Origin of the sequence: Streptomyces sp. NPDC052236, from assembly GCF_044548015.1 — a bacterium.
Classification (GTDB): Bacteria; Actinomycetota; Actinomycetes; order Streptomycetales; family Streptomycetaceae; genus Streptomyces.
On the sequence record NZ_JBIUBL010000039.1, the window covers coordinates 1 to 55572 of the forward strand.

The 55572-nt window shown below is 70.4% G+C and carries 54 protein-coding genes, 1 tRNA gene and 2 pseudogenes; 30 read left to right on the forward strand and 27 right to left on the reverse strand.

What is annotated here, in order from left to right; all coding sequences use genetic code 11:
* Positions 1-312: 312 nt before the first annotated feature.
* Entirely contained in the window at positions 313-624 is a 312-nt protein-coding gene (locus ACIHCQ_RS40000; RefSeq protein ID WP_399673770.1) for an NIPSNAP family protein, read from the forward strand.
* 9 nt (positions 625-633) lie between these two features.
* Here the strand turns inward: ACIHCQ_RS40000 and ACIHCQ_RS40005 are convergent.
* From ACIHCQ_RS40005 to ACIHCQ_RS40015, 3 genes and pseudogenes are all read right to left on the reverse strand, one after another.
* Positions 634-879: pseudogene (locus ACIHCQ_RS40005) on the reverse strand (DUF6879 family protein); the annotation flags it as partial.
* 176 nt (positions 880-1055) lie between these two features.
* The gene (locus tag ACIHCQ_RS40010) at positions 1056-1274 is read right to left on the reverse strand and encodes a DUF397 domain-containing protein (protein WP_399673772.1); all 219 of its coding nucleotides are present in this window, start codon (positions 1272-1274) and stop codon (positions 1056-1058) included.
* Complete coding sequence (locus tag ACIHCQ_RS40015) at positions 1271-2140, reverse strand: helix-turn-helix domain-containing protein (protein ID WP_399673774.1); 870 nt, start codon at positions 2138-2140, stop codon at positions 1271-1273. Before ACIHCQ_RS40015 ends, ACIHCQ_RS40010 begins: the two co-directional genes overlap by 4 nt.
* A 210-nt stretch (positions 2141-2350) precedes the next feature.
* On the opposite strand from ACIHCQ_RS40015, the gene ACIHCQ_RS40020 reads away from it, so the two are divergent.
* The 3 genes from ACIHCQ_RS40020 to ACIHCQ_RS40030 all read left to right on the forward strand — a co-directional run bounded on the left by ACIHCQ_RS40020 (position 2351) and on the right by ACIHCQ_RS40030 (position 6702).
* Entirely contained in the window at positions 2351-2860 is a 510-nt protein-coding gene (locus ACIHCQ_RS40020; RefSeq protein ID WP_399673886.1) for an ATP-binding protein, read from the forward strand.
* 369 nt (positions 2861-3229) lie between these two features.
* Positions 3230-3451, forward strand: a complete 222-nt coding sequence (locus ACIHCQ_RS40025; protein ID WP_399673776.1) for a hypothetical protein — start codon at positions 3230-3232, stop codon at positions 3449-3451.
* A gap of 77 nt (positions 3452-3528) precedes the next feature.
* Positions 3529-6702, forward strand: coding sequence for an ATP-binding protein (locus tag ACIHCQ_RS40030; protein WP_399673778.1), 3174 nt, complete (start codon positions 3529-3531; stop codon positions 6700-6702).
* Here ACIHCQ_RS40030 and ACIHCQ_RS40035 read toward each other — a convergent pair.
* The 5 genes from ACIHCQ_RS40035 to ACIHCQ_RS40055 form a co-directional block, all read right to left on the reverse strand.
* Positions 6683-7474 carry an ABC transporter permease gene (locus ACIHCQ_RS40035; protein ID WP_399673780.1) on the reverse strand — a complete coding sequence of 264 codons (792 nt, stop codon included), beginning with the start codon at positions 7472-7474 and terminating at the stop codon, positions 6683-6685. The two genes, ACIHCQ_RS40030 and ACIHCQ_RS40035, sit on opposite strands and share 20 nt — an antisense overlap.
* The gene (locus ACIHCQ_RS40040) at positions 7471-8442 is read right to left on the reverse strand and encodes an ATP-binding cassette domain-containing protein (RefSeq protein ID WP_399673782.1); all 972 of its coding nucleotides are present in this window, start codon (positions 8440-8442) and stop codon (positions 7471-7473) included. Before ACIHCQ_RS40040 ends, ACIHCQ_RS40035 begins: the two co-directional genes overlap by 4 nt.
* A gap of 178 nt (positions 8443-8620) precedes the next feature.
* Positions 8621-8797: a hypothetical protein gene (locus ACIHCQ_RS40045; RefSeq protein ID WP_399673784.1), complete on the reverse strand. Its 177-nt coding sequence runs from the start codon at positions 8795-8797 to the stop codon at positions 8621-8623.
* Positions 8797-9708: an SDR family oxidoreductase gene (locus ACIHCQ_RS40050; RefSeq protein WP_399673786.1), complete on the reverse strand. Its 912-nt coding sequence runs from the start codon at positions 9706-9708 to the stop codon at positions 8797-8799. Before ACIHCQ_RS40050 ends, ACIHCQ_RS40045 begins: the two co-directional genes overlap by 1 nt.
* Positions 9705-11237, reverse strand: coding sequence for a flavin-containing monooxygenase (locus ACIHCQ_RS40055; RefSeq protein ID WP_399673788.1), 1533 nt, complete (start codon positions 11235-11237; stop codon positions 9705-9707). The genes ACIHCQ_RS40050 and ACIHCQ_RS40055 overlap by 4 nt, the downstream gene beginning before the upstream one ends.
* A 164-nt stretch (positions 11238-11401) precedes the next feature.
* On the opposite strand from ACIHCQ_RS40055, the gene ACIHCQ_RS40060 reads away from it, so the two are divergent.
* Positions 11402-12031 (forward strand): MerR family transcriptional regulator, encoded by a 630-nt coding sequence (locus tag ACIHCQ_RS40060; protein WP_399673888.1) that lies wholly within the window; start codon positions 11402-11404, stop codon positions 12029-12031.
* 16 nt (positions 12032-12047) lie between these two features.
* Here the strand turns inward: ACIHCQ_RS40060 and ACIHCQ_RS40065 are convergent, their stop codons facing one another.
* Complete coding sequence (locus tag ACIHCQ_RS40065) at positions 12048-12845, reverse strand: exodeoxyribonuclease III (RefSeq protein WP_399673790.1); 798 nt, start codon at positions 12843-12845, stop codon at positions 12048-12050.
* A 62-nt stretch (positions 12846-12907) separates the two neighbouring features.
* On the opposite strand from ACIHCQ_RS40065, the gene ACIHCQ_RS40070 reads away from it, so the two are divergent.
* On the forward strand, positions 12908-13411 hold the full coding sequence (locus ACIHCQ_RS40070; RefSeq protein ID WP_399673792.1) for a GNAT family N-acetyltransferase: 504 nt from the start codon (positions 12908-12910) through the stop codon (positions 13409-13411).
* A 72-nt stretch (positions 13412-13483) separates the two neighbouring features.
* Here the strand turns inward: ACIHCQ_RS40070 and ACIHCQ_RS40075 are convergent, their stop codons facing one another.
* Positions 13484-13774 carry a hypothetical protein gene (locus ACIHCQ_RS40075; protein ID WP_399673794.1) on the reverse strand — a complete coding sequence of 97 codons (291 nt, stop codon included), beginning with the start codon at positions 13772-13774 and terminating at the stop codon, positions 13484-13486.
* Positions 13775-13994: 220 nt separating this feature from the next.
* Between ACIHCQ_RS40075 and ACIHCQ_RS40080 the strand changes: the two genes are divergently transcribed.
* Together ACIHCQ_RS40080 and ACIHCQ_RS40085 are read left to right on the forward strand one after the other, a co-directional pair.
* Positions 13995-14534, forward strand: coding sequence for a hypothetical protein (locus tag ACIHCQ_RS40080; RefSeq protein WP_399673796.1), 540 nt, complete (start codon positions 13995-13997; stop codon positions 14532-14534).
* Positions 14531-16270: a hypothetical protein gene (locus ACIHCQ_RS40085; protein ID WP_399673798.1), complete on the forward strand. Its 1740-nt coding sequence runs from the start codon at positions 14531-14533 to the stop codon at positions 16268-16270. The genes ACIHCQ_RS40080 and ACIHCQ_RS40085 overlap by 4 nt, the downstream gene beginning before the upstream one ends.
* A gap of 173 nt (positions 16271-16443) precedes the next feature.
* Here the strand turns inward: ACIHCQ_RS40085 and ACIHCQ_RS40090 are convergent.
* Positions 16444-16955, reverse strand: a pseudogene (locus tag ACIHCQ_RS40090) (GntR family transcriptional regulator); the annotation flags it as partial.
* Between the two features lie 88 nt (positions 16956-17043).
* Here ACIHCQ_RS40090 and ACIHCQ_RS40095 point away from each other — a divergent pair.
* The gene (locus ACIHCQ_RS40095) at positions 17044-18159 is read left to right on the forward strand and encodes a CapA family protein (RefSeq protein WP_399673800.1); all 1116 of its coding nucleotides are present in this window, start codon (positions 17044-17046) and stop codon (positions 18157-18159) included.
* A gap of 48 nt (positions 18160-18207) precedes the next feature.
* Here ACIHCQ_RS40095 and ACIHCQ_RS40100 read toward each other — a convergent pair whose 3' ends face one another.
* Positions 18208-19527 carry a M6 family metalloprotease domain-containing protein gene (locus ACIHCQ_RS40100; protein WP_399673802.1) on the reverse strand — a complete coding sequence of 440 codons (1320 nt, stop codon included), beginning with the start codon at positions 19525-19527 and terminating at the stop codon, positions 18208-18210.
* Between the two features lie 359 nt (positions 19528-19886).
* Between ACIHCQ_RS40100 and ACIHCQ_RS40105 the strand changes: the two genes are divergently transcribed.
* A complete protein-coding gene (locus tag ACIHCQ_RS40105; RefSeq protein WP_399673804.1) occupies positions 19887-20537 on the forward strand; it encodes a TetR/AcrR family transcriptional regulator in 651 nt (216 codons plus the stop codon).
* A gap of 191 nt (positions 20538-20728) precedes the next feature.
* Complete coding sequence (locus ACIHCQ_RS40110) at positions 20729-22237, forward strand: MFS transporter (protein ID WP_399673806.1); 1509 nt, start codon at positions 20729-20731, stop codon at positions 22235-22237.
* Positions 22238-22328: 91 nt separating this feature from the next.
* Here the strand turns inward: ACIHCQ_RS40110 and ACIHCQ_RS40115 are convergent, their stop codons facing one another.
* Complete coding sequence (locus ACIHCQ_RS40115; protein WP_399673808.1) at positions 22329-22853, reverse strand: MarR family winged helix-turn-helix transcriptional regulator; 525 nt, start codon at positions 22851-22853, stop codon at positions 22329-22331.
* Between the two features lie 80 nt (positions 22854-22933).
* On the opposite strand from ACIHCQ_RS40115, the gene ACIHCQ_RS40120 reads away from it, so the two are divergent.
* The gene (locus ACIHCQ_RS40120) at positions 22934-23695 is read left to right on the forward strand and encodes a dioxygenase (RefSeq protein ID WP_399673890.1); all 762 of its coding nucleotides are present in this window, start codon (positions 22934-22936) and stop codon (positions 23693-23695) included.
* On the opposite strand, the gene ACIHCQ_RS40125 is transcribed toward ACIHCQ_RS40120, so the two are convergent.
* Entirely contained in the window at positions 23692-24789 is a 1098-nt protein-coding gene (locus ACIHCQ_RS40125) for a questin oxidase family protein (RefSeq protein ID WP_399673810.1), read from the reverse strand. The two genes, ACIHCQ_RS40120 and ACIHCQ_RS40125, sit on opposite strands and share 4 nt — an antisense overlap.
* A gap of 137 nt (positions 24790-24926) precedes the next feature.
* Positions 24927-25070 (reverse strand): hypothetical protein, encoded by a 144-nt coding sequence (locus tag ACIHCQ_RS40130; RefSeq protein ID WP_399673812.1) that lies wholly within the window; start codon positions 25068-25070, stop codon positions 24927-24929.
* 150 nt (positions 25071-25220) lie between these two features.
* Between ACIHCQ_RS40130 and ACIHCQ_RS40135 the strand changes: the two genes are divergently transcribed.
* On the forward strand, positions 25221-26219 hold the full coding sequence (locus ACIHCQ_RS40135) for an RNA polymerase sigma factor RpoD/SigA (protein ID WP_399673814.1): 999 nt from the start codon (positions 25221-25223) through the stop codon (positions 26217-26219).
* Between the two features lie 299 nt (positions 26220-26518).
* Here the strand turns inward: ACIHCQ_RS40135 and ACIHCQ_RS40140 are convergent, their stop codons facing one another.
* A complete protein-coding gene (locus ACIHCQ_RS40140; protein WP_399673816.1) occupies positions 26519-27481 on the reverse strand; it encodes a helix-turn-helix transcriptional regulator in 963 nt (320 codons plus the stop codon).
* 62 nt (positions 27482-27543) lie between these two features.
* Here ACIHCQ_RS40140 and ACIHCQ_RS40145 point away from each other — a divergent pair, with 62 nt between their 5' ends.
* The 4 genes from ACIHCQ_RS40145 to ACIHCQ_RS40160 all read left to right on the forward strand — a co-directional run bounded on the left by ACIHCQ_RS40145 (position 27544) and on the right by ACIHCQ_RS40160 (position 32999).
* The gene (locus tag ACIHCQ_RS40145) at positions 27544-29097 is read left to right on the forward strand and encodes an MFS transporter (protein ID WP_399673818.1); all 1554 of its coding nucleotides are present in this window, start codon (positions 27544-27546) and stop codon (positions 29095-29097) included.
* A 190-nt stretch (positions 29098-29287) separates the two neighbouring features.
* On the forward strand, positions 29288-30049 hold the full coding sequence (locus ACIHCQ_RS40150) for a DeoR/GlpR family DNA-binding transcription regulator (protein WP_399673820.1): 762 nt from the start codon (positions 29288-29290) through the stop codon (positions 30047-30049).
* A complete protein-coding gene (pfkB, locus tag ACIHCQ_RS40155) occupies positions 30046-30999 on the forward strand; it encodes a 1-phosphofructokinase (RefSeq protein ID WP_399673822.1) in 954 nt (317 codons plus the stop codon). The genes ACIHCQ_RS40150 and pfkB overlap by 4 nt, the downstream gene beginning before the upstream one ends.
* A complete protein-coding gene (locus ACIHCQ_RS40160; protein ID WP_399673824.1) occupies positions 30996-32999 on the forward strand; it encodes a fructose-specific PTS transporter subunit EIIC in 2004 nt (667 codons plus the stop codon). The genes pfkB and ACIHCQ_RS40160 overlap by 4 nt, the downstream gene beginning before the upstream one ends.
* Before the next feature lie 121 nt (positions 33000-33120).
* On the opposite strand, the gene ACIHCQ_RS40165 is transcribed toward ACIHCQ_RS40160, so the two are convergent.
* Together ACIHCQ_RS40165 and ACIHCQ_RS40170 are read right to left on the reverse strand one after the other, a co-directional pair.
* A complete protein-coding gene (locus ACIHCQ_RS40165; protein ID WP_399673826.1) occupies positions 33121-33906 on the reverse strand; it encodes a DUF6227 family protein in 786 nt (261 codons plus the stop codon).
* 193 nt (positions 33907-34099) lie between these two features.
* Positions 34100-35140: a P1 family peptidase gene (locus ACIHCQ_RS40170; protein WP_399673828.1), complete on the reverse strand. Its 1041-nt coding sequence runs from the start codon at positions 35138-35140 to the stop codon at positions 34100-34102.
* Between the two features lie 123 nt (positions 35141-35263).
* Between ACIHCQ_RS40170 and ACIHCQ_RS40175 the strand changes: the two genes are divergently transcribed.
* The gene (locus ACIHCQ_RS40175; RefSeq protein WP_399673830.1) at positions 35264-35470 is read left to right on the forward strand and encodes a hypothetical protein; all 207 of its coding nucleotides are present in this window, start codon (positions 35264-35266) and stop codon (positions 35468-35470) included.
* 7 nt (positions 35471-35477) lie between these two features.
* Here the strand turns inward: ACIHCQ_RS40175 and mscL are convergent, their stop codons facing one another.
* The 6 genes from mscL to ACIHCQ_RS40205 form a co-directional block, all read right to left on the reverse strand.
* Entirely contained in the window at positions 35478-35975 is a 498-nt protein-coding gene (gene mscL, locus ACIHCQ_RS40180; protein ID WP_399673832.1) for a large conductance mechanosensitive channel protein MscL, read from the reverse strand.
* Between the two features lie 75 nt (positions 35976-36050).
* A complete protein-coding gene (locus ACIHCQ_RS40185; RefSeq protein WP_399673834.1) occupies positions 36051-36524 on the reverse strand; it encodes an RcpC/CpaB family pilus assembly protein in 474 nt (157 codons plus the stop codon).
* Between the two features lie 272 nt (positions 36525-36796).
* A complete protein-coding gene (locus tag ACIHCQ_RS40190) occupies positions 36797-37666 on the reverse strand; it encodes an S-methyl-5'-thioadenosine phosphorylase (protein ID WP_399673836.1) in 870 nt (289 codons plus the stop codon).
* Between the two features lie 75 nt (positions 37667-37741).
* Entirely contained in the window at positions 37742-38161 is a 420-nt protein-coding gene (locus ACIHCQ_RS40195) for an FmdB family zinc ribbon protein (RefSeq protein WP_399673838.1), read from the reverse strand.
* 69 nt (positions 38162-38230) lie between these two features.
* Positions 38231-39511 (reverse strand): MFS transporter, encoded by a 1281-nt coding sequence (locus ACIHCQ_RS40200; RefSeq protein WP_399673840.1) that lies wholly within the window; start codon positions 39509-39511, stop codon positions 38231-38233.
* A gap of 325 nt (positions 39512-39836) precedes the next feature.
* Positions 39837-41366 (reverse strand): potassium/proton antiporter, encoded by a 1530-nt coding sequence (locus ACIHCQ_RS40205; protein WP_399673892.1) that lies wholly within the window; start codon positions 41364-41366, stop codon positions 39837-39839.
* Positions 41367-41617: 251 nt separating this feature from the next.
* On the opposite strand from ACIHCQ_RS40205, the gene ACIHCQ_RS40210 reads away from it, so the two are divergent.
* Positions 41618-44395, forward strand: coding sequence for a penicillin acylase family protein (locus tag ACIHCQ_RS40210; RefSeq protein WP_399673842.1), 2778 nt, complete (start codon positions 41618-41620; stop codon positions 44393-44395).
* 22 nt (positions 44396-44417) lie between these two features.
* Here the strand turns inward: ACIHCQ_RS40210 and ACIHCQ_RS40215 are convergent, their stop codons facing one another.
* Complete coding sequence (locus ACIHCQ_RS40215) at positions 44418-45023, reverse strand: 5-formyltetrahydrofolate cyclo-ligase (protein WP_399673844.1); 606 nt, start codon at positions 45021-45023, stop codon at positions 44418-44420.
* A gap of 112 nt (positions 45024-45135) precedes the next feature.
* Here ACIHCQ_RS40215 and galU point away from each other — a divergent pair, with 112 nt between their 5' ends.
* From galU to ACIHCQ_RS40265, 10 genes are all read left to right on the forward strand, one after another.
* A complete protein-coding gene (gene galU, locus ACIHCQ_RS40220; protein WP_399673845.1) occupies positions 45136-46062 on the forward strand; it encodes a UTP--glucose-1-phosphate uridylyltransferase GalU in 927 nt (308 codons plus the stop codon).
* Positions 46063-46066: 4 nt separating this feature from the next.
* On the forward strand, positions 46067-47380 hold the full coding sequence (gene glp, locus ACIHCQ_RS40225; protein WP_399673847.1) for a gephyrin-like molybdotransferase Glp: 1314 nt from the start codon (positions 46067-46069) through the stop codon (positions 47378-47380).
* A gap of 70 nt (positions 47381-47450) precedes the next feature.
* Positions 47451-47936, forward strand: coding sequence for a cyclic pyranopterin monophosphate synthase MoaC (gene moaC, locus ACIHCQ_RS40230; RefSeq protein WP_399673849.1), 486 nt, complete (start codon positions 47451-47453; stop codon positions 47934-47936).
* A gap of 392 nt (positions 47937-48328) precedes the next feature.
* Positions 48329-48901, forward strand: coding sequence for a molybdenum cofactor biosynthesis protein B (locus tag ACIHCQ_RS40235; RefSeq protein ID WP_399673894.1), 573 nt, complete (start codon positions 48329-48331; stop codon positions 48899-48901).
* Positions 48902-48918: 17 nt separating this feature from the next.
* Positions 48919-49530, forward strand: coding sequence for a GNAT family N-acetyltransferase (locus ACIHCQ_RS40240; protein WP_399673851.1), 612 nt, complete (start codon positions 48919-48921; stop codon positions 49528-49530).
* A gap of 135 nt (positions 49531-49665) precedes the next feature.
* Positions 49666-50778, forward strand: coding sequence for a gephyrin-like molybdotransferase receptor GlpR (glpR, locus tag ACIHCQ_RS40245; RefSeq protein WP_399673853.1), 1113 nt, complete (start codon positions 49666-49668; stop codon positions 50776-50778).
* A gap of 93 nt (positions 50779-50871) precedes the next feature.
* Positions 50872-50945, forward strand: a tRNA-Ala gene (locus ACIHCQ_RS40250).
* Between the two features lie 643 nt (positions 50946-51588).
* Complete coding sequence (locus ACIHCQ_RS40255) at positions 51589-52539, forward strand: MarR family transcriptional regulator (protein WP_399673855.1); 951 nt, start codon at positions 51589-51591, stop codon at positions 52537-52539.
* A gap of 101 nt (positions 52540-52640) precedes the next feature.
* Complete coding sequence (locus tag ACIHCQ_RS40260; protein ID WP_399673857.1) at positions 52641-52892, forward strand: hypothetical protein; 252 nt, start codon at positions 52641-52643, stop codon at positions 52890-52892.
* Positions 52892-53284 carry a DNA-binding protein gene (locus ACIHCQ_RS40265; protein WP_399673859.1) on the forward strand — a complete coding sequence of 131 codons (393 nt, stop codon included), beginning with the start codon at positions 52892-52894 and terminating at the stop codon, positions 53282-53284. The genes ACIHCQ_RS40260 and ACIHCQ_RS40265 overlap by 1 nt, the downstream gene beginning before the upstream one ends.
* Positions 53285-53636: 352 nt before the next feature.
* Here ACIHCQ_RS40265 and ACIHCQ_RS40270 read toward each other — a convergent pair whose 3' ends face one another.
* Positions 53637-54674: a DMT family transporter gene (locus ACIHCQ_RS40270; RefSeq protein ID WP_399673861.1), complete on the reverse strand. Its 1038-nt coding sequence runs from the start codon at positions 54672-54674 to the stop codon at positions 53637-53639.
* Between the two features lie 153 nt (positions 54675-54827).
* On the opposite strand from ACIHCQ_RS40270, the gene ACIHCQ_RS40275 reads away from it, so the two are divergent.
* Positions 54828-55280, forward strand: a complete 453-nt coding sequence (locus tag ACIHCQ_RS40275) for an Lrp/AsnC family transcriptional regulator (RefSeq protein WP_399673863.1) — start codon at positions 54828-54830, stop codon at positions 55278-55280.
* 101 nt (positions 55281-55381) lie between these two features.
* Here the strand turns inward: ACIHCQ_RS40275 and ACIHCQ_RS40280 are convergent, their stop codons facing one another.
* Positions 55382-55564 (reverse strand): hypothetical protein, encoded by a 183-nt coding sequence (locus ACIHCQ_RS40280; protein WP_399673865.1) that lies wholly within the window; start codon positions 55562-55564, stop codon positions 55382-55384.
* Positions 55565-55572: the final 8 nt, after the last annotated feature.

Below are 55572 nucleotides of genomic sequence, written 5' to 3' on the forward strand. Positions count from 1 at the left end.
GCACACAGAAGAAGACCGGCTCGAACGGCCAGACCCAAACCCAAGCACTCACTCACGCTCACCAGAAGTCACCACCGCTCATTACTTCGGCAGCAATCCACAACCCCCTGCCCGGATCACCATCACGGAGTAGGCCAAGATCTCGCGGCCGCGGGAGGCATCGCGTGGCCGCGTGTCAGCGCAGCGCACAGGCAGCCACCGAAGTCGGATGCGATGCATCGGCTCCAGGCACCCGATGTCACACGTGACCGAAGTGAATGTGGCCGCCGACCTACCCGTCGAACGCGAATAGTCGCGCGGCATCATGGAGGCGTGATCACCATTCATCTGAAGTACGAGATCGACGCCGACAAGCTTGAGGACTTCGAGGAGTACGGCCGCCGCTGGGTCGGGCTCGTCAACCGCCTCGGCGGGACGCACCACGGCTACTTCCTGCCGAGTGAGGGCGACAGCGACATCGCCTACGCTCTCTTCTCCTTTCCGAGCCTCGCCAGGTACGAGCAGTACCGCACAGACAGCATGTCCGACCCGGAGTGCCAGGACGCGTTCGAACTGGCTCGCAGCTCCGGCTGCATCAAGCGGTACGAGCGCCGCTTCCTCCGGCCACTCGATGGCGCGTCCTAGACCACTTGTCTAGGACAGCCGGATCTCGTACTGATCGTGCGGAACCGCGCGCGACCAGACCTCTTCGAATGCCTCGGCGCAGAGTTTCGCGGCAGTCGGATTGTCGCTGATCTCCTCACCCGTCGATGAGCCGTCGCCTGCGAAGTGGTTCCAGTGGACCCATCGGCCATCGAAGAGCCAGAAGTCGTTACCCGGCAGGGCAATGTCCGAGGCACGACGACGCGGCAGCCACCGGATCCGCTCACCGGCCACGATCGTCGGGACGTTCGATGTTGCGGGAGCGGCATGCCCGGGGCTCTGCTTGGTCATGCACCCATCTTTGCGCACGGGCCCGACAACAGGCAGCCCGTCAGCTGATCGGTAATAGTGCTGTGTTGACGACAGCTGACTTCCCTGTTGCCGACGGAGAAAGCCAGCCACCGTCGGGTTGCTCAGAGTCCTCCGTCTGCCACGGCCTGCTGGAAGGCGCCCCAGGGGCCGACGGGGAACCGCAGCGGGCCGCGACCGGTGTCCTTGGAGTCGCGAACGACGATGCCGCCGGGGAGGTCAGTGATCTCTATGCAGTTGTTCTCCGGCCCGCTGCGTGAGGACTTGCGCCAGGACGCAGCAGAGAGATCGCGTGCGAGCAAATCAGCCTTTCGTTCGTTCACTTCCGGTGTCCTTCTTTCAATTGCGTGATCAATGCCAGCGAGTCCTCCACCGACAGTGCGGATGCGCGGATGCGCTCGAATGCCTTGGTGAAGTGGGCTGTGCCGTCATCATCCTCAACATAGGTGGCGCCCCTGATGTTCTCCAGCAGCACAACGTCCGGGATCGGGCCGGGGAAGCCCACCAGGCTGAACGCCCCCACCATGCCTGGGTGGACGGTTGAGTCCAGAGCCATCACCTGGATCGTGACGTTGGGCAGCTCGGAAGCGTCCAGCAGCCTCTGGAGCTGTTCACGCATGGTGGCCGGGCGCATCGCGAACCGTTGGTGCAGCGCGGCCTCATGGATGATCGCCCACAGCTGAGGAGATTTCCCAGGACGTGACAACACGGCCTGACGTGCCTGCCGGACCTCGGCCAGCGCCGTGACCTCCTCCGGGGTGCGGGATGTGGTGGTACCACCGATGGTCTCCCGGGCATAGGCGGCGGTCTGCAGCAGGCCGGGGACCAGTAGCGGTGACCATTCGCAGATCTGCTCGGCGTCGGTCTCCAGCGAGATGTAGTCCGCGTATGGCAGGAAGACAACCCCGTGATAGGTCTGCCACCAGCCGCGCTTGTTGGCGTCTCGGGCCAAGCTCTCGAGGGCCGAGAACACCTCAGAGTCCTTCATTCCGTACGTCTGGAGCAGCCTGCTGACATCGGCCGGGCGGATCGACTGCGCAGCATTCTCGATCTTCGACAGCTTCGGGGCCTTCCATCCGACGGCAGCGGCTGCTTCGTCCAATGTCAGCGACGCCTCGTTGCGCAGCCGCCTCAGTGTCGATCCAAGTCGGCGGCGCCGGATGGTGGGCACTACGGGGGAGTTCGGCATGACAGGAGTGTTACACCGCCCTGGGCCGCAATGAGATGCCGACCATCGAATCACTCTTTCGAGATAGGTAGAAAGCTTGCGACCTACTGTCGCGTGAGTCCATCCTCGACAGAAGGCGAACCCATGCCTCGGTAACACGCCCTCGCTCATGACTACTTGTTCACCGCTGTGCGGTCGCAGCACCGCAGGTTGGAGGCAGTTGTGTCCGTCATGTCCCAGCAGCAGGCCGCCCCGGCCGGGGCCTTCTACTTAAGGCCCCGGCCGCAGGGTTTCTCCCTCTACATGAACTCCTGTGCGGAGCATCTGCGGATGGTGCGTGAGCTGGCCGCCCGGACGCTTGGTGAGGCGGGGGTGGATGCCGGGACGTGCGAGAACGTGCAGCTGGTCATCTCCGAACTGGTCGGGAACGGGGTGCGGGCCTGCGGTGACCGGGTGCCCCTTGTCGTGGAGGTCGACGCCGAGAGGGCCGGGGTGTCGGTCAAAGTGCATGACCCGGAAGGGGAGCGGATGCCGATGCGCACACCGGTCTCGCTGGATGACGCTGAGTCAGAGAATGGACGAGGTCTGGGCCTTGTGGACTTCCTTGCGCCGGACTGGCAGACGGTACGCACCCCGCTGGGCAAGCAGATCGTGTGCCACGTGCCCTACGGCGATCAGGCCAGCACTACTGCGCTGGACACCGCGCCCCGGCAGCCCGAACACCGCGGCGCCGCCACTTGAACTCCTGGGCGGGACGGGCGGCCAGTCGCGTCGGGTGGCCCTCCCGCCCAGGGGCACCAGCTCCGGTTGCCCCACAGTTTCGGGCCGACCAGCCTCTGCCGAAACCAAGGAAGTTGTTCATGCCCCACTCCACCCCCACATCCCCGGTCGACCGGAACGTCATCCTCGGCAGAGGCCCGTGCATTCTGGCCTGCGTGTGCCTCAACGGCCACTGGCGGCAGCCGCAGCCACCCGGGGCCGCATGGGTTCCGCCTGCGAACTGGGAGACCACGGGGGCGCTGGTCCGCCCCTACGTGGTGCGCTACCTGGGCGAGGCGGACCGAACGGCGCGACGGGGAGAGAGCGGGTCAGCCCCTGGGGGGTACGACAGTGAGCAGCGCCGTGGAGGCTGTATGGGCCGCATGGATCAAGCACGTCGCGCAGTGCACCAACCAGTGCAAGACGGTCGGCAGGGACTGCGCACGCGCGGCCGAGCTACGGCTGGAACTGCGCGCCGCGCGCACGGCGGAGTTGCCGCCGAGCAGTACGGCGGACGCACCCCAGCGCTGGGCAGTGAAAGATCCTGGGAGTCATAAGCCCCGGCCGTCCTGATGCGAGGCCGCCCGCGCGGCGGGAGTTCGGCCCGCGGCGGGAGTTCCGGCGGCCGGCGCCTCCGTTAATCTGCACGGGTGACCACCGACCTGACCCTGCTGCCGCGTGTCGCCTATCGCGGACAGGAGGTCACCGCGCCCCGGCTCCGCGCCCTCCTCGCGCTGCTCGCGGGCGACTTGCGCACGGGCTGCAGCACCGAGCGGCTTGTGGAAGGGCTGTGGCTGCCGGACGAGTTGCCGGAGCGGCCGGGAAAGGCGCTGCAGGTCCTCGTGTCCAGGGCCCGGGCGCAGCTGGGCGCCGACGTCCTCGCAATCACGCCGACCGGGTACCGGCTCACCCTCGCCGAGGACCAGGTCGACAGCTCCGCCCTGCTGCTGCACGCCACCGCCGGCGCGGACCGGGCCAGGGCCGGGGACCACGCGGGATCCCTGGCCGCGGCCGAGGCCGGGCTCGCGCTGTGGGAGGGCACGGGCGGCGGGCCCGGCGAAAGCACAGACCCCGTAGCCGCGCTGCGCGCCGAGCGCGCCCCCGTCCGCGGCATGCTCGTCCGCGCGCGGGCGCTCGCGCTCGCCCGCCTCGGGCGGCACGCGGAGGCCGCCGGTCCGCTGGCCGTGGTCGCCGCGGAGCATCCGCGCGACGAGGAGGTGCTGGCCGAGCTGCTGCGCGGCGAGGCGGCGACGGCGGGCCCGTCCGCCGCGTTGACGCGGTACGAGGCGTACCGCCGTGAGCTGCGCGAGGCGCTCGGCACGAATCCGGGCGCCGGGCTCAAGGCCGTACAGCAGGAGCTGCTGCGCGGCGAGGCGCCCGTGGCCAGGCACGGCGTGCCGCACGAGCCGAACCCGCTCCTCGGCCGCGACGAGGACATCGCGGCGGTGCAGCGGCTGCTGCGCGCCTCCCGCGCCGTCACCGTCGTCGGCCCCGGCGGACTCGGCAAGACCCGGCTCGCGCACGCCGTCAGCCGCCGGGCCGAGCAGCGCGTGGTGTATTTCGTGCCGCTCGCCGGCGTCACCGCGGACGCGGACGTGGCCGCGGAGGTGGCCTCCGCGCTCGGCGCGGGCGAGGGGCGGCCCGGCGCCATGAGCGGCCACGGCTCGGCCGCCCAGGTGTCCGGCATCCTCGGCGTGCTCGGCTCCGGGCCCGCACTGCTGGTGCTGGACAACTGCGAGCAGGTCGTCCGGGGCGCCGCCGACCTCGTACAGGCTCTGGTCTCGTCCTCGAAGGACCTGCGGGTGCTCGCCACCAGCCGGGCCCCGCTGGGCCTCACGTCGGAGGCGGTGTACGCGCTGCCGGAGCTCGGTCTCGACACCTCGGTCGAGCTGTTCACGCAGCGGGCCCGGGCCGCCCGGCCCGGCGTGGAACTGCCGCCGGACGCGGTGGCCGGGCTGTGCCGCCACCTCGACGGGCTGCCGCTCGCCGTGGAGCTGGCCGCGGCGCGGGTGCGGGTGCTTTCCGTGCCGGAGATCGCCCGCCGCCTCGGTGACCGGTTCGTGCTGCTGCGCGGCGGGGCGCGGGACGTGCCGGAGCGGCACCGCACGCTGCACGCGGTCGTGGAGTGGAGCTGGAACCTGCTCGCGGAGGACGCCAGGGCGGCGATGCGCACGCTGTCCGTCTTCCCCGGCGGCTTCTTGGGCGAAGCGGCGGAGCAGGTCCTGGGCGAGGACGCGCTGTTCCTGCTGGAGCAGCTGGCCGATCAGTCGCTGATCACCGTCGCCGAAACCCCGGCCGGTGTGCGGTTCCGGATGCTGGAGACCGTACGGGAGTTCAGCGCGGCCCGGCGCGCGGAGGCGGGCGAGGACGAGGAGGCCGTCGGCCGGTTCCTCGCCTGGGCACGGGACTTCGGGGTCGCGTACCACGACTGGTTCTTCGGCTCGGAACCGCGGGCCGCCTGGGAGCGGATCAGGGCCGAGCAGGACAACCTCGTGCTGGCCCTGCGGCACGCCCTGGCCCGTACGGACGGCCCCACCCTCGCCGCCCTCACCGCCGTCCTCGCCGCCCTGTGGTCCACCGACTCCAACTACCCCCGCCTCACCGCCCTCGCCGCAGACACCGGCCCGCCACTGTCGCACTACTACCCCGAGCCCGAATATGTCGAAGTCGCCCGCGCCGCCGCGGTGTTGTGCACGACGAGCCTGTTCATGGGCTACGGCCCGCACGTCGTACGTCAGCTCGTCACCCTCCGGCGGCTGCCCCCGGCCCCGCCGGACACGCTGCTGCGCGCCACCGCGGTAGTGCTGAGCGCGGTCCCCGAGATGCTGCCTCCCGACTACGACGTGCTGCGGGGGCTCTGCGACAGCGAGCAGCCGCTGCTCGCCGGCGTCGCCGAGTGCATCGCCACCTACGTCTGGGAGCAGGAGCACGACATCGACCGCGCGCTCGCCTCGGCTCGCCGGATGATCACCGCACTGACGCCGGTCGACAACCCGTTCCTGCAGGTCATGGGCCACGCCCGGCTGGGCGAGCTGTGCTTGCAGACGGAGCAGGGCGAGGCCGCGTACGGGCACCTCAAGGTGGCGCTCGAGGCGCTCGGGGCGCTGCCGCGGCTCGGCGACGAGCACGACTCCATCGGCGTCCGCTGGGGCCTCGCCCTCGCCTGCCTGCAGCGCGGCGACCCCAACGAGGCCGAGTACTGGCTGCGGCAGGCGGAGGGCGACAACACCCAGCAGAAAGACGCCTTCTCCAGCTGGGACCTCGGCGGTCGCGCCGAGGTCGCGCTCGCCCGCGGACTGACGGAGGTCGGGCTCGGCTTGTGGCGCAGCGCCGTGGAGTGGCTCCCCGATGCCGGCTCGATGCACAGCGGCGACCCCTTCCTCGACCGGTGGGCGCTGAAGATCCAGTCGGCGGCGGTGACGGCGCACGCGCACGTCGGCCGTCTCGAGCTGGTCGCGGAGCCGGTCGACCGGCTGCGGCAGGAGCTGCGGACTTTGCTCTCCGGTCCGTCCGGCTCGCCCATGGAGCTCCCTGTGTTCGGGACGGTGCTGCACGCCCTTGGCATGGCGGGGCTCGCCTCCGGCGACGCCGGTGCCGGTGCCGGTGCCGGTGCCGGTGCCGTACGGATGATCGCGCTGGCCGAACGGCTGTGGGTGCAGCGCGACTTCCAGCCGACGATGTCGGCGGACCGCGCCCGGAAGGCGGCCGTCGACGCCGATAGGGCGGCGTACGCCGACGCGGTGTCGGCGTACGCCGCCCTGGGGCGGGACGAGCTGCGGGAGGCGGCCCGCGCTGTCATGGCGGTTACTTCGGGTCGCGGTTGAACAACGCTGTCGACCAGCGGTAGCCGAGCGCGGTCAGGCCGACGCACCAGGCGATCGCGATCCACCCGTTGTTGCCGATCTCGCTGCCGAGGAGCAGGCCGCGCAGGGTCTCGATGGCCGGCGTGAACGGCTGGTACTCGGCGATCGGCTGGAACCAGCCCGGCATCGTGTCGGCCGGGATGAAGGCGCTGGAGATGAGCGGCAGGAGGATCAGCGGCATTGCCATGTTGCCGGCCGCCTCGGGATTCGGGCTGGCCATGCCCATCCCGACCGCGATCCAGGTGAGCGCCAGGGCGAACAGCGCGAACAGTCCGAACGCCGCCAGCCACTCCAGAGCCGTGGCGTCCGTGGAGCGGAAGCCGATGGCCACGGCGATGGCACCCACGAGCACCACGCTCATCACGCACTGCAGCACGGTGCCGACGACGTGCCCGACCAGCACGGAGCCGCGGTAGACCGCCATCGTGCGGAAGCGGGCGATGAGGCCCTCGGTCATGTCCATGGAGACGGACACCGCGGCCCCGATCACGGTGGAGCCGATGGTCATCATCAACAGGCCCGGGACGATATAAGCGATGTAGTAGGAGCGGTCGGCGCCGCCACCGCCGATGCCCGCGCTCATCACGTCGCCGAAGATGTAGACGAAGAGCAGCAGCATCATGATCGGCGTGAGCAGCAGGTTCAGGGTCCCGGACGGGTAGCGCCACGCGTGCAGCAGGTTGCGGCGCAGCATCGTGTTCGAGTTGCGTACGGCGAGGGAGAGGGCGCTCATCGGACATCCGCCTTGGGCTGGTTGGGGACGTTGGTGTCGCCGGTCAGGGCGAAGAACACATCGTCGAGGTCGGGGGTGTGCACGGTCAGTTCGTCCGCCTCGATGCCGGCGGAGTCCAGCCAGTCGAGGATGGAGCGCAGCTCACGCTGGCTGCCGTCGCTGGGGATCTGCAGTGACAGAGCCTCGTCGTCGCGGGTGGCCTCGCGCAGGGCGAGGGCGGCCAACTGATACGTAGCCGGGTCGGTGAACCGCAGCCGCACGTGCCCGCCCGGGATGAGCCGTTTCAGCTCGTCGGCACTGCCCTCGGCGACGATCTTGCCGTCGTTGAGCACCGCGATGCGGTCGGCGAGTTCGTCGGCCTCCTCCAGGTACTGGGTGGTGAGGAAGACGGTGACGCCGCCGGAGACCAGGTCGCGGATGATCCCCCACATGTTGTGGCGGGAGCGGGGGTCGAGTCCGGTGGTCGGCTCGTCGAGGAAGATGATCCGCGGGCTGCCGACCAGCGTCATGGCCAGGTCGAGGCGGCGCTTCATGCCACCGGAGTAGGTGGAGACGGGCTTCTTCGCGGCCTCCACCAGGTCGAAGCGCTCAAGAAGCTCGGCGGCACTGCGGCGGCTCTCGCTGCGGGAGAGCAGGTGCAGGTCCGCCATCAGAAGCATGTTCTCCTCGCCGGTGATCAGCCCGTCGACAGCGGAGAACTGCCCGGTGACGCCGATCGCGGCCCGCACCGCCTGCGGATCGGCGGCCAAGTCATGGCCACCGACATGCAGATCGCCGGCATCGGCGGTGATGAGAGTGGAAAGGATCTTCACGGCGGTGGTCTTGCCGGCGCCGTTCGGACCGAGCAGAGCGAAGACGGTACCGGCCGGCACCGCCAGGTCGATGCCGTCGAGGACCGTCTTGTCCCCGTAGGCCTTGTGCATCCCCTTGGCCGCGATGGCGAGTGAGTGCGATGTCGTTGTCGTCATGCCGCAGAGACTGCGGCAGAGCGCATTCAGCGCGGTTTCACGATGCCTTCAGTGCCCTGAAACCGGGCGGCGGAGGGCAGTCCTTACCGCCTCCCTGCCGTTGCTGCCTCTCTGCCGTTGCTGCCTCAGCGCGGCTATCGCCGCGCCCCACCGGCACGATCGGTTGAACAGCGGCTTCTCAGCCTGGTTGCCGGTGGTCGAGGTAGGTGAGTACGGCCTGGACCCGGCGGTGACCGCTGTTGACGGAAGGCAGGCCGAGCTTGGCGAAGATGCGCCCGATGTGTTCGTGGACGGCGTTGTGGGTGACGGCCAGTCGGTCGGCGATGGTGGTGGTGTTGTCGTGGCCCTCGGCCATCAGGGCGAGCGCTTGGTGTTCGCGCGGGGTGAGGTGGGACGGTTTCGCTGCGTACGCGCCTCCTCGTCCGCCGCGCCACCCGCCCCCATCAGCCCCTTTTCGACCCCCTCCAGCCGCCCCTCGAAGCGCCTCATCTGCCGCTGCCCCACCGTCCCGATCAGCGACGGCAGATACCCCCGCACCGGCTGCATCCCCCGTAGCCACCACTGCGCGTACACATGCGAGGACCGCCGTTCCACCCCGGCCACCAGCCGGTCCACCGCCGGGCCCAGTGGGTACGTCCTGTTCGCCGGCCAGGGCAGCCTCCGCCGCAGCTCCCGCATCACCCCGTCCCGGTCCGCGCCCCGCACCATGTCCGTGTCCGTCCAGGACAGATACGCGACCCCGACCCGCACCCCCCTGTACCCCACCTCCGCCCGCAGGCTGTGCGCGAACGCCTCGGCGCCCGACTTCGAGGCGCAGTACGCCGTCATCATCGGCGCCGCCGTGATCGCCGCCAGCGACGCGATCTGGAGGAAGTAACCCCGGCTCTCCAGCAGCGCGGGCAGGAACGCCCGGCAGGTCACCGCGCTTCCGATCAGGTTGACCTCGATCACCCGCCGCCACGCGACAGGGTCCGAGTCCAGGAACGGCCCGCCGGACGCCACGCCCGCGTTGGCCACAACGATGTCGATCCTGCCGAAGCGGGTCTTGACCTCCTGGGCTACACGCGCCATCGCCTCGTGGTCGGTGACGTCGGCGTGCCACCAGTCGGCGTCGGTGTGCAGCCGCGCCGCGACCGCCTTCAGTTCGCCGGGCTCCAGGCCCACCAGCGCCACCCGCGCGCCGCGTGCCGAGAGTTTGCGGGCCAGCAGTTCGCCCACGCCCCGTGCCGCGCCCGTGACGACCGCGACCTGGCCCTCCAGGCTCATCGCACGGCCTCCACAGAACCGACGGCGGGTGTGGCGACGACCCTCGCCGGAGCCCGTACGACCTCGTACTCCGAGAGGTTCACCCGGCTCGTCGCGGCCCGGAACTCCCGCGTCGTCCCTGGCCAGAGCGTCGTATTGCGCCCGCTGGAGTCCAGGTACCAGCTGGTGCAGCCGCCGGTGCTCCACACGGTCCGCCGCATCCGCTCCTGCACCCGGCGGTTCCACCCGTGTACGGCGGACGGCCGGGCCGCGAGCGCCACCCGACCGCCCAGGATGTTCAGCTGGCGCATGTAGTCGGCGAGGTAGTTCAGCTGCGACTCGATCATCAGGATCATGGAGGAGTTCCCGAGCCCGGTGTTCGGGCCGATGATGGTCATCCAGTTGGGGAACCCGGCCACGGTCGCGCCGCGCAGCGACTGCATGCCGCTCTCGCCGTTCCAGTGCTCCGCGAGCGTGCTGCCCTCCGCGCCGACCACCCGGTCCGCGATCGGCATGTCCGTCACATGGAATCCCGTACCGAAGATGATCACGTCGGCCTCGGTCTCGCTGCCGTCGGCGGCGACGAGCGTGTTCCCGCGTACCTCCGCCAGGCCCGAGGCCACCAGGTCCACATTGGGCCGGGCGAGCGCCGGGTAGTAGTCACTCGACAGCCCGATCCGCTTGCAGCCGATGCGGTACGAGGGCGTCAGCGCGGCCCGTAGCGCGGGGTCCTTGATCGCGCGGGCAATATGGGACTTGGCCACCGCCTCGACGAGGCCCAGCTCGTTCGGATGCTTGGTGAAGGCGCTGACCTGCAACTCCCTGATTCCCCAGAGCAGTCCGCGGCGCGCCGACCCGGTGAACGGCAACTGGCGGTGCAGCCACCGCTCCCCCGCGCTGATCGCGCGGTCCACGCGCGGCAGCACCCACGGCGGCGTCCGCTGGAACAGCGTCAGCTGCCGTACGTGGGGCTGGATCGCCGGGACGATCTGGATCGCCGACGCGCCCGTACCGACCACGGCGACGCGCTTGCCGCGCAGGTCGTAGTCGTGGTCCCAGCGGGCGGAGTGGAAGACCTTGCCCGGGAAGCCGACCAGCCCCTCGATCTCGGGGATCTTCGGGTCGGAGAGCGGGCCGGTGGCCGAGACCACCACATCGGCGGTGAGCGTCCCCTGGGACGTCTCGATCTCCCAGCGCAGTTCGTCGTTGTGCCAGCGCATCATCAGGACGTCGTGGTTGAAGCGGATGTGGGAGCGGAGGCGGAAGGTGTCCGCGACGTGCTCCAGATACGCGCGGATGTGCCGCTGCCCGGAGAAGGTGCGCGGCCAGTCGGGGTTGGGCGCGAAGGAGAACGAGTAGAGGTGCGAGGGCACGTCGCAGGAGCACCCCGGATAGCTGTTGTCCCGCCAGGTCCCGCCGACCGAGTCCGCGCGTTCCAGAACGACGAAGTCGGTGATCCCTTCGCGGCGCAGCCGGACGGCGGCGCCCAGACCGCCGAAGCCGGATCCGATCACCGCCACTCGTACGTGCTCGTGCTCGGGCTGTCCCATGCCGTTGCCTCCCGCTGTACGCCTGTACGCCATGACCGCGCCAGCAATTACTGGCACGGTTGGGAGAGTAGAGCAGCGGCCTACCCATGGGTAGAGGCCGCACCGGACTGGTTACCGGCGGTACAACATAGGCTGCTCACGTGGCGGACAAGCGGGAGTACCGCATGGAGGAGCTGGCCGAGGAGGCCGGCATCACCGTGCGCACAGTGCGCTTCTACCGTGAGCGCGGGCTGATCCCGCCGCCCCGCCGCGAGGGCCGTATCGCCTGGTACGACGACGATCACCTGGCCCGCCTCCGTACGATCGCCGCCCTGCTGGAGCGCGGCCACACGCTCAACGGCATCGCGGACCTCGCCACCGCCTTCGAGAGCGGACGCGACGTAGGCGAGGTGCTCGGTCTCGGCGAACCCACTGAGGAGACCCCGGTACGTCTCAGCCCGGGGGCGCTCGCCGACTACTTCGAGGGCGAGGTCACGGCCGAGAACCTGGCCACCGCGCTGGAGCTGGGCTACCTGGCGAAGGACGGCGAGGAGATCGTCCACATCAGCCGGAACCTGCTGGACGCCTCGGCGGCGCTGGTACGGGAGGGCATACCGCTCACGGCGGTCATGGCCGCGAGCCGCCGGGTGCGCACGCACGCGGAGGCGCTGGCCGAACTCTTCGTCGAGGTGCTGCGCACCCACACCCCGCAGGGCGAGGCGGACCGGCTGCGCCCGCTGGCGAAGACCATCGTGGCCGCGGAGCTGTCGATGGCGCTGGACCGGCTGCTGCGCGCCCCGGGCGACGACCGCTGACGCGTCCGCTGACGCGTCAGAGTTCGTACACCGCCGTCACGGGCGCGTGATCGCTCCACCGCTCGCCGTGGGTGGCGGCCCGCTCCACCCACGCCTTGACCGCGCGCGCCGCCAGACCCGGCGTCGCCACCTGGTAGTCGATGCGCCATCCAGTGTCCGTGTCGAAGGCCCGCCCCCGGTACGACCACCAGGAGTACGGCCCCTCCTGCTCGGGGTGCAGCGCCCGCACCACGTCCACATACTCACCGTCGGCGAAGACCTGCGTCAGCCACTCCCGCTCCTCCGGCAGGAAACCGGAGTTCTTCTTGTTGGCCTTCCAGTTCTTGAGGTCCGCCTCCTGATGCGCGATGTTCCAGTCGCCGCACACCACGACCTCGCGCCCGTCCGCCGCCGCGCGTGCCTTCAGCTCGCTCAGGTACGGCAGGAACTCGGCCATGAACCGCACCTTCTCGTCCTGGCGCTCCGTCCCCACCTCGCCCGACGGCAGATACAGGCTGGCGACCGTGACACCCGGCAGGTCCGCCTCGATGTACCGCCCGCTCGCGTCGAACTCGCTCGACCCGAACCCGGTGCGCACCTGGTCCGGTTCGCGCCGCGTGTAGAGCGAGACGCCCGCGCGGCCCTTCGCGAGGGCCGGTGCGTGCACCGCGTGCCAGCCGTCCGGCTCCCGCACCTCGTCGGGGAGCTGGTGGGCCTCGGCCCGTACCTCCTGGAGGCAGATCGCATCGGCGGCGGTGCCCGCCAGCCACTCCACGAAGCCCTTCTTGGCGGCGGCGCGGAGACCATTCACATTCACGGATGTCACGGTGAGCATCCCGGCACCCTACCGACCGCCGACCCGTTAGGTGCCAATCGCACGCATGTACGCTTGCGCGCATGCATGTCCAGCAGGTGCGCTTCGACCACCCCGATGCCGTCAAGCTCAACGACCGTGTCCAGCTCGAGTACGCCGAGCGGTACCGGGAGGACGGTGAGACCGAGGGCGATGTCACACCCCTCGACGCCACCATGTTCGTACCGCCGCGCGGTCTGTATCTCCTCGCGTACGACGCCCTGGACCAGCCGGTGGCCACCGGCGGCTGGCGCTCGATGGGGGAAGCGGGCGGCGAGGGCTACAGCGACGGCGACGCCGAGATCAAGCGCATGTACGTGATACCGGAGGCGCGCGGCCTGGGCCTCGCGCGCCGGATCCTCGCCGCGATCGAGGAGGACGCCCGCGCCGCGGGCCGTATCCGCATGGTCCTGGAGACGGGCACCAAGCAGCCCGAGGCGATCGCGCTGTATACGTCGACCGGCTATGAGCCCTGCGCGCGGAAGTTCGGTCACTACCGCGAGTACGACAACAGCCGCTGCTACGCGAAGCTGCTACAGCGCCCCTGACACCGGATCAGCGCCTGGGCTTTCCCACCGCCGCACCCGGTCCCGGTCGGCACCAGCGCCCCCGCTCCGGGGTTAAGCGCTGAGCGCCCAGATGAGGGTGGTGGCGCCGGTGAATCCGATGGCGCCGAGGGTGGTTCCGGCGATGGCGGTCCACAGGCGGCCGGTGCCGTGGCGGGCGTAGTGGATGCCCGCTGCGCCGAAGGTGACGGCGAGGGCTCCGGCGATGATCGCCCACGGGAGCGCGGCGAAAGCGAGCGCGGGCGCCCATGCACCTGCGGCGGAGATGACGCCGAGGACAAGTGCGGTGGGGCCCAGAGCGACGGCGGGTGTGTCGGTTCGGTCGGGCACAGTCGGCTCAGGCATGACCTGGCCCCCCTTTTTGAACGGGTTCAAATCGTACGCCGATCGTACCGCCAGGGCGCGCGGCGGGCCGATTGGGGTCGGCACACAGCGAAGGGGCCTCACCTTCCCGCGGCCATCACCAACAGCACGCCGACTCAGGCCAGTTGACACACACTCACGATCTACTTAGGTTTGCCTTACCTAAGTGGTTCCTGGTCTGTCGAGAAAGGCTCCTGCCCTCATGAAGACCCCCCTGTCCCGCCGCGCCGCCGCCCGTGTCGGTATATCCGCCCTGGCCGCCGCCGCGCTGACGGTCTCCGCCGCGTCCACCGCCTCCGCCGCGACCGGGACCCGTACGGTCACCGACCTCGGGACCACCTACAACCTGTCGCTCACCGCCCCGGACACCGCCGCCGAGGCGGGCGCGAACATCACCGTCACCGGGTCCGGCTACAACACCACCCAGGGCGTCTACGTCGGGCTGTGCGTGGTCAGCGGCGTACCGGGGGCCGTCAAGCCCTCTCCGTGCCTGGGCGGGCAGGACCAGTCCGGCACCACCGGGGCCTCGTACTGGGTGTCCAACTTCGGCGGTGGCATGCTGCCCAACAGCTCGGCCTTCGGCGCCGGCGGCACCTTCACCGCCACCATCCACGTCAAGGCCGACCTCGGCAACGGCAACGTGTGCGGGGACACCGTCACCTGCTCGGTCGTGACGCGCGCCGACCACATGGACTCCGGCGATCGCAAGTACGACGTCCACGTCCCCATCACCTTCCAGTGACGCGCCTCCCCTCCGCCCGGAGCGCGGCCCGCGCCACGGCTGTCGTACTGATGGCCACTGCCACCACAGCCACCGGGCCGGGGGGCGTAGCGACCGCCGCGGAGGCCGCGCCCGGGACCGTGAGTTACGCCCGGGCCGCCGCCGACATCACCGGCGTCGGCAAGCCCCTCGACCTGCTGATGCACCCCGTCTCCGGGAAGCTGTACGTGGGTGGGGACATCCTCCCCGCCGCACCGGAAACCGACGAGCGCGGCCTGTACGCCCTCGACCCGGCCACGGGCGCGGTCCTCAGCCATGTCCCCCAGGCGCCCGGACCGAACGGGTTGCCGCGGGCGGCGGCGGTGGCCCGGTTCGCCGGCCCCCTGCCCGGGGCAGCGGACGGCGTCGTGTTCAACTATCCGCTGCGGGGCCTGGGTTCCGCCAAAGACGGTGACGCGGCGGCCCAGGGCGTGTGGCTGGCCGGGGCCACGGTCACGGGTGTCGGGCAGGGGTTCAGCGCCGGCACCACGCTGGTCGGCCAGGGTGCCGTGCTGTCGGAGACGGAGACCGCGACCGGGACGGTGAAGCGGAGCGTCACACCCGGCGGCATCGGACTGTTCGCCGTCGACACCGCGCGCAAGGCGGTGTGGTTCGGCGACTTCGACGCCGGTCGCCTGCATCGCGTCGACGAGGACACGTTCACCGTCATGGCGAGCTACGACATCCCGGCGGGCCTGGGCTCCACCCGGTTCGTCGTGGTCGATCCGGCCGACGGCTCGGTGTGGGTGGGCCGGGGCAACACCGTCTCGGTGTTCGCCGCCGGTGGCGCCCTGCGTACCACCCTCAAGGGCGTGGACCTCGCGGGCGACGTCGCCTTCGACACCGTCACGCACCGCGCGTACGTGGTGTGGATGGACGGCGACTCAGACAGCGTCGAGGGATCGGACGCCAACGGCGTGGGATCGCTCGGCGTGTACGACACCGAGACCCTCGCGGCAGCCGCCGAGTCGGTGCCCATCCCGCAGAGCTCCTCGCAGTACGGCAACGCAGCGGTCGCGGTGACGCCCGGCGGGGGTGCGGTCTTCGTGACCAATCCCAACCTGGACGTCGCCAAGGTCATGAAGTTCGTACGCAAGGTCTCCCCGAAGGTCACGGGGCAGCCCGCCGACGTCACCGCGGCGGCGGGCGGCGCGGTCGAACTAGCGGCACACGCGGCGGGCACACCGGCCCCCGCCGTGCGCTGGCAGAGCAGTGCCGACTCCGGGGCCACCTGGCAGAACGTCGAGGGCGACGCGGCGGCGAAGGACACGTACGCCTTCACCGCCGAGGCCACGCTGAACGGGCGCCGGTACCGGGCCGAGTTCAGCAACGACACCGGTGTGGCGCTCACCGATCCGGTCACCCTCACGGTCACCGCCAAGGGTCCCGAGGACCCCGGCACCGAGGATCCCGGCACGGAAGACCCTGGAACCGAAGACCCTGGAACCGAAGACCCGGGCACGCAGGACCCCGGCACACAGGATCCCGGTACCGAAGACCCGGGTACCGAACAGCCCGGCGGTGACGGCGGCTCCGGATCGGCCGGCGCCTCCGGGGGCACGGTCGGCGATACCGGCATCACACCGAACGGCAGCCCGAGCGGCAGCCTCGCGTCCACCGGAGCAAGCATGCTGCCCGCGGCCGGGGCCGCCGCCGCGCTTCTGGCAGCGGGCGTCGTCGCGGTGCGCCGGAGCAGGCGCCGGGAGGTCGGCGAGTAGCAGGTGGGGCCGCTGGTTCCCGACGGAGTGTCGGGAACGAGTGGTTTTCTACTTGGTGTGGCCCGTCACTTCGCCGATCCACTTCATGAAGTCCGCCGGATCTTCGTTGGCTACGTGCCCGGTGTCCCAGTACATCGCGGCGTTCACGTCGTCGCCCAGGCGCTCCAGGCCGGATGGCGCACCAGTTGCGCGTTGAGCCGCTCAAGGACGGCAAGGGCCACCTGCCGGCCGGAGATCTCCCCGATCCGGTCGTGCAGTTGGTGGTTGAGCTCGGAGTACGTCACCGGATCGCCACCGGGTCGCCGTCGGCGACCGCCTTCGTCATCACCGCGCCCACCTCGGCCAGTTCGGCCAACTGCCCCTCGGTGGCCGCGATGGCCGCCTTGGCCGCGCACAACCCCTCCAGGGCCATCCGGCACTCGGTGATGGCCACGGCTTCCTCGACGGTCACCACCCCCACCCGTGAGCCGCGGTTGCGGATCCGCTCGACCAGTCCTTCCGACGCCAGATCGATCAGCGCCGCGCGGATGCCGGCCCGTGTCACACCGAACTGCTCGGCGAGTTCGTTCTCCACCAGCCGCTGGGCCGGTGACATGTGCCCGCGCAGAATCGCCTGCCGCAGCTGCGTCAGCGCGTGCTGCTTGGCCTGTTCTCCGGTGCCGGGACTGGCTGCTTCCTTCTGCATCGTGCGCTCCCAGGTGGCCAACACGATTGTCAACGATTCCGTCGACCGTTCACCTCGTTTACCCAGTCGAGGTGGGTACCGTGGAAATATGCGTGAGGACGTGGTGACGCTGTTCCTCTGCGGCGATGTGATGCTCGGCCGTGGCGTTGACCAGATCCTCCCGCACCCCGGCGACCCGGATCTGCGGGAGCGGTTCATCGGGGACGCCTGTGGCTACGTCGAACTGGCGGAGGCGGTGAACGGCCCGGTTCCCCGCCCCGTCGACTACTCCTGGCCCTGGGGAGACGCCCTTGAGGTACTCGACGCCGCCGCGCCCGATGTCCGGGTGATCAACCTGGAGACCAGTGTCACGCGGAGCGACGACTTCGCGCCGGGCAAGGCCGTGCACTACCGGATGAACCCGGCCAACCTCCCCTGCCTCGCCGCGGCCCGGCCCGACGCCTGCGTGCTCGCCAACAACCACGTCCTGGACTTCGGACGGCGAGGGCTGGCGGAAACCCTCGGCTCCCTGGCCGGCGCGGGCCTGCGGGCGGTGGGCGCGGGGCGGGACCTGACGGAGGCACAGCACCCCGCCGCCCTCGACGTTCACCACGGCCGGGGCAGGGTGCTCGTCTTCTCCTGCGGGATGGAGTCCAGCGGCATTCCCCCGGACTGGGCCGCGCGCGAGGACCGCTCCGGTGTCGACTTCGTCCCCGAGGCATCGACCGCCACCGCGGCCGGGATCACCCAGCGCCTACGGAAGGTGAAGCGGCCCGGCGATGTGGCAGTCCTCTCCATCCACTGGGGGCCCAACTGGGGCTACGTCATCCCCCGCGGCGAGGTCCGTTTCGCGCACGCGCTCATCGACGGCGGCGTCGATGTCCTACACGGCCACTCGTCCCACCATCCCCGCCCCCTGGAGGTGTACCGCGGGAAGCTCATCCTCTACGGCTGCGGCGATTTCATCGACGACTACGAAGGCATCACCGGCTACGAGGAGTACCGCGACGAGCTGCGCCTGCTCTACCTCGTATCGGTGTCGCCCGAGACCGGCGAGCTGCGCGCTCTGCGGATGGCGCCCCTGCGGGCGGCCCGGCTGCGGCTCCACCACGCCCCGGACGAGGACCGCGAGTGGCTGCGGGCGACCCTCGACCGGGTGAGCCGGGCGGCCTTCGGCGTACGCGTCACCCTGGCCCCGGACGGAATGCTCGCCGTCGCCGCGTGAGTGCGAGAGCCGTCGTGAGGGCCGTCGTGAGAGCCGTCGTGAGAGCCGTCACCGGTCGACCAGGGCTGACCGGGTGACGCGCACCCGGTACGTACCGCCCGCGTCCTCCCCCACCACCGAGATGCGGATCCCGTTCCGGTTGTCGGCGAAGGACTGCCCCGGCCGGTACGGCGCGTCCGAGAGCTCCGCGTGCACATTGGGCCGCCGCGTACAGCCGTCGCTGTCCGGGTGGCTGTCCGAGACCGTCACCGGTCCCTGGCCCGTGTCCACATCGGACCGCACGCGGTAGACGAGGACACCTGGTTCGCACACGGCCTCGTCGTTGCCCGCCCGCGTACGTACCTCCACGGCGTACCCGGAGTCCTGGCCCAGCGGCACGACCACCAGCTTGGCACCGCCCGAGGTGGCCAGTGGCGTCAGCGCGTACTCCGTGGTGCCGGGCACGGACGCGCAGCGGACCTGAGCGGCGTCCAGCCAGCCCAGCTTCCACTTGTGCCAGCCCAGCAGATCGTTGTTGGGCCCCCAGTCCTCGGACATGATGTCCCAGTGGCCGACCGCGTCCCCACCCTCGCCCGTATAGAGGTCGGGCAGCCCGAAGACATGGCCGTTCTCGTGCGGCAGGACGCGGTAGCCCGTCTCCGCGTACGACCCGGAACCGTCGTCTTGGCGGCTGTAGACAAAGGACGTGTTGGCCAGCGGCACCCCGTCCGCGACCGGCGCCTCCTCGTTCCCGGAGAAGGTCACCGACAGCACGGTGTCCAGCGCGGAGGGCCCGGCATTGGGCGTGACCAGCACGTTGACCAGGTCGTACGCGCTGAAGTCGACCTTGGGGTCGGCGACGGCCACCAGGTCCTGGACGAGTCGGCGGTAGCCCGGATCGTAGGGTGAGCCGCGCTCTATCCCGTACTCCGTGAACGGCAGCGGCATCCGCAGCCAGCCCGTGACGGGCGCGTGCGGGCGGTAGCTCAGACGTCCGTACGAACTGGTCTTGAACCAGTCCGAGGTCTGCGGGAAGAACTCCGCGAGCCGGTCGAGCGCATGGCCGGGACCCCGCGCGTCCGAGAAGTCGATCATCAGATTTAGGGCGCTGACCTCGCCGATGGAGCGGACGTAGCTGGGCTGAGTGGGTATCCCTTCCGACATCTGCACCCCGAGGGCGGACGCGATACGGCACGGGCCGAGCCCCGATGCGTCGCCGCCGGCCACGGGCCCGGCGGAGGCCCGGTTGAGGGCGGGGAGCGTGGCGCTCGCCGTCGTGAGGGCGGCGAGCGCGAGGGTGGCGAGGGCGGCGAGCGCGCTGATACGGCCGCGGCTGCCGGGTCTCCCCAGTGCGCCGGGTCTGCGTATCCGGTGGCGCGTCTGCCCCATGCGATCGCCTTCGGGTCCGCGGCAGCAGGCCGGACCCTCGCTGCGCTCGGTGCGATCAGCCTGTGTCGGGCGGCGGCGGGGCGCGCGCGGGAATGAGCCGATCGAGTGGGATTCCCGGGCACGGATCACGTGCGAGGCAGGCCCCGGATCACGCGCGAGACGGGCGCGAGGTGGGCGCGAGGCAGGCGCGAGGCGGGCCCGAGGCGGGCCCGAGGCGATTGTGAAGCAGGCGTGAGGCAGGTCACATGACCCGGGGGAAATAACCGGGGATCGTTTCCCCGTTTACACCCGTGTCCCCGCTAAACGGGGAAGTGGCCCCCATTTACCATGCGTACGAGTGAACGAGAGGAAGTGGAGCTGTGAGCCCGGTCGCCGACACCGCAGTGCGCCGCCACCCACGGGCCGACGCCCTGCGGAACCGCGAGCGGATCGTGGCCGCCGCCCGCGAGATGTTCGTCGAGCACGGAGCCGAGGTTCCGTTCGACGAGATCGCGCGCCGTGCCGGCGTCGGCAACGCCACGCTCTACCGCCACTTCCCCGAGCGTTCCGCTCTCATCTACGAGGTCATCCTCCTCGTTCTGTCCCGGACGACGGAACGGGCGCACGAGGCAGCCGCCGAGGAGGCGGACGCCTTCGCGGCGCTCAGACGTTTCGTCCACGCCGCCGCCGATGAACGCGTCGGAGCGCTGTGCGGACTGCTGTCCGGCAGCATCGGCAGGGACCACCCCGAACTTGAGCTGACCGCTGAACGTGCGCGCCTCGATGAGGCCGTCCAAGCCCTCTTCACACGCGCGCAGGACGAGGGCCGTCTCCGCCACGACATCGCCATCGGAGATTTGGTGATCGGCCTCTCGCAGCTCACCCGGCCGCTGCCGGGCACTGCGTGCATGAATCTCGACCGTTTCGTCCATCGCCATCTGGAGCTGTTCCTGGACGGACTCGAAGCGCCGGCACGCTCCACACTGCCCGGCTCGGCCGTGACCATGGAGGATCTGCGCGCCACGACATAAGGCCACAGGGCCATAAGCCGTGACGCGCCGCCCGCACCGAGCGCGTCCGCACCGCATCGACCACGTACGTCATCGCTTTGTTCACGTCCAAGTTGCCTTGTTCACGATCAAGTTCTTGTTCACGTCCCGGTTCTGACCATCCCGGTTCTGACCTTTCCGCGCCTTTCCGCACCCCTTAGGTGGCTCTCTTCATGCCAAAACCAGCCGACGTCTCCGTCCCCGATCCGAGCCGCTGGAAAGCTCTGGTCTTCATAGCCCTGGCCCAGCTGATGGTGGTGCTGGACGCGACGATCGTGAACATCGCGCTCCCGCACGCCCAGGCCGACCTCGGAATCTCCGACGGCAACCGTCAGTGGGTCATCACCGCCTACGCCCTCGCCTTCGGCGGACTGCTGCTCTTCGGCGGCCGGATCGCCGACCTGTGGGGCCGTAAGAACACCTTCATCCTCGGCCTGATCGGTTTCGCCGCGGCGTCCGCACTGGGTGGCGCCGCCACCAACGAGGCGATGATGCTCGGCTCCCGCGCTCTGCAGGGTGCCTTCGGCGCCCTGCTCGCGCCCGCCGCGCTCTCCCTCCTCGCCGTGATGTTCACCGACGGCAAGGAGCGCGCCAAGGCCTTCGGCATCTACGGCGCGATCGCGGGTGGCGGTGGCGCGGTCGGCCTGATCCTGGGCGGCTTCCTCACCGAGTACCTGAACTGGCGCTGGACCTTCTTCGTCAACATCCCCTTCGCGATCGTCGCCGCCGTCGGCGCGTACATGGTGATCCACGAGCCGAAGAACGCGCGCAACCGCTCCTCGCTCGACATCCCCGGCGTCCTCCTGTCCACCACGGGCCTGGTGGCCCTGGTGTACGGCTTCACGCGCGCCGAGTCCGAGGGCTGGTCCGACTCCCTGACCATCGGCATCTTCGTCGCCTCCGCGGTACTCCTCGCCGCGTTCGTCGCCACCGAGGCCAAGGTCAAGTCCCCGCTGCTGCCGCTGCGGGTGCTGACCGAGCGCAACCGCGGCGGGATCTACCTCTCGCTGGGCCTCGCGATCATCTCGATGTTCGGGCTCTTCCTCTTCCTGACCATCTACCTCCAGGTCGTGCGGGAGTACTCGCCGGTCGCCACGGGCTTCGCCTTCATGCCGATGATCGTGGGCATGATTGCCGGTTCGACGCAGATCGGCACCCGCCTGATGACCCGCGTCGCGCCGCGGCTGCTGATGGCCCCCGGCTTCCTGGTCGCGGCTCTCGGCATGCTGCTGCTGACGCAGCTGGACCTCAACACCTCGTACTGGGCTGTGATCCTGCCCGCGGAGTTGCTGCTGGGTCTGGGCATGGGTACGGCGTTCATGCCGGCGATGTCCCTGGCCACGTACGGTGTGAGGCCGGAGGACGCCGGTGTCGCCTCCGCGATGGTCAACACCTCGCAGCAGGTCGGCGGCGCGATCGGCACGGCGCTGCTGAACACGATCGCGGCCTCCGCCACGACGTCGTACGTCGCCTCGCACCGCGCCGGAGCCACCGACGCCAATCTGCTGGGGCTCGAGGCGATGGTGCACGGCTTCTCGTCCGCGATCTGGTGGGCGGTAGGCATCCTGGTGGCCGCGGCGGCGATCGCGTTCGCGTTGATCAACGCCGGGCGTCCGGACAACGAGCCGTCCGCCGGTGTCGCGGGCGAGGACGAGGTCAAGATCCCCGTCGTAGCCCACTGACCGCGTCGCTGGTTCTGTAGATCTGCAGAAGGGCCCTGCCCGGGTCGACAACCCCGGGCAGGGCCCTTCTGGCCTTTCGCCGACTCGCCGACTACCTCAGCCAGGGCAGGTCCGCGCCGGAGTCCTCCGGCTGGAGCCCCTCGGCCACGATCCGCATGATCTGGCCCAGCTGTTCGACCTGCTCCTGAGTGAGCCGGTCGAACATCGCCTGCCGTACGGCCTCGACATGCCCCGGCGCGGTCCGCTCCAGGATCTTGAGCCCTTCGTCCGTCAGTACGGCGTTCTGGCCGCGCTTGTCGGAGGGGCAGTCCTCACGGCGTACCCATCCGTTCCTTTCCAGACGCGCTATGGCATGCGAGAGCCGGGAACGGGTGATCTTGGCGCCCATCGCCAGATCTGTCATCCGCTTGCGGCGGTGCGGAGCACGCGAGAGCTGGACGAGGAGCCCGTAATACACGTGCGGCATACCGGCGTCCCGCTGCAACTGCCGGTCGAGATGGTCCTCGAAGAGGGTGGTGGCGTGCAGATACGCCTGCCAGACGCGCTGTTCTTCGTCGGTGAGCCAACGCGGTTCGCCACCGCCCGCGTGCATTGATGCCGTATTCATGTATCCCACTCTAGATTGCTGTAAAGTTAAAGCTTGAAACTTAAAGCTGATCGGGAGCCGCCATGACCACCAGCCCCAGCACAGCGCGCATGCCCGCCCTCTATCTTTCCCACGGCGCGCCGCCACTGGCCGACGACCCGCTCTGGCCCGGCGAGCTCGCCGCCTGGTCGGCGTCCCTGCCACGCCCCACGGCGATCCTGATGGTCTCCGCCCACTGGGAGGAGGCACCGCTCGCGCTCGGTGCCACCGAACCCGTGCCGCTGGTATATGACTTCTGGGGCTTCCCCGAGCACTACTACCAGGTGACGTACGCGGCTCCCGGCGCGCCGGAACTCGCCGCTTCCGTACGGAAGCTGCTGCGCGGAGCGACGAACGACACGCCGGTGCAGGACTTCCCGGACCGCGGGCTCGACCACGGCGCGTACGTCCCGCTGGTGGAGATGTTCCCGGACGCCGACATCCCCGTCCTCCAGATCTCCATGCCGACGCTCAACCCGCGGAAGCTGATGGACATCGGCCGCAGGCTCGCGCCGCTGCGCGACGAGGGCGTACTGATCGTGGGCAGCGGCTTCTTCACCCACAACCTGGCCGCGCTGCGGCAGAGCGGGATCCCCGGCTGGTCGTCGGAGTTCGACGACTGGGGGCGGCGGGCGCTGGCCGCGGGCGATGTGGACGCGCTGCTGGACTTCGAGAACAAGGCCCCGGCCGGCCGTCTGGCGCATCCGCGGACCGAGCACTTCGCGCCGCTGTTCGTCACGCTCGGCGCGGCTGCGGAAGAGCTCGACAGCGGGCGGAGCGTGATCGACGGATTCTGGCTCGGGATGGCGAAGCGATCCCTTCAGTTCGGCTAGAGCAGCGGTTCGTTGAGCTCGATGGAGCGTACGGCGGCGGCGAGCGCGGTCGCGTCGCCGACGTCCAGCGCGGTGTCGGCGAACTTGATGGTGTGGTCGTCGCCGTGCGCGGCGGCCCGCTCGAAGACCTCCTCGGAAGTGAGCGGGGTGAGGGAGTACGGAGCCGGGCCCTTCGGCGTATACGCGGCGGTGACCGCGGCGCTCGCCGCCCAGGCGGCGGCGAGACTCGGCGCCCACAGCTCTCGGGGCAGCGCGGGCAGGGCCCGCAGTACGGCATTGGGCGCGGTCGCCGCGTGCACCAGCATGATCGGCTCGCCGTGGGCGTGGGTGGCGTAGCGGTGGGTGGCGGCCGTGACGAGCTCGGCGAGGCGGGCGCGGGCGGCGTCGGGAGCGGGCACTTCGGGACCGGGCACTTCGGGGCCGGAGCCGGGTGCCGGGTGCGGCCAGGCGGGGAGGGCGGTGAGCTGATCGAGGCGGTCCAGGATGCCGCCCTGCTGACGGGGCACGGCGGGTAGGGCGTCCAGCGCGGCGCCCGCGCTCGGCGCGCCGGCGTTCAGCGTGAGCGCGGGCAGGGTCACGGGCGCGGTCGCGGTCGCGGTCGCGGTCGCGGGGAGGGTCAGGTGCCGGGCGGCCCAGTAGCCCAGGGCGTGTGCCAGCTCGGTGACGCGGGGTGCGGTCTCCTCGGTGGTGAGCAGGGTGCGTACGGCGTGGCCCACCCGGATCACGGGATGCGTGGCGCCGCCCGCGATGCCGGGCAGCAGCCGGGGCCACCAGACGGCGAGCACCTCGCGCCAGGGGCGGTCGCCGGTCTCCCGCTCGAAGTACCGCGCCCAGTCGGCGATCCGGCGCGGGTCGCCGAGCGCCTCGCGCCAATTGGCCTCCGTCACCGGGGCGCCGGGCTGCGGCATGTCCTCCAGCTTGTCGGCGTAGGCATCCAGCCAGCGGTGGACGAGCGACGCCTGACCGTGCCGTACGAGCGCCTCGACGGCCATCGGTCCGTGATTGGTCAGCCAGCCACGGCGCTCGGGCCCGCGGGTGTGGAGGCGTTCCAGCGCTTCGTCGAGCGTGCCCGTCGTATCCCTGAACGTGTCCATGAATTGGACCCTAGGCGCGGGGTACCCGCGACGGTAACGGGCTGGGGACCTAGGCCTCTGGTCGCAGTCGCAGAAGTCTCGACGTCCTCGACGTCTCGCAGAACGTCCGGGCAACCAGAAGGCGGTGCGGGCCGTCTTCAGGGTGCGAAGACGGACGGGAAGACGAACGGGTCGAAGGTGATGGCGGTCTCACTCGTGTGGTGGTTGTAAAGCTCGGCGAGGGAGTGGAGATCGGCCGCCATTCCGGCCCTGACCTGCACTTCTGTGCATTCTTCTGACATGGCCCCTCCCATGGAGGGGCACAGGGTACTGCATGGTCACCAAAATCGATGGGTAGCGTGGGAATTCTGTCCGGATTCCAGTCGTTGTTTCCATCGGAAGCAGGGGCACCCCGGGGTGGGTGTCGCGACCTACTTATCAAGGGAGCACGCATGGCAACCCGTGCCGTCGCCCGACGTCAGTCCTCTACCGGTGGGACGGGCCGGGCCAGCAGCGTTCGCGCCGTGGGCGGGGAGATCGCCGACCGCGACCTGGTCGGCATGTACCTCGACGAGATCGCGCGTACGCCTCTGCTCGACGCCGCGAAGGAGGTCGAGCTCTCCCAGACCATCGAGGCGGGTGTGTACGCGCACCAGATCCTGGCCAAGGAGGTGGAGAGCGACGCCGCCGGAGCCACACGCGAGGAGCTCGAAGCGCTGGTTGCCGCGGGCGAGCGCGCGAAGGATGTCTTCATCCGCTCCAATCTCCGCCTTGTCGTGGCGGTGGCGCGACGCTACCCGCGCAGTGGTCTGCCCCTGCTCGACCTGATCCAGGAGGGCAATGCGGGCCTGGTGCGCGCGGTCGAGAAGTTCGACTACGCGAAGGGCTTCAAGTTCTCGACGTACGCGACGTGGTGGATCCGCCAGGCGATCACCCGCTCCATAGCCGACCAGTCCCGCACCATCCGGCTCCCTGTCCACCTGGTGGAGGAGCTCGGACGGATCCGCCGCGTGCAGCGCGAGTTCAACCGTGAGCACGGCCGGGAGCCGGAGCCCGCGGAGGTCGCGGCCGAGCTGGACTCCAAGCCGGAGCGGATCATCGACGTCCTGGACTGGGCACGTGACCCGGTCAGCCTGAACATGCCGGTGGACGACGCGGGTGAGACGCAGTTCGGCGACCTGCTGGAGGACGCGTCGGCGGTGTCGCCGGAGCAGTCGGTGCTGTCGCTGCTGCGCAGCGAGGAGCTGGAGGAGCTGATCGGCAAGCTCGACCACCGTACGGCCTCGATCATCCGCATGCGGTACGGCATCGAGGACGGCCGGGAGCGGACGCTGACGGAGGTCGGCAAGGAGCACGGTCTGACGCGGGAGCGAATCCGGCAGATCGAGAAGCACGCGCTGCTGGAGCTGAAGCGACTGGCACGCGACACGGGCTTCGACGCGGCGGCGTAACACACCCGCCCGCGCAACCCCACCCCCATAGACGGACCCCGGCACCCTCCCCCCCGGTGCTGGGGTCCTTTGCGTGCGGGGACGATGACCCTGCGCCTGCGGCGGGCTCTCCCCTACCCGCCCTCCCCCTACGCCTAGCGGCGTGGGAGGTACCCCCATCCCGAACTGGGGGCTCCGCCCCAGACCCCGCGCCTCAAACTCCCCCTACGCCCTGAGGGCGTGGGGGGACCCCCAGCGGGGCTGGATTTCCAGCCCGTCCGGCGATTGAGGACACGGCCGAAGGCCGTACCGGGGCACCCTCACCCCGCACGCAGCAGCCTCGCTCCCAAGTCCCTCACGTACTCGCGCAGCACCGCCGGCCCATGCACCGTGAACTCGCAGTCCACCAGCGCCAGCCGCAGTGCCAGCCACTCCACCGAGTCCCCCGACCTCGCCCGCAACCGGCACTTCCCCTCCCCCGTCTCCTCCGTTTCCTCCGGCGCGCCCAGAGACTCCGGCAGCCGCGCCGCCACGAACCCCGCCGGCGCCTCGAAACTGACGTCCAGGTCGTGTTCCGGTTGCCGGGACATGGAGTGGCCCAGCAGCTCCGCCGCACCCCCCTGCGGCAGCTCCCTCGGAGTGAACCGCGCCGCCGTCGCGAACGGCTCCGACACCCGGTCGACCCGGAACGTACGCCAGTCCTCCCGCCCCAGGTCGTACGCCACGAGGTACCACCGGCGCCCCGTCGACACCAGCCGGTACGGCTCGACCTGCCGCTTGCTCTCCGTCCCGTCCCCCGCCCGGTACCCGAAGCGGAGGCGCTCCCGCCCCGTCACCGTCCCCGCGATCACCGTCAGCGTGTGCGGATCGATCGTCGCGCCGTCGCCCCGGGTCAGCGGGATCGTCGCCGCCTGGAGTGTGGTGACCCGGTGCCGCAGACGCGACGGCAGCACCTGCTCCAGTTTGGCCAGCGCCCGTACGGACGCTTCCTCGATGCCCTCGATGGCGTGGCCCGCCCCCGCCCGCAGGCCCACCGCGATGGCGACCGCCTCCTCGTCGTCCAGGAGCAGCGGCGGCATCGCCGTGCCCGCGACCAGGCGGTAGCCGCCCACCGCGCCCATCGTCGCCTCGACCGGATAGCCCAGATCCCGCAGCCGGTCGATGTCGCGCCGGATCGTGCGCGGGCTCACGTCGAGGCGCTCGGCGAGCTCGCTGCCGGGCCATTCGCGCGGAGTCTGGAGTAGAGACAGCAGATTCAACAGCCGTGCCGGAGTGTCCGTCATGCGTTCCAGGGTGCCCACCATCTAGGACATTGTCTGACCTAGATGGCCCCTATCTTTCTCGCATGACTTCACAGCCCCCCGTACCGGTACCGCCGGATACCGTCTCCGACGCTTCAGACCGCCGCCGCTGGATCGCGCTCGCCATCGTCATGACCGCGGCCTTCATGGACCTGGTCGACGTCACCATCGTCAACATCGCGATACCGAGCATCGAGCGGGACCTCGGCGCCTCGTTCGGCGCCATCCAGTGGATCACCGCCGGTTACGCGCTCGCCTTCGCCGCCGGTCTGATCACCGGCGGCAGGCTCGGTGACATCTACGGCCGCAAGCGGCTCTTCCTGATCGGCATCACCGGCTTCACGCTCGCCTCCGCGCTCTGCGGCTTCGCCGCGAACGCGGACATGCTGGTCGCCTCCCGCCTTCTCCAGGGCGCGACAGCGGCGCTGATGGTGCCGCAGGTGCTGGCGATCATCCATGTCACCTTCCCCGCCCACGAGCGCGGCAAGGTCTTCGGAATGTTCGGCGCGATCATCGGCCTCGGCGCGGTGTCGGGGCCGCTGCTCGGCGCACTGCTGACCCAGTGGAACCTCTTCGGCCTCGAATGGCGGCCGATCTTCCTGATCAACCTGCCCGTGGGCATCGCCGGGCTGATCCTGGGCCGGAAGTACATCATCGAGTCCCGTGCCCCGAAGGCGCTCAAGCTCGACATGGTCGGCGTCGCCCTCGTCACGCTCGCTCTGCTGATGCTGATCTACCCGCTGACGCGCGGACGTGACCTGGACTGGCCGCTCTGGGGGCACCTGTGCATGGCCGGCAGCCTGGTCGTCTTCGCCGCGTTCGTGGCGTACGAGAAGAGGAAGACGCGTAAGGACGGTTCACCGCTGGTCGAGCTGTCGCTGTTCCGGGTGAAGAGCTTCGCCGCCGGTATCGCCGTGCAGCTCACCTTCGGCATCGCCCTGGGGATCTTCTTCCTGGTCTGGACGCTGTACATGCAGATCGGCCTCGGCTGGAGCGCGCTGCGGGCGGGTCTGACCGGTGTCCCGTTCTCGATCGCCGTGTCGGTGGCGGCGGGGATGTCCGTACAGAAGCTGGTGCCGCGCTTCGGCCGGAAGGTGCTGCAGGCGGGCGCGTTGACGATGGCCGCGGGGCTGCTCCTCTACATCTGGGAGGCCGGGCGGTACGGGACGGAGATCCAGTCCTGGCAGATGATGCTGCCGCTGACAGTGATGGGCGCGGGCATGGGCCTGATCGTGGCGCCGCTGACGGACGCGGTGCTGTCGGACGTACCGCAGGAGCACTCGGGCTCGGCGTCCGGGCTGATCAACACGACCATGCAGATGGGCAACGCGCTGGGGCTCGGGCTGGTCTCGGTGGTCTTCTTCGGGCCGCTCGACCGGGCGCTCGGCAAGCTGAGCGCGCCGAGCGAGGCGGGGAAGGCCTTCGGGGAGGCGTTCCAGAGCTCGCTGTGGTGGGTGGTGGCGGTGCTGGCCGTGATCTTCGTGGTGATGTTCGCGCTGCCCGCGCGGCCGAAGCAGCACCTGGAAGGCGGCACGGACGAACACAACGAGCACGACGAGGCGCCGGAAGCCGACGGGGAGCCGGTGCTCACCCACTGAGGCACTGAGGCCGTCACGGCGGTAGCAGGCCGAGGCCCGGCCCGGGGACAGTTCCCGGGGCCGGGCCTCTGTCATTCCCCTAGAGTCGAATATCTGCTTCCGTTTGCCCAGATCTGTTTACTTCGCAGAAATCCGGGCGTAGCCTCCAGATAAACCACACACACGGACATTGAAACGGATCCAAACCCACATGTACGCACCTGAGCGCCAGCAGGAGATCCTCCGCCTCGCCCGCGACGGCGGCCGGGTCGACGTCCTGTCGCTCGCCGAGGAGTTCCAGGTCACCGCCGAGACCATCCGGCGCGACCTCAAGGCCCTGGACCGGGCCGGACTCGTCCGCCGCGTGCACGGTGGGGCCATCCCGGCCGGGCGGCTCGACTTCGAGCCCGACCTCGCCGAGCGCGAGTCCACCGCCGCCGACGAGAAGGACCGCATCGCACGCGCCGCCCTCGCCGAACTGCCGGCGGAGGGCAGCGTGATCCTCGACGCCGGTTCGACCGTGGGCCGTCTCGCGGCGGACTTCCCGCTGGAGCTCCCGCTCACCGTCGTCACCCACGCCCTGTCCGTCGCCGCGCGCCTCGCCGACCACCCCGGCATCGACCTCCACCTGGTGGGGGGCAGGGTCCGGCACCGTACGCGGGCCGCCGTCGACGCCTGGGCGCTGCGGGCGTACGGCGAACTCAAGGCCGATGTCGTCTTCCTCGGCGCGAACGGCTTCTCCGTCGAGGGCGGCCTCACCACCCCCGACCTCGCCGAGGCCGCCGTCAAGCGCGCGATCGTCTCGGCCGCGCGGCGCGTGGTGCTGCTGGCCGACTCGGCCAAGCACGGCCAGGAGCACTTCGCCCGCTTCGGCGACCTCGCCGACGTCGATGTGCTCATCACCGACAGCGGGCTCAGCCCGAAGGACGCCGCGGCGATCGAAGCCGCGGGAACGGAAGTCGTACGCGCATGATCCTCACTGTCACCCCGAACCCCTCCCTGGACCGTACGTACGAAGTCCCGGCCCTGGACCGCGGCGAGGTGCTGCGGGCCACGGCCGAACGGATGGACCCCGGCGGCAAGGGCGTCAACGTCTCGCGGGCCGTCGCCGCCGCCGGACACCGTACGGTCGCCGTCATGCCGCTCGGCGGCGCGCCGGGCGCGCTGGTCGCGGAGCTGCTGGCAGGGCAGGGCATCGAGGTCGCGCCGGTGGCGGTGGCCGGGCACACCCGCTCGAACATCGCCCTGGCGGAGCCGGACGGCACGCTGACGAAGATCAACGCGCCCGGACCCGTACTGACCGCCCCGGAATCCGAGGCGCTCCTGTCCACGGTCCGGGACCACTCCTCGTCCGCCGCGTGGATCGCCTGCTGCGGCAGTCTGCCGCGCGGCCTCACCCCCGAGTGGTACGCCGAACTGGTCGCCCGCGCCCACGCGGCCGGGGCACGGGTCGCCCTCGACACCTCGGGCCCCTCGCTGCTCGCGGCCCTCGGTTCGCACCCCGACGTCGTCAAGCCCAACGCCGACGAACTCGCCCAGGCCGTCAACCGCCCGCTGATCACCATCGGCGACGCCGTCAAGGCGGCGGAGGAGCTGCGGGGCCTCGGCGCCGGTGCCGTACTGGCCAGCCTGGGCGCGGACGGCCAGTTGCTGGTCTCCGAGACGGGCACGTACTTCGGCTCGGCCCCGGTCCTGGCCGTACGCAGCAACGTCGGCGCGGGCGACGCGTCACTGGCCGGCTTCCTGGCGGCGGGCGGCGAAGGCCCAGCCGCGCTGGCCGCGGCGGTCGCGCACGGCGCGGCGGCCGTCCAACTGCCCGGCAGCGTGATGCCCGCGCCTGCCGACCTCGACCTGTCGGCGGTCAGCGTGACCGCCGATGTACCTCTGGAACGAATCCTCACTGAGCAAGGGAGCCCGCGATGAGCGACATGATCACCGCGGACCTGGTCGATCTCGACCTGGCCGCGACGACGAAGGAGGCCGCGGCCCGTTCGCTGGCCGAGCGAATGGTGAGCCTGGGCCGGGTCACCGACCTGGACGGCTTCCTGGCCGATGTGGCGGCCCGTGAGGCGCAGATGCCGACGGGCCTGGACGGCGGGATCGGCATTCCGCACTGCCGGAGCGAGCACGTCACGGAGCCGACGCTGGCGTTCGGCCGCAGCGCGCCGGGCATCGACTTCGGCGCGCCCGACGGCCCAGCGGACCTGATCTTCCTGATCGCGGCCCCCGCGGGCGCGGACGACGCTCACCTGACGATCCTGTCGAGCCTGGCGCGCCAGCTGATGGACGAGGAGTTCACGAGCGCGCTGCGGGCGTCGACGGACGCGGAGCAGGCGGCGGCACTGATCCGGGGCGACGCGACGCTGACAGCCATGGCCGAGGCCGAGGCCCAGGTCGAGGTCGAGGCTCCGGCGGGCGCCGCCAACGAGCAAGGGGAGGGCGGAACCCCGGCTCCCTTCCGGATCGTCGCCGTCACCTCCTGCCCCACTGGGATCGCCCACACCTACATGGCCGCCGAGTCCCTCGAAAAGGCGGGCGAGGCGAACGGCGTCGAGGTCGTCGTCGAAACGCAGGGCTCCGCCGGGTTCGACCGGCTCGACCCGCGCGTCATCGCCGCCGCCGACGGCGTGATCTTCGCGCACGACGTACCGGTACGCGACAAGGACCGGTTCGCCGGCAAGCCCACCGTCGACGTCGGCGTCAAGGCCGGAATCAGCAGGCCCGCCGAACTCATCGCCGAGGTGCGCGGCAAGGCAGAACGCGGCGAGGTCAGCGGCCCGGCCGACAAGGCCGCGCCCATGGACGCGGCCGGGGAGCCCGGCGAGGGCTACGGCACGAAGCTGCGCAAGTGGCTGATGAGCGGCGTCAGCTACATGGTCCCGTTCGTCGCGGCGGGCGGTCTCCTCATCGCCCTCGGCTTCGCCATCGGCGGCTACGAGATCGCGAGCGCCAAGCCCGTCACCGAGGTGTTCGTCTGGGGCGACCACACCAGCTGGGCCGCGCTGCTCTTCCAGATCGGCGGGCTGGCGTTCAGCTTCCTCATCCCCGTACTGGCCGGGTACATCGCCTACGGAATGGCCGACCGTCCCGGTCTCGTCCCCGGCTTCGTCGGCGGCGCGGTCGCGCTCCAGATCAACGCCGGGTTCCTCGGCGGCCTGATCGCCGGTCTGCTCGCGGGCGGCACGGTCATGGCGATCCAGCGCGTGAAGATTCCCGCGCCACTGCGCGGCATCATGCCGGTCGTCGTGATACCGCTGATCTCGTCGATTGTCGTCGGCTTCCTGATGTTCCTGGTGGTCGGCAAGCCGATCGCCGAACTCCAGAAGGCGCTCACCGACTGGCTGTCCAGCCTCTCGGGGGCCAACGCGATCATCCTGGGCGTCATCCTCGGCCTGATGATGTGCTTCGACCTCGGCGGCCCGCTCAACAAGGTCGCCTACACCTTCGCGATCGGCGGTCTCGCCAACCCCAACGAAGGTTCCCTCAAGGTCATGGCCGCGGTGATGGCCGCGGGCATGGTCCCGCCGCTGGCGATGGCGCTGGCCACGGTCGTGCGCGCCAAGCTCTTCACCAAGGCCGAGCGCGAGAACGGCAAGGCAGCCTGGGTGCTCGGCGCGTCCTTCATCACCGAGGGCGCGATTCCCTTCGCCGCCGCCGACCCGCTCCGGGTCATCCCGTCCGCGATGGTGGGCGGCGCGGTGACCGGCGCGCTCTCGATGGCCTTCGAGTGCACCCTGCGCGCCCCGCACGGCGGCGTCTTCGTGATCCCGCTGATCGGCAGCCCGTTCCTCTACCTGGTGGCGATCGTCGCGGGCACGCTCGTCAGCACGGGCCTGGTCATCCTGCTCAAGGGCGCCCGCAAGGTGAAGCCGGAGCAGCCGACCCCCGCGGAGCAGGAGCCGAAGGTGCTCGCTGCGGCCTGACGCCGAATCGCTGAATACCTCGGATACCGCTTCCGCCGGACGCCGCCCCCACCTGACGGGGGCGGCGTCCGTCCGCCGCGGCGGTTCGGCGGCGCTTGTCGAGGGCGGGACTGCGGGACGGTCAGCGAACCCGTCCGCGCAGCTCCATCGCCTCTCGCGCCAAGTTCTCCTCGCCGTAGACCTCGCACATATGGCGGCCGTCCGGCGTCGCCGTGTGCTCGACCTCCCACAGGCTGGTCTCGGTCCCGTCGAGCAACAGGAACGCGTGCTCGTACAGGGTGAAGCCCGCGTCCTTGCCCTCCACCCGGCACTGGCGGCCGAAGACCTGGGTGATGTGGTGGGCGAACGCCGCCCGCAGTCTGCCGGCGATCTCCCGGCCCGGCCGGTCGGCGTTCTCCGCGCGGCGCAGCACCCGGCGCGCGTGGTCCGCGGAGTTGTCCAGGACGTACATCCGGGGCAGCGGGGCCGAGGGCGCGGTCAGCAGCGAGGACAGCAGCTCCAGATCGGCGTCCAGGTCCGCGTCGATATCGGCGTCGAGGTCGTTGAACCGCCCTTCGGCGAGGGCCCCCGCGGACCCGGCGCAGCCCGGGGAACGGGTGGGCAGCCGGGAGGCGGCGAGGCGGGCCTCCGACTCCTCGGCGTAGAGCTCGTGCTGCTCCGTGCCGTCCCGGCCGGTGTTGTGCACCAGCTCCCACAGGACGAGCGAGCTGCCGTCGCTCAGCAGGTAGGCATGCCGGTACGTGGCGCGGTGGAGGGCCGCGCTGTGGTGCGAGGAATGCAGCGAACTAGCGTGGGCCAGCGCGGATTCGAGCCGCTCGACTGTCGCGTCGGGCAGATCGAAGGAGTTGAGCGCCCGACCCAGGAGTCGCTCGAGTTGCGTCTCGGTTGTCTCGTACGGATCGTTCAAGGTGGGTCTCCAGGCCGTTGCCGCAAGTCACTTTGTGATTGCTAAACGTAGCCCCTGGGTCTGACAACGTGTCCCGGGTTCGGGAAAAACGAACCGGAGTAGCCGAGAAGTTCCCGTACTTTCCGGCTGGCGGGGTTAGCCTGTGCGCCAGTCGGGGCTGTTGATGCCATTGACGCCTCTGATGTCGCTGATGTCATTGAGGGTTGTACAGGTCCCGGTACGAGGGAAACGCCCCGCCGGGGCCGTCGACGCTCCGGGCCGCGAGGAGCGCCCGTACGATCGCCCGGGTCACCATGTCGGCGCCCGCCGCGAGCACTTCGTTGAGCGCGAGAGGGTTGGCGGCATCCAGCGGAACGGCACCGGTGGCGAGGGTGAAGACGGTGTCCCCGTCGTTGAGGAGATGGACGGGACGCACGGCGCGGGCGATGCCGTCGTGTGCCGTACCCGCCAGCTTCTGTGCCTGGGCCCGGGTCAGGTCGGCGTCGGTCGCGACGACGGCGAGGGTGGTGTTCAGCGGGGGCTGCCCGTTCCGCTCGCGCGCCGCGGACAGCCGCCGCTCGGCCGCCGCGTGAATCTCGGGCGAGGGGCGGGCCACGCGGCCCCCCAGAGCGTCGATGGCCTGCCCGTACAGCACGCCCGTCGACGGATCCACCGCCGAGCCCGCGGCGTTGGCCACGACCAGCGCGGCCACCGTGATGCCCGAGCCCAGGACCGTACTCGCCGTGCCGATGCCGCCCTTGATCTGCCCGACCACCGCGCCCGTGCCCGCGCCCACGTCGCCCTCCTCGACCGGTGCGCCTTCGGCCGTACGTGCCGCCGCCTCGACCGCGGCCCGCCCGGTCGAGGCGTCCGGCCGGGCCCGCCAGTCGCCGCCGCGCCCCAGGTCGAAGACGCAGGCCGCCGGGACCACCGGCACCACATGCGACGGGTCGGGGCCGACCCGGACGCCGCGGCCCCGCTCCTCCAGCCAGGCCATCACGCCCCCGGCGGCATCCAGGCCGTACGCGCTGCCGCCGGTCAGCACGACCGCCTCGATGCGCTGGACCAGATTGCGGGGGTCGAGGGCGTCGGTCTCGCGGGTGCCGGGGCCGCCGCCCCGTACATCGACGGCGGCGATCGCGCCGCCCTCAGGCGCGAGAACGACGGTGGTACCGCTGAGCGCGCGGTCACCGGCCACCCGCGCGTGGCCGACCCGTAGTCCGGTCACGTCCGTGAGCGCGTCATTCCGTTTCATGGCACCCCTGCTTCAGCTTCATGACTTCATGACACCCCCGCTTCTCTCGGTTCGGGCCCCCGCTGTCGTGTCCACGCGGCCGTACCCTCGGGTGCCGTACCCCGGGGGCCGTACCCTGGGCGTATGAGCACCGCCCCCGCCCCCGGACCGCGCGATGCGGAGCAGCCGCGGCAGCAGTCCCCCAAGCCGACCCTGATCTTCGAGGATCCGATGGACCAGCAGTCCTCGGACGATACGGACCGCGGGTGGGGTGAGCGGGCTCCGGCGAGCGGCGACAGTGCCGCCGATCTGGCGCGCTTCCTCGACGAGAAGCCGCCGCACCACATCTGAGGTATCTCTAGCGGTCGCCCCGGTGGTCCTGCCCCGCGCCCCGCTGGGCCACGAGCTCGTCCCGGATCTCCTTCAAGACCTCCAGCTCGCTCAGCTCGACCACTTCCTTGGCGCCCTCCCTGGCCGCATCCCGCTCGGCCCGCCTGGCCAGATACTTCGACATGGGCAGCACCATCAGGAAGTAGACGACGGCCGCGGTGATCAGGAAGGTCAGCGTGGCGCTGAGCACCGAGCCCCACATGATCGGAATGCCGCTGGATGCCTCGCCGGTCTTGGGATCGATGACACACGGGTCCTTGAGGCACGAGCTGTACTTGGTGAGGTCCTTGGTGCCGAACGCACCGACCAGCGGGCTGATGACGCCCTTCACCACGGAGTTCACAATCTGAGTGAACGCGGCGCCGATGACCACGGCAACCGCCAGGTCGATCACATTGCCGCGCAGCAGGAAAGCCTTGAAACCCTCCAGGACGCTGAAGCTGGAGCTGACTTTCTTCTCGCTCACCACTGAGCCTCTTTTCGCATGAGCAGTCCCTCGACCCGAACGGGCCAAACGCTCCGAAACCTACGGCAGTACGGGTCAGCACACCGCCACCGCCAGCCGTGAGGTCGCGCCCGCGCCGGCCAGTGCCGCGGCGGTCGCCCGCGGGACCGCCAGGACAATCAGCGCCCCACCGCCCCGCAAGGAGCCATCCTGAGCGGACTCACGCGCTTCCGGAACTTCAGCCACACGAGCGCCCGATGCGATCACTCGCGCCGCAGCCCCTTGCCCCGTACGGGAGTTGCCGGTGGCGATCACATCCACACGGTCTCCGGGGCGCAGCAGCCGGACTGTCGCAGCGTCCGCGATACGCACTGGCGCCGACACCGTGACGCTCTCGTCGCCGCCCGCCCCGCGCGCGCCCTGAGCGGCGGACGCGGCAAGCGCCGCAGCGGTCATGGCCAGACCCGCCGCGATCGCGCGCCGCCGCCGGAGCACCGCCCGCCGCAACCGGCGCGCCCCACCGCGCACCCGCAGCGGGGCGAACTGCGGCACACCGAGAGGCTCCGGCACGGGGAGAGAGGAAGAATGGTGGGAGGAGGAAGGGTGCGAGGCACCGGGGTGGGAGGCACCGGGGTGGGAGGAAGCAGGGGGAAGCGTCATGGCACACACCGCCTGTCGTGAGGAGCTCCAGGCCGAAAACCCAGAGGGCTCGAAGAGTGGATCGGACTGACCGCTCCTCACGATCCACCCTCCGCGCGTATCCCGCTCGGGCCTGTGGACGACCCCCGCCTTGTGGACAACTCCCTCACTCACAAGGGCTATGCCAGCGGCTTGCAAACGGCCTACGGCAGCTCAATTCCGGTGTCCCAGCCGCCCAGCGCATGCGCGCACAGGCAGTCCCGCGCCCCGTCCTCCTGCAACCCCGCCACCGCGTCGAAGAGGACCGACCGCAGCCGGTCGACATTCGCGGCGAAGACCTTCAGCACCTCCCCGTGGGAGACACCCTCACCGCTCTCGGCCCCCGCGTCCAGGTCCGTCACCAGCGCTATCGAGGTGTAGCAGAGCTCCAGTTCACGGGCGAGCACGGCTTCCGGGTGCCCGGTCATGCCGACCACCGACCAGCCCATCGCCGCATGCCACCGCGACTCCGCCCGGGTCGAGAACCGCGGCCCCTCGACCACGACCAGTGTTCCGCCGTCCACCGCATCCCAGTTCTGCCCGCGCGCGGCCACCAGCGCCGCCTTGCGCCCCTCGGGGCAGTACGGGTCGGCCGGCGACACATGCACCACGTTCGGAATCGCGCCCCCGGGCAGCGGCTCACCGTCGTAGTACGTCTGCACACGCGCCTTCGTACGGTCCACGAACTGATCCGGAACGAGCAGCGTTCCCGGCCCGTACTCGGGCCGCAGCCCGCCCACCGCGCACGGCGCGAGCACCTGCCTCACACCCGCCGACCGCAGCGCCCACAGATTGGCGCGGTAGTTGATGCGGTGCGGCGGCAGATGGTGGCCGCGCCCGTGGCGGGGCAGGAAGGCCACCCGTCGCCCGGCGACCTCGCCGAGGAACAGTGAGTCGCTGGGGCTGCCGTACGGGGTCTCCACCTCGACCTCGGTGACATTCTCCAGGAAGGAGTAGAACCCCGAGCCGCCGATCACACCGATCTCTGCGTTCACCTTGCTCGCGCCGCTCGCGCTGCTCGCATTGGTCGTCATGGCGATCACATTATCCGTACGGGAAAACGCCAAGGACCCCGCCGTACGCAACGGCAGGGTCCCGGAAATCAGGCGTCAGGCGGCCGAGCTGGCACCGCTGGAGCTCGAAGAGGAACTGGAAGAAGCACTCGAAGAACCCGACGAAGTCGAGCCCGAAGAACCCGAGGAGCCCGAAGAGCCCGAAGAGCTCGGCGAGGTGGAAGCCGAGGATGTGGAAGCCGCGGGCTTCGACTCCGCGGATTTCCCGCTTTCGCTTCCGCTCCCGTTCCCGTTGGCGGACGTGGCGCTCGCCGTCGCGGGGGCACTGCTCGACGACGTGCTACGGCTGTCGTTCCGGTAGAAACCGGAACCCTTGAAGACGATGCCGACCGCCGAGAACACCTTCTTCAGGCGTCCATCACAGCTGGGGCATACGGTCAGGGCATCATCGGTGAATTTCTGCACCGCTTCGAGGCCCTTGCCGCATTCTTTGCACTGGTACTGGTAGGTCGGCACTGTGTCTTCCTCCTGGCACTCTCACTCAGTGAGTGCTAACGACGGTCCATAGTGACGTATTCCGCTGGATCAGTCCACCGCCACCGGCACTCGGTGACCCATCCCACGTGCCGCGATCAGCCCGGAAGGCGTCGTGACGGCCTTCGGGACCAGCCGCGAGCGCAGCGCCAGCAGGGTGACCAAGGCCAGCGCGGTGCCCACCAGCGGCACCGCGAAGGCGGCGCTCGCGCCGTTCCCGTCGGCCAGCTGCCCGGCCACCGTCACGGCCGCCGCCTGCCCCAGCGCGACCGCGCCCGTCAGCCAGGTGAAGGCCTCCGTACGGGCCGTGGCGGGCACCAGGGACTCGACCAGCGTGTAGCCGCCGATCAGGGCGGGCGCGATGCAGAGGCCGACCAGCAGCCCAAGACCGGCGAGCAGCGCCACCGAGTGCACCGCCCACAGCGCGGAGGCCGCCAGCGTCAGCCCGGCGTAGCCGAGCACCAGCCGCCGCCGCGGCCCGCACTTCCAGGCGATCGCGCCGCACGCGACGCCCGCCAGCATGTTTCCGGCGGCGAAGATTCCGTACAGCAGCCCATTGGCTCCCGGGTTGCCGATCTCCTCGGCGAAGGCCGTCAGCGCGACCTGCATTCCGCCGAACACCGAGCCGATGCCGAGGAAGGCCACCGCCAGCACCCGTACGCCCGGGATGGCCAGCGCGGACGTGTGCGGCCGGCCGTCCGCCGCCGCCGGGCGTACGGACGGCTGCGTACGGCTCTGCGCCGCGAAGAACAGACCGCCCGCCAGCGTCAGCGTCGCCTCCGCGATCAGCCCCGCCGCCGGGTGCACGCCCGTGCACAGGGCGGTGGCGAGCACCGGTCCGACGACGAAGGTGAACTCGTCCGTCACGGATTCGAAGGCCGCCGCCGTGGTCATCAGCGGCGAACCTTCCAGTTTGGCCGCCCAGCGGGCCCGGACCATCGGCCCGACCTGCGGTACGGACGCACCCGTCGGCACGGCCGCGAGGAACAGCGCCCACAGGGGCGCGTGCGCCAGCGCGAGCGCCGTCAGTACGGATACGGAAGCGGCGTGCACGAGCACGCCCGGGAGCAGTACGGCCCGCTGCCCGAAACGGTCCGCGAGCTTGCCGCTCTGCGGAGCGAAGAGTGCCATCGCGACACCCGTGAAGGCGGCGACCGCGCCGGCGCTGCCGTACGAACCGGTGGTGGCCTGGACGAGCAGAACGATGCCGATGGTCAGCATCGCGAAGGGCTGTCGGGCCAGGAAGCCGGGGAGCAGGAATGTCCAGGCGCCGGGTGTGCGCAGGAGCTGCCCGTATCCGGGACGGCGGCCGGTGATGACCGTGGATGCCACGGTCCGTGCCTTTCTGCCGCCTGGTAGCGCTCCCCGCAGTAAATCGGGAGCCGCCGAGAGCTGTCCTCTTGCGCGGAACTGCGGTAGATGCCGTTGCCCCGGTGAGGGGCACCACGGCCGCCATACGGTCGCGCCAGCTCTGCGTCAGGCAGAGTTGGTCGATCAGTGTTCCTTCATGGTACAGGCAATCCGCCCACCGAGCCTGCGAAACGACGCACGCCCCGGCGGTCCACCTGGGATTATCCAGGCCTTCCGGCAGAGTTTCCGTCCCGGCTGTCCCGACCGTCCCGGCCGTCCCGACCGTCCCGACCGCCGTCCCGACCTCTCAACCGTCCCGACCGCCCCGACTGTCCCGACCCTCGCGACCCTCGCCCGCCTCCAGCCAGTACGCCAGCTTCCCGCCCCGCGCGACCGCCCGCAGCCGCCGCTCCGCCGCGTCCCGTACCGGATCCGTCGCCACCACCAGCAGCTCGTCGCCCCGACGCAGCACGGTCGACGGCAGCGGCACGAAGCTCGTCCCGTCCCGTACGACGAGGGTGACCGCGGACCCCGAAGGCAGCCGCAACTCCGCGACCTCCACGCCGTGCATCTTCGATCCCTTGGGGATCGCCACCGAGAGCAGATGCCCGCGCAGCCGCTCCAGCGGCGCCGACTCGATGCCCAGGTCGGCGGCGGCGGTCGGCTCGCCCAGCCGTAGCGCTTTCGCCAGCCAGGGCAGCGTCGGCCCCTGCACGAGGGTGTAGACGACGACCAGGATGAAGACGATGTTGAAGACGCGGTCGCTGCCCTCGATGCCCGACACCATCGGGATGGTCGCGAAAATGATGGGCACGGCGCCGCGCAGCCCCGCCCACGACATCAGCATCTGTTCCTGCCAGGGGATGCGGAAGGGCAGCAGGCTGATGAGCACCCCCAGCGGTCGCGCCACCAGGGTCAACACCAGCCCCACGACCACCGCCGACCAGAAGTCGCGGGTCAGCTCGCTCGGCGTCACCAGCAGGCCGAGCAGCACGAACATGCCGATCTGCGCGATCCAGCCGAGACCCTCGGCGAAGCCGCGGTTGGCGGGCGCGTGCGGAAGCCTCGAATTGCCGAGAAGCATCGAAGCGAGATAGACGGCGAGGAAGCCGCTGCCGTGCGCCATGGCCCCGGCCGCGTACGCCACCACCGCGATCGCCATCACCGCGATCGGGTACAGGCCGGAGGCGGGCAGCGCCACATGCCGCAGCCCGTACGCGCCCAGCCAGCCCGCCGCCAGCCCCACGACCGCGCCGATCGCCAGCTCCAGGATGATCTGTCCGACCAGTACGTACCAGGCGTCGACCGGACCGGTCGTCGAGAAGGCCACCACAAGGATCACCACGGGGGCGTCGTTGAAGCCCGACTCGGCCTCCAGGGCGCCGGTCACGCGGGACGGCAGCGGCACCTTGCGCAGTACGGAGAAGACCGCGGCGGCGTCCGTCGAGGTGACCACCGCGCCGATGATCAGCGACTGCCGCCATTCGAGACCGACCAGGTAGTGCGCTCCCGCGGCCGTGACGCCGACGCTCACCGCGACGCCGACCGTCGCCAGCGCGGCGGCCGCCGGCAGCGCGGGTTTGATGTCCTTCCACTGGGTGCCCAGGCCGCCCTCGGCCAGGATCACCACAAGCGCGGCATAGCCGATCACCTGCGTCAGTTCGGCGTCGTCGAACCGCACGCCGAACATGCCGTCCTGCCCGATCGCGATCCCGATCCCGAGGTACAGCAGCAGGCTGGGGAGCCCGCTGCGGGACGAGATGCGCACCGCCGCGACGGCGATGAGCAGGACAAGTGAGCAGATGAGCAGGAGTTCATTGAGCTGGTGGACAGTCAGTGGCCGATCCTTCCCCTCGCGCCGTCGCGTCGCCGGACCCTTCCGTCGTTCGGCCGCCGACAGGCAACACTTCGTTACCTTACCTAATCTTTAACGTTTTCTTGATGCGTGTGATCGTCCGCACGAAGGAGCCAGGGGGTTCAGGTACAGGCCCAGGTCGCGCCCTTACGGACACCGCGTCAGGTGGTGCCGGACCCTGCGCCTACAGTTGCTCCAGACTCCAGGACCACCCTGCCCCTCGAAGGACAGCGATGCCCGCCAACACAACCGCCTCTTCCCCGAAGAAGAAGAAGGGGCGACGCGCCCGCCTGCTCGTGATGGTCCTGGTGCTGGCGCTTGTCGCGGGTGTCGGATACGCCGCGTATTGGAGCGTCAGCACCGTACGCGCCTCATTCCCGCAGACCACCGGGACCCTCAAGCTCGACGGCCTCAAGGGCCAGGTCGACGTAAAACGCGACGATTACGGCATTCCGCAGATCTACGCGGACAGTGACGAGGACCTGTTCCGCGCCCAGGGCTTCGTCCAGGCGCAGGACCGCTTCTGGGAGATGGACGTCCGCCGCCATATGACGGCCGGCCGCCTCTCCGAGATGTTCGGCGCGGACCAGGTCGAGACGGACTCCTTCCTGCGCACGCTCGGCTGGCGCGAGATCGCGCAGAAGGAGTACGACTCTGTCCTGGCGCCGGAGACCAAGAAGTACCTCCAGGCGTACGCGGACGGCGTCAACGCCTACCTCAAGGGCCGCGGCGGCAAGGACATCTCCGTCGAGTACGCCGCTCTCGCCTTCACCAACGACTACAAGCCCGAGCAGTGGACGCCGGTCGACTCGGTGGCCTGGCTCAAGGCGATGGCCTGGGACCTGCGCGGCAATATGCAGGACGAGATCGACCGCTCGCTGCTGACCAGCAGGCTCGACGCGAAGCAGATCAAAGAGCTGTACCCGCCGTATCCGTACACCAGGAACAAGCCGATCGTCGCAGAGGGCGGCATAGATTCCACGACCGGAGAGTTCGCCCCGGACGCCGAGCCTTCCGACCAGTCCGACGACGAGTCCAACGGCGACGGCAGCGAGAGCGGCAGCGGCAGCAACATCAGCGGGGACGGCAGTGGGGATGGCGTGGAGGAAGCCGCCCAGGGGGTCAACTCCCAGCTGTCCGCGCTCGCGAAGACCCTCGACACCATCCCCGCGCTGCTCGGCCCCAGCGGCAGCGGCATCGGCTCCAACTCCTGGGTCGTCGACGACAAGTACACGACGACCGACAAGCCGATGCTGGCCAACGACCCGCACCTCGCGCCGTCGCTGCCCTCCATCTGGTACCAGATGGGCCTGCACTGCCGGACCGTCTCCCGCACCTGTCAGTACGACACCGCCGGGTACACCTTCTCCGGCATGCCGGGCGTGATAATCGGCCACAACCAGGACATCGCCTGGGGCTTCACCAACCTCGGCGCGGACGTCACCGACCTCTACCTGGAGAAGCTCGACGGCGACCGCTATCTGGTGGGCAGCAGGCAGAGGGAGCTGGTCTCCCGCAAGGAGATCATCAAGGTCGCGGGCGGGTCCTCCAAGACCATCACGGTCCGCTCCACCGGACATGGCCCGCTCATCTCCGACCGCAGCAGCGAGCTGGAGCAGGTCGGCCAGAAGGCGCCCGTCTCCGACGCGCCCGACCGCGGCCCCGGCTACGGCGTATCCCTCCAGTGGACGGCGCTGCAGCCCGGCAAGTCCATGGACGCGGTCTTCGCACTCAACCGTGCCAAGGACTTCAAGACCTTCCGCGCGGCCGCCAAGAACTTCGAGGTTCCCTCCCAGAACATCATCTACGCCGACTCCGCGGGCCACATCGGCTACCAGGCCCCCGGAAAGATCCCGGTGCGCGCCAAGGGTGACGGCACGACGCCCGCGCCCGGCTGGGACGCCAAGTACGAGTGGAAGGGGTACATCCCCTTCGAGGAGATGCCGTACGAGTACGACCCGGCCCGCGGCTATATCGTCACCGCCAACCAGGCCGTGATCGATGAGAAGTACCCGAACCTCCTCACCAAGGACTACGGCTACGGCGCGCGCAGCCGCCGGATCAGCGACCTCATAGAGTCGAAGATCAAGGACGGCGGCAAGATCTCGACCGAAGACATGCGCACGATGCAGATGGACAACAGCAGCGAGATCGCCAAGCTGCTGACGCCGCTCCTGCTGAAGATCGACGTCGCGGACCCCCACGTCCGCGAGGCGCAGAAACTCCTGGAGGGCTGGGACTACACCCAGGAGCCGGACTCCGGTGCCGCCGCGTACTTCAACGCGGTCTGGCGCAATATCCTCAAGCTCGCCTTCGGCAACAAGCTGCCCAAGGAGCTGCGCCCCGTGGGCGAGTGCCTCAGCGTCCGCCCGGCCGAAGTCTCGGCCCCTGAGGAGGAGCTCAACGAGCTGGTACGGGAGTGCGGCGAACGCGACTCGGACTCCGCGCAGCCGGACGGCGGCGACCGCTGGTACGAGGTGGTCCGCGCGATCCACCAGGACGAGGACAACGAGTGGTGGCAGTCCCCGCAGAGCCGTACGGACAAGGCCACCGACACCCGTGACGAGCTGTTCGCCCGGGCCATGGAGGACGCCCGCTGGGAGCTGACCGCCAAGCTCGGCAAGGACTCCACGAAGTGGAGCTGGGGCCGACTGCACCAGCTGACGCTGAGGAACCAGACGCTGGGCACCGAGGGTCCCGGCTTCCTGCAGTTCGTGCTCAACCGCGGGCCGTGGAACCTGGGCGGCGGCGAGGCAGCGGTCAACGCCACCGGCTGGAACGCGGCGACCGGCTACAGCGTCATCTGGGTGCCGTCGATGCGGATGGTCGTCAACGTCGGCGACTGGGACAAGTCGCGCTGGATCAACCTGTCCGGCGCGTCGGGGCACGCGTACAGCGCGCACTACACCGATCAGACGGACAAGTGGGCGGACGGCGAGCTGCTCGACTGGGCCTTCAGCGACAAGGCGGTGGAGGGCAAGACGGTCGACACCCTCAAGCTCACTCCATAGAGCCCAGAGAGCATGCAGAGGCCTACGCGCGCGTGAAGCGCGAGAAACGCGTGACGGCCTCGGGTGTCACCACCGCGTGTACGGGGTGGTCGTGCGGTTCCTCCGGGACCCGGGCGACCACCTCGTTCGCGTACAGCAGCACCACCAGCGCGGGGTCCGCGCCGACCGCCGCCAGCCGGGCGAGCACCCGGTCGTACGAGCCCCCGCCGCGCCCCAGACGGACGCCGCGGGCATCCACGGCGAGCCCCGGCAGGAGCACGGCATCCGCCTCCAGCACGGCGTCCACGCCGAGCCGCTCGCCGTCCGGCTCCCAGAGCCCGCGCGGCGCGGGCGCCAGCCGCTCCGGGCCGTCGTACGCACCCCAGTCCAGGTCGTGGTCCGCCTTCAGGACCGGCAGCAGAACGCGTACGCCACGCGCGCGTAGCGCGTCGAGCAGTGCGCGCGTCCCCGGTTCGCGTCCCACGGAGACATACGCGGCGACCGTGGCGGCCTCGGCCAGTTCCGGCAGATCCAGGGCGTGCAGCGCGAGATCCGCGGCTGCCTCGCGTACGTCGTCGGGGGACAGGAGGCTCCGGGCGTCGAGGAGCGCACGCCGTACCGCACTCTTTCCGGACATGTCGCTGTTCATCGCGGTTTCACAAGCCTCTCGTATGCACCTGTATCTACTCAATGAGCTCTATGAGAAGAAAGTTAATCAGCGCCTCATGATCGGCCCATATTCGCCGGATATGGTGCTGCGCATGACTCAGTCGCCCCTCAGGATCAGCAAGGCTGTCATCCCCGCCGCAGGCTTGGGAACCCGGTTCCTGCCTGCCACGAAAGCCACTCCCAAAGAGATGCTGCCTGTCGTCGACAAGCCCGCGATCCAGTACGTCGTCGAGGAGGCGGTCTCGGCCGGGCTCACCGACGTACTGATGGTCACAGGCCGGAACAAGAGGCCGCTGGAAGACCACTTCGACCGCAACTACGAGCTGGAGGAGGCGCTGACCCGCAAGGGAGACGCCGAACGGCTTGCGAAGGTGCAGGAGTCGAGCGACCTCGCCACCATGCACTACGTACGCCAGGGCGACCCGCGCGGCCTCGGCCACGCCGTCCTGTGCGCCGCCCCGCACGTCGGCGACCAGCCCTTCGCGGTCCTGCTCGGCGACGACCTGATCGATCCGCGTGACCCGCTGCTGGCTCGGATGATCGAGGTCCAGGAGCGGGAGGGCGGCAGCGTCATCGCGCTGATGGAGGTCGATCCCGCGCAGATCCACCAGTACGGCTGCGCGGCCGTCGAGCCCACCGGCGACTCGGATGTCGTCAAGGTCACCAACCTGGTGGAGAAGCCGGACGCGTCGGAGGCTCCGAGCAATCTCGCCATCATCGGCCGCTATGTCCTGGGCCCCGGCATCTTCGACATACTGCGGGAGACAGCGCCGGGCCGCGGCAATGAGATCCAGCTCACCGACGCCCTGGAGAAGCTCGCCGCGCGCCATCAGTCGGCCACCACCGCGGAGGAGAGGCTCGGCGGCCCGGTGCACGGCGTCGTCTTCAAGGGCCGCCGCTACGACACCGGTGACCGAAGCGACTATCTGCGGGCGATTGTCAGACTCGCGTGCGAACGTGAGGACCTGGGGCCGGAGTTCCGGAGCTGGCTTCGCCGTTATGTGACCGAGGAGATGTAACACCGTGAGCAGCACGATCTGGTCGGTGGACGACCACCTGGAGGACATCCTCGGCGCGATCCGCCCGCTGGATCCGATCGAGCTGCAACTGCCGGACGCCCAGGGCTGCGTCCTCGTCGAGGACGTCACGGCGCCGGTCGCGCTGCCGCCCTTCGACAACAGCTCCATGGACGGGTATGCGATCCGTACGGCCGACGTCGTCGGCGCCACCGAGGAGTTCCCGGCGGTGCTCACGGTCATCGGCGACGTGGCCGCGGGCGGCGGCAAGCCGCTCAGGGTCGGCCCCGGCCAGGCGGCGCGGATCATGACCGGGGCGCCGCTGCCGCCGGGCGCGGAGGCGGTCGTGCCGGTCGAGTGGACCGACGGCGGTACGGGCGGGGGCGCGGCCACGACGATGCGCCCGGCCGGGCAGTCCCCGGAGGGCGCGAGCGGTGAGGTCCGCGTCCACCGCCCCGCGGAGGCGCGGGCGCATGTCCGCGCGCGCGGCAGCGACGTACAGGCGGGCGACCTGGTGCTGACGGAGGGGACGGTCCTGGGGCCGCCGCAGATCGGCCTGCTCGCCGCGATCGGGCGCGGCACCGTGCGCGTACACCCGCGTCCGCGGGTCGTCGTCCTCTCCACAGGCAGCGAACTGGTCCAGCCGGGTGAGGACTTGGGCGAGGGCCAGATCTACGACTCGAACAGCTTCGCGCTGTGCGCCGCGGCGCGCGACGCGGGCGCCATCTCCTACCGGGTGGGCGCGGTCTCGGACGACGCGGAGACGCTGCGCGCCACGATCGAGGACCAGCTGATCCGCGCCGATCTGCTGGTCACGACGGGCGGGGTGAGCGTCGGGGCGTACGACGTGGTGAAGGAGGCGCTGTCGTCGGTGGGCGACTCGGAGGGCGAGGGGGACGTGCTGGGCACCGGCGTCGACTTCCGCAAACTGGCGATGCAGCCGGGCAAACCGCAGGGCTTCGGCTCGATCGGCCGCGAGCACACGCCACTGCTGGCGCTGCCGGGCAACCCGGTGTCGTCGTACGTCTCCTTCGAGCTGTTCGTACGGCCCGCGATCCGGAAGCTGATGGGCCTGACGGACATCCACCGCCCGAAGGTCCGCGCGGTGCTCAAGACGGACAAGGCGCTGTCGTCGCCGGCGGGCAAGCGGCAGTTCCTGCGGGGTGTGTACGACGGGGAGTCCGGCACCGTCTCCCCGGTCGGCGGCTCGGGCTCCCACCTGATCGCGGCGCTCGCCCACGCCGACTGCCTGATCGTGGTCCCGGAGCCGGACACCTCGGCGGAGCCGGGGGCGGAGCTGGAGGTGGTCCTCATCGGGTGAGGTACGGGCGGTGGCGGTACCGTGTCTGCCCACACAGGCCCGCCGGGCCAGGACCGGGAGCGCCGCACCAATGAGCACGCAGAACAGGCTGACGCACATCGACGAGGCGGGGGCGGCTCGTATGGTCGACGTCTCCGAAAAGGCCGTAACGGCGCGCACGGCCCGCGCCAGCGGACGCGTCCTGGTCTCACGGCGGGTCGTGGAACTGCTGCGGGGCGAGGGCGTCCCGAAGGGCGACGCGCTGGCGACGGCCCGCATCGCGGGCATCATGGGCGCGAAGCGGACGCCGGACCTGATTCCGCTCTGCCACCCGCTGGCGGTGTCGGGGGTCACGCTGGACCTGCGGGTGGCGGACGACGGGGACGCGGTCGAGATCGTGGCCACGGTGAAGACGACGGACCGTACGGGGGTCGAGATGGAGGCCCTGACGGCGGTGTCGGTGGCGGCGCTGACGGTGGTCGACATGGTCAAGGCGGTCGACAAGGCGGCGGTGATCACGGACATCCGGGTCGAGGAGAAGACGGGCGGCAAGTCGGGCGACTGGACCCGGTCATGAGCGGCACGGGGACCGGCGACGGGGCGGCGGGGACTGGGTCGCACGGAGATGACCTCAGGCCAGGCCAGGGGCCCGGGACGGGCGACGGGGACACCACCGGCGAACCGCGACCAGACGACGCCCCGGGACCCGTGGCCGGGCCGGGCCACGTGCCGGGCCACAGCCCGGGGCCCGGGACGGGCAGCACGGACGCTTCCGGCCAACCGCGACCAGGCAACGCCCCGGGACCCGTGTCCACGCCGGGTCACATGTCTGGCCACAGGCCGGCGCCCGGCACCTGGGCGGGCTCTCCCGCAGCACAGCGGCCGAGTGACGGCGACGGCTCGGGCGGCCACGGTCCGCACCACAGCCACGGGCACGGGCACAGCCACAGCGGCCCCGACGAATCCGGGCTGCTATCCGGACCCTCTGGGCCATCCGAGCCATCCGTACCGGAGGAGTCAGGGCAGGCCCCGCCCCGCCCCCGCCCCCTCAGGCGCGCCCTCGTCGTCACCGCGTCCAACCGCGCCTCCGCCGGGGTGTACGCCGACGAGGGCGGCCCGATCCTCGCCGCAGGGCTGACGCAGATGGGCTTCACCGTCGACGGCCCGCGCGTCGTCCCGGACGGCGACCCGGTCGAGGAGGCCCTGCGCACCGGGGTCGCCGCGGCGTACGACGTCATCCTCACCACCGGCGGCACCGGGATCTCCCCCACCGACCGCACCCCCGAGGTCACCGCCCGCGTCCTCGACCGCGAGATCCCCGGCATCCCCGAGGCGATTCGCGCGTACGGACGCGGGAAGGTGCCTACCGCGGCCCTGTCCCGCGGTCTCGCCGGTGTCGCGGGCCGGACGCTGATCGTCAACCTCCCCGGCTCCACCGGCGGAGTACGCGACGGACTCGCCGTACTGGAGTCGCTCCTCGTCCACGCCGTGGACCAGATCCGCGGCCACGATCATCCCAGACCTGCCGGGAGCCCAAGCTGAACACCCCGTCCTGGCCGGTGATCCTGGCGGACGGCGATGTCGCTCTCCGCCCGATAAAACTGCGCGACCAGCGGGCCTGGCGCGAGGTGAACCGGCGTAACCGCGACTGGCTGCGACCCTGGGAGGCGACCATTCCACCGCCCGCCCCGAGCGGGCCGGTGGCCCGGCGCCCCACGTACCGCCAGATGGTCCGCCATCTGCGCGCCGAGGCGAACGCCGGGCGGATGCTGCCCTTCGTCATCGAGTACCAGGGACAGCTGGTGGGCCAGCTGACGGTCGCCGGGATCACGTGGGGCTCGATGTGCTCCGGCCACGTCGGCTACTGGGTGGACCGTGCGGTCGCGGGCCGCGGCGTCATGCCGACGGCCGTCGCGCTCGCCGTCGACCACTGCTTCCGTACGGTCGGACTGCACCGCATCGAAGTCTGCATTCGCCCGGAGAACGTCCCCAGCCGCCGGGTCGTGGAGAAACTCGGATTCCGGGAAGAGGGGATGCGTCCACGATATCTTCACATCGACGGTGCGTGGCGGGACCATCTTGTTTTCGCACTCACGGCCGAAGAGGTGACGGAAGGGCTGCTCCACCGCTGGCACCAGGCGCGACCCGGAAGGTCGCGGGAAATAAAATAAACGTTCGAAATTGATCGCTGCCGGCCATGAGGTGATCTGAACAATCACAAAAAAGCCCTGGAGACCAGCCAGATCGTGCGACACACCGGTCCAATTGGCGTATGCCCCCGCGCAAACACCTCTACGGTGTGATGCGTGAGCAGCAGCGGCCTCATCTACGCAGTCATCGTCGGGGCCTGGGCCGCCTACTTGGTGCCGATGTGGCTCCGCAGGCAGGACGAGCTCAATGAAGCCCGTCCGACGGAACGCTTCTCCACCGCCATCCGGCTGCTGTCGGGACGCGGGGCGATGGAGCGCCGGTACGCCAAGGAGCTGCGCGAACGCACCGCCGAGGAGGCGGAGGAGCCCGACGCGGAGCCGGACGCGACCGGGGAGCACTTGAGCTCCGTGGACGTCCGGGCCTTTGCCGCGCCCCGGGCACATACCGAGGCGCGGATGGAAATCCCGGCCCGCCCGGCGGAACCGTCGCAGGCGCGCCTTGCGGCCCGGCGGCGCCCCCGCCAGCGCGCGCGCCCGCGCGCCAACGGCGCCGCCGCTGAGCGCGCACGGCGCACCAAGGTCCTGGCCCGCCGTCGGCGTACGACGGTGGTCCTCTTCCTCGTCTTCACGCTGGGCGCGGTCGCCGCCGCGGTCGGCGGGCTCGGCCTCCTCTGGGCCCCGGCCGCCCCGGCGGTGCTCCTGAGCGTGTACATCGTGCATCTGCGCGGCCAGGAGCGGCGGCGCTTCGCCTTCACCATGGACCAGCGCCGGGCCGAGGCCGCGGCGCAGCGGCTGCGCGAGAACCGTCCCCGGCGCCACCAGGCCCCGGCTGCCCCGGCCGGAGACCGTGAGAACGAATGCCCCGAGGCGCGCCCCGAGGCCGAACCTGCGGCGACGCTCTCCCCGCAGGAGGCGGGCCGCCGTGCGCTGGTCGAGCAGACGGACCACGCGGAGTGGGTCGACCAGCAGCGCGAACGCGGCCCGGCGCGCGGCGACAGCTGGGAGCCGGTCCCGGTCCCGCTGCCGACGTACGTGACCGCGCCGGTCGCCCCACGCGCGACGGGCGGCGTGGACGTGAACAACCCGGAGACCTGGAGCGCGGCCCGCTCCTCCCCGGCGGAGCCGACCCCGACCCCGGCCCCGTCCCCGGCCTCGGAGGAGCCCCGGCCCCGACGGACGCCGGGGCCCCGCCGTGGCCGCGAGCGCGGCCGTACGCCGCTCTTCGACCAGTACGAGGAAGAGGACAGGCCCCGCGCCGCCAACGAGTGAGCCGGGGCCGCCCAGCGGCCGGGGGGGCGTGACCAGCGAGGGAACGGATTTCCAAGCACCCTGCTGGTGGTGCTAAGGTTTCACTCGTTGCAAGGGCCTGTGGCGCAGTCTGGTAGCGCACCTCGTTCGCATCGAGGGGGTCTGGGGTTCAAATCCCCACAGGTCCACCGCATCGGGTCGTTCGCGAGTTAGCCCACGAACGGTTCACAAGACCCCGGTCAGACGGTCATCGTCTGACCGGGGTCTTGTCGTTTCGGGCGGCACAAGGGGCTACGCCAGTAATCGAGCAGTGGGCGGGAGCCCCTGGTCACGTTGCAGGAGTCTGCCCGCCGCCCCGCCGACGCCCCGCACGGCCTGTGGTTCCTGGTTCCCGCCGAGGACCCGCAGGCGACGGCGGGACCGCGCTCCGGCGTAGCCGCCTGACGCCCGTCATGATCGCGCTTGTCGCGGGCGGTCGGAGCCCGAGCTTCGGGACTCGGGACTCGGGGCTTGAGTGCCGGGCTCCGGGACGGGTCGGTTCACTCGTTCGTGGGTACGAGGAGGGGTCCGGGCCCGAGTCTTGAGCTTCGGGATCCGGGCGTCGGAATCCGGGCTCCGGGATTCGAGCGCCCTTGGTAACCGGTAGGGAAAAGAAGGGGTTTGGGCAACCTCCCCACCCTCCCTGACCCGTCACGGCCAGCAAGTATGACTAATGGTGACGGCTTGCGGCGCGGTGGCGCGGCTGCTTACGGTGCCCCCAACGAATCGACCCCGACGCGGTGTTAGCAGCACCAGGCCGGGGTCTCACCCCAAGATCGAAAGAGCGATCTCGTGGCTACCGAGAACCTTAGTCCTGCCCTGTGCGCGCCCGCATCCTCGCGCCCGTACACGAAGGCCCCCCGCGGCTACGGCAAGCGATCCGCGCCGGACCAACGCCCGCCCCGCGACGACGACTTCCAGCTGCTGCCGGAGCGGGAGCGGTACATCGCCGGGTACGTCGACCACCTGCCCGAGGGCGGGGCCATGGACATCAAGACGCTGGCCAAGGACCTCCCCCTGTACGGGCAGATGGCCGTCGGCACCGCTCTGCGGGCCCTGGCGGTGGCCGGTCACCTGCGGCGCGTCCGGTGCCGGGTCGGCGAGGGCGGCCAGGGCGGTCTCTGGGGCACCTACACCTACTGGTCCCGTACCGCCCACGACAGCGAATGGTGGGACACCTTCGCCGAAGCCGAGAACGACCGGGCGACGGAGGAAGCAGAGGCAGAAGTGGCCGCGACCGCTTCCGCGCCGCCCTGGGTCCCCACGGAGACGCCCGCCCCGCCGGCCGGTGCGGAAGCCCCGGCCCCCGCCCCAGTCCCCGCAGCCCCGCCCGCTCCCGTACCCGCCGTACCCGCCGTACCCGCCGTACCGCAGCAGCGCACCCCGGAACCGGACCCGGGGCACCCCTCACCCGCGTGCCTCGCCCTGGCCCGACTCGGCCGCATCGAACCGCGCCTGGCCCTCTCCGCCGCCGACTGCACCGCCCTGGAGCAACTGGCCGCCGATTGGTTCGCACGCGGCGTCGACGCCGACTACCTCACCCACGCCCTCACCTCCGGCCTACCCGCCCAGGTCGGATCGCCCGTGGGCTTCGTACGCCGCCGCCTCAACGACAAGATCCCGCCCCACCTGCCCGCCGCCCCCACGCCGGCCGCGCCTGCCGCCAAGCCACCCAAGGCCCAGCCGCCACCCTGGAACCCGAGGCCGAACCTGCCATCGCACGCGACATCCGCGCCCACGTGAACCAGCTCCGCGAACTGCACAGGCCGCGCTGACACCCACGACCGTTATCGGTGCCGTCGTCCGCCAACCGAATGGTTGCTACCCGAGGTAGGATTAGCCCCATGAGCGGTAGTAAGAAATATTCGATCAGCCTGCCTGAGGACCTCGCCGAGGCCGTGCGCGCCCACGTCGGGCCTGGCAGCTTCTCCGCCTACGTCGCCGAAGCCCTCGAACAACGGGTCGCCATGGACAAGCTCCGCGAGATCGTCGCCGACTTCGAGACGGACAATGACGAACTCACCCGCGAGGAGGTCGAGGCCGCCCGCGCACTGCTACGCCATGACCACCGGCAGGCCGGCGGGGCCGCCGCCTGATGCCCGGTACCCTGCTGCTCGACTGCGAAGGCCTCTCGAAGCTCTACCGCAAGGACCGTACCGTCGTGGCTCTGATCCAAGCGGCATCAGAAGACGGCGTCCGCGTGGCCACAAGCACCATGACCACCCTTGAGGCCGACTACGAGCGCATCCACCCCGCCCGCATCAAGTGGGTCCTCTCCCGCGTCGACGTCCACGACGTCACCAAGGAGATCACCGACCAGGCCGCCGCCCTCCTACGTACCCACCGCCTCCACGGCCACAAGTACGCCATCGACGCCGCCTTTGCCGCCATCGCCCGCGCCGCACCCCAGCCGGCCACCGTCCTCACTTCCGACCCCGAGGACCTGACGCTCCTCTGCGGCCCCGCCGTAGAGATCGTCAAGGTGTGAAGACTCGCCCCACTTGAACCAGCCAGAAATGCGGTGGGCAGGGGCGGTTAACTGCAGCTGAGGCCTCCGGGCGACCGTGGCGGCGACCACCGAGCGCACCAGCGGCGCGACCTCGCCCCAGAGGGCCGGCGGGTGCCTGGGCCGGTAGCGGGTGATCTTCGCGTACGTTGCGGGACGGCTCGAGCAAGCCCAGCACCGACCCCGCCGCCGAGGCCGTCCCGCGCATCGCCCGCGCCCTCGTCGCAGCCCCTCTGGACGAGCGGGGCCTGAGCCTGCGGGCGGGAGTGGGTCGTCCGGCCGGGGCTGGGGTGACGCCCCGCCACGGCTCGGTTCCCATGACGGCGATCGGGCGTCATGAGACGCCGGGCGAGATCTCGGCGGCCTTGCGGGCGGCGGGTACGGCGGCTTCGGACTCGTCCGGCACGGGCCCGGCTTCTGACTCGGCCTGTGCGGTCGTGGTCTCGGCACACTCGGCCTCATCCGCGTCCGACTTCACCGCAGCCCCCTGCCCCCGTTCGATCATGCTCAGTACCACCCCGACGATGATGACGACGCCGCCCGCCGCCTGGGCCGGCCGGATCGACTCCCCGTTGATCACGACGGCGCCGATGACGCCGAAGACCGGGACCAGGTTGAGGATGTTCACCGCGACGCTCGACGCCATCCTGCGCAGGCCGTAGTTGTAGAGCAGGAAGCCGCCGACCGAGCACGCCACGGCCAGGTAGACCAGCAGGGACGAGGCGGTCGCGCTCGGCATCCGCCAGTCGCCGGCCTCCAGCAGGGACGCGAGCAGGAAGCCGGCCGCGCCCGCCAGGGTCTGGTAGTAGGTGACGCTCATGGCGTCCTGGCCGGCGCTCGCGCGCTTGCCGAGCACGTTGTAGCCGGCCCAGGCCAACCCGCCGAGCAGCAGCAGGATGTCCCCGAGCCAGCGCGAACTGCCACCGACCTGGACTCCGTTGCGTACGACGAGGAAGGCGCCGATGGTGGCCAGCAACACGCCCGCCACACGTAGCGGCGGCATCCGGGCGCGGAAGACGACCAGTTCCAGCAGCATCGTCATCAGCGGGTACGTGGCCACGATCAGTGACGCGTCGGACGCCGTGGATAGATCGACGCCGATGTTCTCCAGGATGAAGTACACGGTGATGCCGAGGAATCCGCTCAGGTAGAGCTGCCGCCGCTGCCGTGCGTCCGGCCGGGCCGGGCGGTGCCGGTTCAGCCGCACCATCACGCCCAGGAGCAAGGCCGCGAGGGCGAACCTGATGGCGCCGATACTGAGCGGGCCGACGTCCTCCAGCACCTGCTTGGTCACCGCGTACGAACTGCTCCAGAACAGCGCGGCTGCCATCACCGCAGACACCGCCCACACGCTGGGACCTCGTTCACGCATCCGAAGTCGCCCCTCTCCACTACCACCGAACACACCGCGACCGAACGCGGCGACCGAACGAACTTCAGTCAACCGCGGGAGAGGCTAACAAGATCATCGAACATGGCGCGTAGAATCCGAATTACATTCGGAATCCGGCAGGGTGAGGTAAGCGTGGACGAACTAGATTCGGCGTTGGTGCGGATGCTCCAGCAGGACGGTCGGCGTACCAACCGGGACATGGCCCAAGTGCTCGGTATTGCTCCGTCCACCTGTCTGGAGCGGATCCGATCGCTCCGCCAGCGCGGCATCCTGACCGGGTTTCACGCGGAGGCCGACCTCACGGCGATCGGCCGCGGGCTGCAGGCCGTGATCGCCGTACGGGTCCGCCCGCCGACGCGTGCGGTGATCGAGGCCTTCCAGGCCTTCCTGGAGAGCATGACCGAGGTGATCTCGATCTTCGTCCTCACCGGCAACGACGACTTCCTGGTGCACGTCGCCGTTCGCGACACCGACCATCTGCACGCGGTGGTCCTGGACAAGCTGACGAAGCGTCCGGAACTCGCGGACGTACGGACGTCGGTGGTCTACGGGCACATGCGAAAGAAGGTCATCGGGCCGGTGTGACGCCAGTGCGTTCCTCTTGTTCCCCTCGTTCCCCTCGTTCCCCGCAGCCGGGTCACCGGGCCGGTGGTGTGGTCTCCTCGCCCGTCGGCAGCCACAGGAACTTACGCGGCACCAATCAGCTTGATCACGCTGAACAACAGCGCCGCGTCCAACAGCGCGCCCAGACCGAGCGTCACCCCAACCACCTGGACGAAGGGGCCGAAGACCACCGACCCGCTCTGCGGGCGGAACCGCGTGATCCCCGCGCGTCTCTCGGCTCTGGTGCGCAGGATCGCGCACCGCATCGCACGAA

Excerpts from the sequence above, each read along its gene's own strand:
- ACIHCQ_RS40015 (WP_399673774.1), bottom strand. The coding sequence starts at position 2,140 with ATGCCGAACTCCCCCGTAGTGCCCACCATCCGGCGCCGCCGACTTGGA.
- ACIHCQ_RS40020 (WP_399673886.1), top strand. The coding sequence starts at position 2,351 with ATGTCCCAGCAGCAGGCCGCCCCGGCCGGGGCCTTCTACTTAAGGCCC.
- ACIHCQ_RS40035 (WP_399673780.1), bottom strand. The coding sequence starts at position 7,474 with ATGAGCGCCCTCTCCCTCGCCGTACGCAACTCGAACACGATGCTGCGC.
- ACIHCQ_RS40040 (WP_399673782.1), bottom strand. The coding sequence starts at position 8,442 with ATGACGACAACGACATCGCACTCACTCGCCATCGCGGCCAAGGGGATG.
- ACIHCQ_RS40045 (WP_399673784.1), bottom strand. The coding sequence starts at position 8,797 with ATGGCCGAGGGCCACGACAACACCACCACCATCGCCGACCGACTGGCC.
- ACIHCQ_RS40050 (WP_399673786.1), bottom strand. The coding sequence starts at position 9,708 with ATGAGCCTGGAGGGCCAGGTCGCGGTCGTCACGGGCGCGGCACGGGGC.
- ACIHCQ_RS40055 (WP_399673788.1), bottom strand. The coding sequence starts at position 11,237 with ATGGGACAGCCCGAGCACGAGCACGTACGAGTGGCGGTGATCGGATCC.
- ACIHCQ_RS40060 (WP_399673888.1), top strand. The coding sequence starts at position 11,402 with ATGGAGGAGCTGGCCGAGGAGGCCGGCATCACCGTGCGCACAGTGCGC.
- ACIHCQ_RS40065 (WP_399673790.1), bottom strand. The coding sequence starts at position 12,845 with ATGCTCACCGTGACATCCGTGAATGTGAATGGTCTCCGCGCCGCCGCC.
- ACIHCQ_RS40070 (WP_399673792.1), top strand. The coding sequence starts at position 12,908 with ATGCATGTCCAGCAGGTGCGCTTCGACCACCCCGATGCCGTCAAGCTC.
- ACIHCQ_RS40075 (WP_399673794.1), bottom strand. The coding sequence starts at position 13,774 with ATGCCTGAGCCGACTGTGCCCGACCGAACCGACACACCCGCCGTCGCT.
- ACIHCQ_RS40080 (WP_399673796.1), top strand. The coding sequence starts at position 13,995 with ATGAAGACCCCCCTGTCCCGCCGCGCCGCCGCCCGTGTCGGTATATCC.
- ACIHCQ_RS40095 (WP_399673800.1), top strand. The coding sequence starts at position 17,044 with ATGCGTGAGGACGTGGTGACGCTGTTCCTCTGCGGCGATGTGATGCTC.
- ACIHCQ_RS40100 (WP_399673802.1), bottom strand. The coding sequence starts at position 19,527 with ATGGGGCAGACGCGCCACCGGATACGCAGACCCGGCGCACTGGGGAGA.
- ACIHCQ_RS40110 (WP_399673806.1), top strand. The coding sequence starts at position 20,729 with ATGCCAAAACCAGCCGACGTCTCCGTCCCCGATCCGAGCCGCTGGAAA.
- ACIHCQ_RS40120 (WP_399673890.1), top strand. The coding sequence starts at position 22,934 with ATGCCCGCCCTCTATCTTTCCCACGGCGCGCCGCCACTGGCCGACGAC.
- ACIHCQ_RS40125 (WP_399673810.1), bottom strand. The coding sequence starts at position 24,789 with ATGGACACGTTCAGGGATACGACGGGCACGCTCGACGAAGCGCTGGAA.
- ACIHCQ_RS40130 (WP_399673812.1), bottom strand. The coding sequence starts at position 25,070 with ATGTCAGAAGAATGCACAGAAGTGCAGGTCAGGGCCGGAATGGCGGCC.
- ACIHCQ_RS40135 (WP_399673814.1), top strand. The coding sequence starts at position 25,221 with ATGGCAACCCGTGCCGTCGCCCGACGTCAGTCCTCTACCGGTGGGACG.
- ACIHCQ_RS40140 (WP_399673816.1), bottom strand. The coding sequence starts at position 27,481 with ATGACGGACACTCCGGCACGGCTGTTGAATCTGCTGTCTCTACTCCAG.
- ACIHCQ_RS40145 (WP_399673818.1), top strand. The coding sequence starts at position 27,544 with ATGACTTCACAGCCCCCCGTACCGGTACCGCCGGATACCGTCTCCGAC.
- ACIHCQ_RS40150 (WP_399673820.1), top strand. The coding sequence starts at position 29,288 with ATGTACGCACCTGAGCGCCAGCAGGAGATCCTCCGCCTCGCCCGCGAC.
- pfkB (WP_399673822.1), top strand. The coding sequence starts at position 30,046 with ATGATCCTCACTGTCACCCCGAACCCCTCCCTGGACCGTACGTACGAA.
- ACIHCQ_RS40160 (WP_399673824.1), top strand. The coding sequence starts at position 30,996 with ATGAGCGACATGATCACCGCGGACCTGGTCGATCTCGACCTGGCCGCG.
- ACIHCQ_RS40170 (WP_399673828.1), bottom strand. The coding sequence starts at position 35,140 with ATGAAACGGAATGACGCGCTCACGGACGTGACCGGACTACGGGTCGGC.
- ACIHCQ_RS40175 (WP_399673830.1), top strand. The coding sequence starts at position 35,264 with ATGAGCACCGCCCCCGCCCCCGGACCGCGCGATGCGGAGCAGCCGCGG.
- ACIHCQ_RS40190 (WP_399673836.1), bottom strand. The coding sequence starts at position 37,666 with ATGACGACCAATGCGAGCAGCGCGAGCGGCGCGAGCAAGGTGAACGCA.
- ACIHCQ_RS40210 (WP_399673842.1), top strand. The coding sequence starts at position 41,618 with ATGCCCGCCAACACAACCGCCTCTTCCCCGAAGAAGAAGAAGGGGCGA.
- ACIHCQ_RS40215 (WP_399673844.1), bottom strand. The coding sequence starts at position 45,023 with ATGAACAGCGACATGTCCGGAAAGAGTGCGGTACGGCGTGCGCTCCTC.
- galU (WP_399673845.1), top strand. The coding sequence starts at position 45,136 with ATGACTCAGTCGCCCCTCAGGATCAGCAAGGCTGTCATCCCCGCCGCA.
- moaC (WP_399673849.1), top strand. The coding sequence starts at position 47,451 with ATGAGCACGCAGAACAGGCTGACGCACATCGACGAGGCGGGGGCGGCT.
- ACIHCQ_RS40260 (WP_399673857.1), top strand. The coding sequence starts at position 52,641 with ATGAGCGGTAGTAAGAAATATTCGATCAGCCTGCCTGAGGACCTCGCC.
- ACIHCQ_RS40265 (WP_399673859.1), top strand. The coding sequence starts at position 52,892 with ATGCCCGGTACCCTGCTGCTCGACTGCGAAGGCCTCTCGAAGCTCTAC.
- ACIHCQ_RS40270 (WP_399673861.1), bottom strand. The coding sequence starts at position 54,674 with ATGCGTGAACGAGGTCCCAGCGTGTGGGCGGTGTCTGCGGTGATGGCA.
- ACIHCQ_RS40280 (WP_399673865.1), bottom strand. The coding sequence starts at position 55,564 with ATGCGGTGCGCGATCCTGCGCACCAGAGCCGAGAGACGCGCGGGGATC.